This window comes from Bacteroides sp. AM16-13 (assembly GCF_003602705.1).
GTDB classification, from domain to species: Bacteria; Bacteroidota; Bacteroidia; order Bacteroidales; family Bacteroidaceae; genus Bacteroides; species Bacteroides xylanisolvens.
The window spans coordinates 173,015-230,685 of sequence record NZ_QTLK01000006.1 but is presented as its reverse complement, the minus strand read 5'-3'; the positions used below and the strand labels follow the sequence as shown (position 1 = coordinate 230,685).

42 protein-coding genes and 2 pseudogenes (2 of these 44 running past the window's edge) are annotated in these 57,671 nt (G+C 42.7%); 18 read left to right on the top strand and 26 right to left on the bottom strand.

The features are described 5' to 3' along the window. On the top strand, positions 1-277 hold the 3' end of the coding sequence (locus tag DW173_RS06845; RefSeq protein ID WP_120144123.1) for a DUF5039 family protein. The gene continues 431 nt to the left of window position 1, outside the view; 277 of the gene's 708 nt are visible here — the last part of the coding sequence; the start codon falls outside the window, past its left edge; the stop codon is at positions 275-277. A 410-nt stretch (positions 278-687) separates the two neighbouring features. On the opposite strand, the gene DW173_RS06840 is transcribed toward DW173_RS06845, so the two are convergent. After that, positions 688-1,737 carry a L,D-transpeptidase gene (locus DW173_RS06840; protein WP_120067371.1) on the bottom strand — a complete coding sequence of 350 codons (1,050 nt, stop codon included), beginning with the start codon at positions 1,735-1,737 and terminating at the stop codon, positions 688-690. Between the two features lie 244 nt (positions 1,738-1,981). Here DW173_RS06840 and DW173_RS06835 point away from each other — a divergent pair, with 244 nt between their 5' ends. From DW173_RS06835 to DW173_RS06820, 4 genes are all read left to right on the top strand, one after another. Further along, on the top strand, positions 1,982-2,254 hold the full coding sequence (locus tag DW173_RS06835; protein ID WP_004314007.1) for a co-chaperone GroES: 273 nt from the start codon (positions 1,982-1,984) through the stop codon (positions 2,252-2,254). 43 nt (positions 2,255-2,297) lie between these two features. Next, positions 2,298-3,935: a chaperonin GroEL gene (groL, locus tag DW173_RS06830; RefSeq protein WP_120144122.1), complete on the top strand. Its 1,638-nt coding sequence runs from the start codon at positions 2,298-2,300 to the stop codon at positions 3,933-3,935. Positions 3,936-4,096: 161 nt separating this feature from the next. After that, positions 4,097-5,035, top strand: a complete 939-nt coding sequence (locus DW173_RS06825) for a tyrosine-type recombinase/integrase (RefSeq protein WP_120144120.1) — start codon at positions 4,097-4,099, stop codon at positions 5,033-5,035. 375 nt (positions 5,036-5,410) lie between these two features. Then, complete coding sequence (locus DW173_RS06820) at positions 5,411-7,945, top strand: hypothetical protein (RefSeq protein WP_147402050.1); 2,535 nt, start codon at positions 5,411-5,413, stop codon at positions 7,943-7,945. Between the two features lie 279 nt (positions 7,946-8,224). On the opposite strand, the gene DW173_RS06815 is transcribed toward DW173_RS06820, so the two are convergent. The 4 genes from DW173_RS06815 to DW173_RS06800 form a co-directional block, all read right to left on the bottom strand. After that, complete coding sequence (locus DW173_RS06815; RefSeq protein ID WP_120144116.1) at positions 8,225-8,722, bottom strand: GDYXXLXY domain-containing protein; 498 nt, start codon at positions 8,720-8,722, stop codon at positions 8,225-8,227. Beyond that, the gene (locus DW173_RS06810; protein WP_120144114.1) at positions 8,709-9,683 is read right to left on the bottom strand and encodes a DUF4401 domain-containing protein; all 975 of its coding nucleotides are present in this window, start codon (positions 9,681-9,683) and stop codon (positions 8,709-8,711) included. The genes DW173_RS06815 and DW173_RS06810 overlap by 14 nt, the downstream gene beginning before the upstream one ends. Then, entirely contained in the window at positions 9,667-10,584 is a 918-nt protein-coding gene (locus tag DW173_RS06805) for a DUF2157 domain-containing protein (protein ID WP_120144112.1), read from the bottom strand. Before DW173_RS06805 ends, DW173_RS06810 begins: the two co-directional genes overlap by 17 nt. A gap of 155 nt (positions 10,585-10,739) precedes the next feature. After that, positions 10,740-12,479, bottom strand: coding sequence for a thiamine pyrophosphate-dependent enzyme (locus DW173_RS06800; protein WP_032842260.1), 1,740 nt, complete (start codon positions 12,477-12,479; stop codon positions 10,740-10,742). Between the two features lie 236 nt (positions 12,480-12,715). Between DW173_RS06800 and DW173_RS06795 the strand changes: the two genes are divergently transcribed. The 6 genes from DW173_RS06795 to DW173_RS06765 all read left to right on the top strand — a co-directional run bounded on the left by DW173_RS06795 (position 12,716) and on the right by DW173_RS06765 (position 18,574). Next, on the top strand, positions 12,716-12,934 hold the full coding sequence (locus DW173_RS06795; RefSeq protein ID WP_120067363.1) for a winged helix-turn-helix domain-containing protein: 219 nt from the start codon (positions 12,716-12,718) through the stop codon (positions 12,932-12,934). 171 nt (positions 12,935-13,105) lie between these two features. Next, the gene (locus tag DW173_RS06785) at positions 13,106-14,119 is read left to right on the top strand and encodes a threonine aldolase family protein (protein WP_118407329.1); all 1,014 of its coding nucleotides are present in this window, start codon (positions 13,106-13,108) and stop codon (positions 14,117-14,119) included. An 89-nt stretch (positions 14,120-14,208) separates the two neighbouring features. Further along, on the top strand, positions 14,209-15,408 hold the full coding sequence (locus DW173_RS06780) for a BamA/TamA family outer membrane protein (protein ID WP_199722822.1): 1,200 nt from the start codon (positions 14,209-14,211) through the stop codon (positions 15,406-15,408). After that, a complete protein-coding gene (locus DW173_RS06775; RefSeq protein ID WP_120144102.1) occupies positions 15,395-17,098 on the top strand; it encodes a phosphoethanolamine transferase in 1,704 nt (567 codons plus the stop codon). Before DW173_RS06780 ends, DW173_RS06775 begins: the two co-directional genes overlap by 14 nt. 181 nt (positions 17,099-17,279) lie before the next feature. Further along, entirely contained in the window at positions 17,280-18,245 is a 966-nt protein-coding gene (locus DW173_RS06770; protein WP_007748510.1) for a DnaJ C-terminal domain-containing protein, read from the top strand. Positions 18,246-18,259: 14 nt separating this feature from the next. Next, positions 18,260-18,574 (top strand): chaperone modulator CbpM, encoded by a 315-nt coding sequence (locus DW173_RS06765; protein WP_008025905.1) that lies wholly within the window; start codon positions 18,260-18,262, stop codon positions 18,572-18,574. A gap of 112 nt (positions 18,575-18,686) precedes the next feature. Here DW173_RS06765 and DW173_RS06760 read toward each other — a convergent pair whose 3' ends face one another. The 16 genes and pseudogenes from DW173_RS06760 to DW173_RS06685 form a co-directional block, all read right to left on the bottom strand. After that, entirely contained in the window at positions 18,687-19,157 is a 471-nt protein-coding gene (locus tag DW173_RS06760; protein ID WP_009039291.1) for a GAF domain-containing protein, read from the bottom strand. A gap of 7 nt (positions 19,158-19,164) precedes the next feature. Further along, positions 19,165-24,225 (bottom strand): DUF4132 domain-containing protein, encoded by a 5,061-nt coding sequence (locus tag DW173_RS06755; protein ID WP_120144100.1) that lies wholly within the window; start codon positions 24,223-24,225, stop codon positions 19,165-19,167. A 37-nt stretch (positions 24,226-24,262) separates the two neighbouring features. After that, positions 24,263-24,682 carry a hypothetical protein gene (locus DW173_RS06750; RefSeq protein WP_004314240.1) on the bottom strand — a complete coding sequence of 140 codons (420 nt, stop codon included), beginning with the start codon at positions 24,680-24,682 and terminating at the stop codon, positions 24,263-24,265. 7 nt (positions 24,683-24,689) lie between these two features. Next, the gene (locus DW173_RS06745; protein ID WP_120144099.1) at positions 24,690-26,444 is read right to left on the bottom strand and encodes a rhomboid family intramembrane serine protease; all 1,755 of its coding nucleotides are present in this window, start codon (positions 26,442-26,444) and stop codon (positions 24,690-24,692) included. Positions 26,445-26,595: 151 nt separating this feature from the next. Next, entirely contained in the window at positions 26,596-28,302 is a 1,707-nt protein-coding gene (locus tag DW173_RS06740) for an acyl-CoA dehydrogenase family protein (protein ID WP_007748504.1), read from the bottom strand. A gap of 6 nt (positions 28,303-28,308) precedes the next feature. Beyond that, positions 28,309-29,328, bottom strand: a complete 1,020-nt coding sequence (locus tag DW173_RS06735) for an electron transfer flavoprotein subunit alpha/FixB family protein (protein ID WP_055278939.1) — start codon at positions 29,326-29,328, stop codon at positions 28,309-28,311. Between the two features lie 2 nt (positions 29,329-29,330). Further along, positions 29,331-30,203 (bottom strand): electron transfer flavoprotein subunit beta/FixA family protein, encoded by an 873-nt coding sequence (locus DW173_RS06730; RefSeq protein ID WP_004314244.1) that lies wholly within the window; start codon positions 30,201-30,203, stop codon positions 29,331-29,333. Positions 30,204-30,907: 704 nt separating this feature from the next. Further along, a pseudogene (locus DW173_RS06725) lies at positions 30,908-31,320 on the bottom strand (HEPN domain-containing protein). Then, on the bottom strand, positions 31,317-31,631 hold the full coding sequence (locus DW173_RS06720) for a nucleotidyltransferase domain-containing protein (protein WP_118407234.1): 315 nt from the start codon (positions 31,629-31,631) through the stop codon (positions 31,317-31,319). The pseudogene DW173_RS06725 and the gene DW173_RS06720 overlap by 4 nt, the downstream one beginning before the upstream one ends. 103 nt (positions 31,632-31,734) lie before the next feature. Beyond that, a complete protein-coding gene (locus DW173_RS06715) occupies positions 31,735-33,609 on the bottom strand; it encodes an alpha-L-fucosidase (RefSeq protein ID WP_120144097.1) in 1,875 nt (624 codons plus the stop codon). Positions 33,610-33,649: 40 nt separating this feature from the next. Further along, positions 33,650-34,330: a hypothetical protein gene (locus DW173_RS06710; protein ID WP_120144096.1), complete on the bottom strand. Its 681-nt coding sequence runs from the start codon at positions 34,328-34,330 to the stop codon at positions 33,650-33,652. Positions 34,331-34,435: 105 nt separating this feature from the next. Next, entirely contained in the window at positions 34,436-36,484 is a 2,049-nt protein-coding gene (locus DW173_RS06705; protein WP_120144094.1) for a sensor histidine kinase, read from the bottom strand. Further along, positions 36,481-38,571 (bottom strand): sensor histidine kinase, encoded by a 2,091-nt coding sequence (locus tag DW173_RS06700; RefSeq protein WP_233562107.1) that lies wholly within the window; start codon positions 38,569-38,571, stop codon positions 36,481-36,483. The genes DW173_RS06705 and DW173_RS06700 overlap by 4 nt, the downstream gene beginning before the upstream one ends. After that, entirely contained in the window at positions 38,481-40,328 is a 1,848-nt protein-coding gene (locus DW173_RS06695) for a sensor histidine kinase (RefSeq protein ID WP_120144090.1), read from the bottom strand. Before DW173_RS06695 ends, DW173_RS06700 begins: the two co-directional genes overlap by 91 nt. Before the next feature lie 107 nt (positions 40,329-40,435). After that, entirely contained in the window at positions 40,436-43,282 is a 2,847-nt protein-coding gene (locus DW173_RS06690; RefSeq protein WP_120144089.1) for a TonB-dependent receptor, read from the bottom strand. A gap of 31 nt (positions 43,283-43,313) precedes the next feature. Continuing rightward, entirely contained in the window at positions 43,314-44,672 is a 1,359-nt protein-coding gene (locus DW173_RS06685) for a DUF4925 domain-containing protein (protein WP_120144087.1), read from the bottom strand. Positions 44,673-44,911: 239 nt separating this feature from the next. On the opposite strand from DW173_RS06685, the gene DW173_RS06680 reads away from it, so the two are divergent. Further along, positions 44,912-45,763: a helix-turn-helix domain-containing protein gene (locus tag DW173_RS06680; RefSeq protein WP_087323945.1), complete on the top strand. Its 852-nt coding sequence runs from the start codon at positions 44,912-44,914 to the stop codon at positions 45,761-45,763. Positions 45,764-46,470: 707 nt separating this feature from the next. Here DW173_RS06680 and DW173_RS06670 read toward each other — a convergent pair. After that, the gene (locus DW173_RS06670) at positions 46,471-47,655 is read right to left on the bottom strand and encodes an aminopeptidase C (protein WP_004314251.1); all 1,185 of its coding nucleotides are present in this window, start codon (positions 47,653-47,655) and stop codon (positions 46,471-46,473) included. A 133-nt stretch (positions 47,656-47,788) separates the two neighbouring features. On the opposite strand from DW173_RS06670, the pseudogene DW173_RS24090 reads away from it, so the two are divergent. Next, a pseudogene (locus DW173_RS24090) lies at positions 47,789-48,013 on the top strand (hypothetical protein); the annotation flags it as partial. Further along, complete coding sequence (locus DW173_RS06660) at positions 48,000-48,314, top strand: hypothetical protein (protein WP_118195788.1); 315 nt, start codon at positions 48,000-48,002, stop codon at positions 48,312-48,314. The pseudogene DW173_RS24090 and the gene DW173_RS06660, both read left to right, overlap by 14 nt. Here the strand turns inward: DW173_RS06660 and DW173_RS06655 are convergent. Further along, the gene (locus DW173_RS06655; RefSeq protein ID WP_004314253.1) at positions 48,278-48,805 is read right to left on the bottom strand and encodes a hypothetical protein; all 528 of its coding nucleotides are present in this window, start codon (positions 48,803-48,805) and stop codon (positions 48,278-48,280) included. The genes DW173_RS06660 and DW173_RS06655 overlap by 37 nt on opposite strands. A gap of 184 nt (positions 48,806-48,989) precedes the next feature. Here DW173_RS06655 and DW173_RS06650 point away from each other — a divergent pair, with 184 nt between their 5' ends. Together DW173_RS06650 and DW173_RS06645 are read left to right on the top strand one after the other, a co-directional pair. Next, positions 48,990-51,212: a cation:proton antiporter gene (locus DW173_RS06650; protein ID WP_120144086.1), complete on the top strand. Its 2,223-nt coding sequence runs from the start codon at positions 48,990-48,992 to the stop codon at positions 51,210-51,212. After that, positions 51,193-52,038: a patatin family protein gene (locus DW173_RS06645; protein WP_120144084.1), complete on the top strand. Its 846-nt coding sequence runs from the start codon at positions 51,193-51,195 to the stop codon at positions 52,036-52,038. Before DW173_RS06650 ends, DW173_RS06645 begins: the two co-directional genes overlap by 20 nt. A 92-nt stretch (positions 52,039-52,130) precedes the next feature. On the opposite strand, the gene DW173_RS06640 is transcribed toward DW173_RS06645, so the two are convergent. Continuing rightward, complete coding sequence (locus tag DW173_RS06640; RefSeq protein ID WP_120144082.1) at positions 52,131-53,153, bottom strand: helix-turn-helix transcriptional regulator; 1,023 nt, start codon at positions 53,151-53,153, stop codon at positions 52,131-52,133. 222 nt (positions 53,154-53,375) lie between these two features. Between DW173_RS06640 and DW173_RS06635 the strand changes: the two genes are divergently transcribed. Then, entirely contained in the window at positions 53,376-55,256 is a 1,881-nt protein-coding gene (locus tag DW173_RS06635; RefSeq protein ID WP_120144080.1) for a GH32 C-terminal domain-containing protein, read from the top strand. Between the two features lie 170 nt (positions 55,257-55,426). Here the strand turns inward: DW173_RS06635 and DW173_RS06630 are convergent, their stop codons facing one another. Next, entirely contained in the window at positions 55,427-56,299 is an 873-nt protein-coding gene (locus DW173_RS06630; RefSeq protein WP_120144078.1) for an aldose 1-epimerase family protein, read from the bottom strand. A 28-nt stretch (positions 56,300-56,327) separates the two neighbouring features. Then, on the bottom strand, positions 56,328-57,200 hold the full coding sequence (locus tag DW173_RS06625; protein ID WP_120144077.1) for a Bro-N domain-containing protein: 873 nt from the start codon (positions 57,198-57,200) through the stop codon (positions 56,328-56,330). 291 nt (positions 57,201-57,491) lie between these two features. Between DW173_RS06625 and DW173_RS06620 the strand changes: the two genes are divergently transcribed. Continuing rightward, positions 57,492-57,671: the 5' end (the start) of a SusC/RagA family TonB-linked outer membrane protein gene (locus tag DW173_RS06620; RefSeq protein ID WP_008771304.1), read on the top strand. Its footprint extends 2,934 nt past the window's final position; the window shows 180 of its 3,114 coding nt (coding positions 1-180); it begins with the start codon at positions 57,492-57,494; its stop codon lies off the right edge, out of view.

Sequence of the window (57,671 nt, the reverse complement as noted above, 5' to 3'; positions counted from 1 at the left end):
AGAAAATCCTTATAAAGATTTGTATTATGCCGAACGGAAAGCGATCAGCAAATATCGGGCGGAAGCTTTGCGGTATGTGATTGCCCATTATAAAGAAAAGAAGCAGGAGATTCCGACTTCTTATATAAAATATGCTGAACAGTCTTATTTATTGCAGAAAGGTTCTGCTTTGGAGTTGTTGCAGAAAGAAATAAACGCATTGGAAAGTGTGCAGAGAGAACTTGTTCAGAATATAACAAGAGCAAGGTATGGGTTGGGTAAGACTGAAGATAAATAAAAGAGAGTTTCACACATAATTGATTAAGGTAATACGGGATGGAGAAATCCTTTTCTATACTGGGAGGTCTGGACTGAAAAGTTCAGACCTCTTTATCTTTCCCCTCAAGTACGTATAGAAAAGTTCTTTCCCCTCCTATGCAAACTTCTTTTGCATAGGGAGAAAACTAGTTTAGGGCATAAGGTAAACTATAACCGAAGGTTCTGATTATATAACTGGAAGTTTTGATTACATAACTGAAGCTTTCAGTTTTATAACCGGAACTTGCGGTTATAGTTTGAGGTAAGGGGAAAGTAACTTTTCCCCAAGAGAAAAGCAAGTTCTCACCTTATAGAAAAGAACTTTTCTAGTTATACTTTGGACGATAGGTAGTAGCGATTCGGGAATAGTGGTGTATGTTTGTTCAACGTTTATTCCAATACAAAAATAATAGTTTCATTTACAGGCGCCCAATCATAAATGAATTTGGCATGGGAAGTTGCATTTCGTACGCACATGTGCGAACGCGGTGTCGTTCCTAACGACGGACTATATTCTATCTGTGTCTTGCGGGGAGCATTGACCGGTACTCCGTGAATATAGGCTCCATCCGTGAAACGACTCGCATAAGGAGCATAACCTCCTGTCTCTTTCGAACCGTCTTTTAGAAATACCATCTTCGCTTTCTTTTCCTGTAATACAAACATTCCTAAAGGAGTTTCCTGTGCATACGGCGGCAGGTGGCGTCCCGTAGTGGAAGGATTCATGCTGCGAACCATCCATTGCCCTTCTCCGCTACGTTCGAGAGCAGCGATATTCTGATTGTGGCGGTCTACGAAAACAGCTTTGTTAAAAACAATCGTATCTCCGATTACTTTGACATACTTTTTAGGAATCATCCATTCATCTCCGGTAAACATTGGTTCTGCTTTTATGAATTTTTCCCCATCTTCGATAAAACGGGTTAGTTCTCCATCCTGGCCGTAGCGTTCGGGCACTAATGTGTCGGTCAACAAATAAAGCGGAACGGATTGGTAACGTTCTATGCCGAGAGTATCCGCCACCCGTCCGTAAGCGTTTCTTTTGAAATTCTTCACAAGCGGTGCTTCTCCATTCCTATTTTTGTAATTTTGGAGAATTGCCCAAGTGGAAGGCTGCAATTGTATATTTTCAAGCAAAGCCAGCCGTTCTTTGATTTTGTCCCATTGAAACTGCCGGGTAGTGTCTTTATAAGGATAGGTGTCCTCCAATGTATATTGGTCATACAATAAATCTTTGGTGATTTGTATTTGCTCTGCTGTGAGTTTCTTTTCAACAGGTTTAACCTCGGGTTGAGTTATTGTATCTTGCGACAGCGAATCTGTCTGTTGTTGTTCATGTACAGGAGAAATCTCCCCTGTACGCGAAGTGCAGGAGTAGAAGACGCAAGAGGCAATGATGAGGCCGGATGCTATTCTATTCATATTATTTATACAGTGCATTTGATGGTTCGTTTACGAATATACATCATTATAAGGAATAATCCTTTTGTTTTGTTTAAAAAGTAGGTGACAAATATACTTTTTTGCCATACAGTGCAAGTTGTCAGTCATTTTGTCAGTCTATTTCTGACAAAGAATCATTTATTTACTTTGGCACGCTTTTCGCAATGACTTTAGCGTTCCGCCTGAAAGACGGTGGATAACATCTACAATTAAATGTATAACTAAAATATAACAAGTAACTATGAACATTAAACCATTAGCAGACAGAGTGCTTATCCTCCCTGCACCTGCAGAAGAAAAAACAATTGGTGGTATCATTATTCCTGATACAGCAAAAGAAAAACCTTTGAAGGGTGAAGTTGTGGCAGTAGGTCACGGTACGAAAGATGAAGAGATGGTATTGAAAGTAGGCGATACAGTTCTTTATGGTAAATATGCCGGAACAGAACTTGACGTTGAAGGTACTAAATATCTTATCATGCGTCAGAGCGATGTTCTCGCTGTTTTGGGTTAATTAATAATAGTAAATAGTAAATCTTTAAATAGTAAATAAAGAGATGGCAAAAGAAATATTATTCAATATCGATGCCCGTGACCAATTGAAAAAAGGTGTCGATGCTTTGGCAAATGCAGTAAAAGTAACTCTGGGCCCGAAAGGACGTAACGTTATCATTGAGAAGAAATTCGGTGCTCCGCACATCACAAAAGACGGTGTGACAGTAGCAAAAGAAATCGAATTGGCAGATGCTTACCAGAACACTGGTGCACAGTTGGTAAAAGAAGTTGCTTCTAAGACAGGTGACGATGCCGGTGACGGTACAACTACTGCAACCGTTCTTGCACAAGCTATCGTAGCTGAAGGTTTGAAGAACGTAACTGCCGGTGCTAGCCCGATGGATATCAAACGTGGTATCGACAAGGCCGTTGCCAAAGTGGTAGAATCAATCAAGGATCAGGCTGAAACTGTAGGTGACAACTATGACAAGATTGAACAGGTTGCCACTGTATCTGCAAACAATGATCCGGTAATCGGTAAATTGATTGCTGACGCTATGCGTAAAGTTTCTAAAGACGGTGTGATTACTATCGAAGAAGCAAAAGGAACAGACACTACTATCGGTGTAGTAGAAGGTATGCAGTTCGACCGTGGTTATTTGTCTGCTTACTTCGTGACAAATACGGAAAAGATGGAATGTGAGATGGAGAAACCTTACATCCTGATCTATGACAAGAAGATTTCTAACCTGAAAGATTTCTTGCCTATCCTCGAACCTGCTGTACAGACTGGTCGTCCTCTGTTGGTAATTGCAGAAGATGTAGATAGCGAAGCGTTGACTACATTGGTAGTAAACCGTCTGCGTTCTCAATTGAAGATCTGTGCTGTGAAGGCTCCGGGCTTCGGCGATCGTCGTAAAGAAATGTTGGAAGATATCGCTATCCTGACAGGTGGTGTTGTTATCAGCGAAGAAAAAGGTTTGAAACTGGAACAGGCTACCATCGAAATGTTGGGTACTGCTGACAAAGTTACAGTTACTAAAGACTATACAACTGTTGTAAACGGTGCAGGTAACAAAGACAGCATCAAGGAACGTTGCGAACAGATCAAAGCACAAATCGTGGCAACTAAGTCTGACTATGACCGCGAGAAATTGCAGGAACGTCTGGCTAAATTGTCAGGTGGTGTAGCTGTTCTCTATGTAGGTGCTGCTTCAGAAGTGGAAATGAAAGAAAAGAAAGACCGTGTGGACGATGCTTTGCGTGCAACTCGTGCTGCAATCGAAGAAGGTATCATCCCGGGTGGTGGCGTAGCTTACATCCGTGCAATCGACGTTATCGAAGATATGAAGGGTGACAATGCTGACGAAACAACCGGTGTTGAAATCATCAAACGTGCCATCGAAGAGCCACTTCGTCAGATCGTTGCTAACGCTGGTAAAGAAGGTGCGGTAGTTGTTCAGAAAGTACGTGAAGGCAAGGCTGACTTTGGTTACAACGCTCGTCTGGACATTTACGAAAACTTGCATGCTGCCGGTGTAGTAGACCCTGCTAAGGTTGCTCGTGTAGCTTTGGAAAATGCAGCTTCTATCGCTGGTATGTTCCTGACTACTGAATGTGTAATTGTAGAAAAGAAGGAAGATAAACCTGAAATGCCGATGGGCGCTCCCGGAATGGGAGGCATGGGCGGAATGATGTAATTCCAGCTTTCGCTTAAGAATATATAAAGAAGATAAGAACCACTTTCCCTGATAAGGGGAGGTGGTTCTTTTTTTGCATTCCTGCAACATCTCTGCCTTCAATTTGTTCGATTGTTGGAATACCCTTATATTTATTGTCTAATTTATTAATAAATCGAGAGATGTTGAAAGTAGTAACATTTATGAAGCAAGTAGCCCGTGGGCTACAGATGGAGGGAAACTTTGGTACTGCCCATGTATACCGTAGCAGTCTCAATGCCATCATTGCTTATTGTGGGAAAGAGGATTTCACCTTCCATGAGGTGAGTCCGGAGTGGTTAAAAGGGTTCGAAGTGCATCTTCGTAGTCGTGGTTGTAGCTGGAATACTGTCTCCACTTATTTGCGCACTTTTCGTGCAGTTTATAACCGTGCCGTCGATCTTCGTAAGGCACCTTATGTGCCTCACTTGTTTCGTTCTGTTTATACAGGTACTCGTGCCGATCATAAACGTGCGTTAGGTGAGGAGGATATAAAGAAAGTATTTGCCAGGTTATCACAGGCTTTTGTCGGTTCTCCGTCATTACGCAAGGCACAGGAATTATTTATCCTTATGTTTTTATTGCGCGGTTTACCTTTTGTCGATCTCGCCTATTTGCGTAAAAGTGATTTACGTGACAATGTGATTACATATCGCAGACGTAAGACAGGCCGCACCTTGTCGGTGACTCTAACTGCAGAAGCGATGATTCTGGTAAAGAGATATATGAACCGTGACAGTTCTTCTCCTTATCTGTTTTCTTTGTTAAAGAGTCGTGAAGGGACTCCGGAGGCTTATCGTGAATATCAGTTGGCATTGCGCACATTCAATCGTCAATTGATGTTGCTGGGCGAATTATTGGGATTGGGTGATAGATTGAGCTCTTATACCGCCCGCCATACCTGGGCTACGACAGCTTATTATTGTGAGATTCATCCGGGTATTATTTCCGAAGCAATGGGACATTCTTCCATCACTGTAACCGAAACGTATCTGAAGCCTTTCAGGAATAAGAAAATAGATGAAGCTAATAGACAGGTCGTTGATTTTGTGAAGCGTACTATTAGTGGATTAATCGCTTGATAAATAGCCTGTTACTTTGTAGGTAACGGGAATAAATACCGGTGCAAATATGAGCATATTTCTTAAAACAACCAAACGAAATCACACATTTTTTCTAATAAACCGTTCAAAATAGGAATAGGATAGATAAAACACGCGGATTCTTTGTATTAGGGCTTTGTTAACGTCTAAATTTTGCACAAGATTTCCCCTCCCCGCTACTTGTTTCCAAAAGCAGGGGTAAAAATGTTTCGTAGTATATCGTATCATTTTTCAGTATTGACTACTCCCGAAGAGCAGGCACAAAGGTTCTTCCGTTACCTACAAAGTAACGGGCATGCTATTATTGAAACTTAGTGTTTAATAATATATTATTAATGTAATTTTTAAGTAGTTATGAAAAGAAAATTTGTAAAAGTGATGTTCTTCGGGGCGTTGGCACTTTCTACTGTCACCTATGTAGGCTGTAAAGACTATGATGATGACATCGACAATCTGCAAACACAGATTGACGCAAACAAAGCCAGCATTGCCGATCTGCAGAAGTTTGTGAATGAAGGCAAATGGGTTAAATCCGTTGAAGATGTTGCTGGAGGTTTCAAGATCACATTTGATGATGGAAAATCTTATTCTATCGTTAACGGTACCAATGGAACTAATGGAAAAGATGGCGTTGATGGAACTAATGGAACTGATGGAAAGAACGGTACTAAAGTTACTATTGGTGCTAATAACAATTGGTTCTTTGATGGAATAGATTCTGGTCAATCTGCTGTTGGTCCTAAAGGTGATAAGGGAGACGATGGCAAAGACGGAGAAAATGGTAAGGATGGAGTAAACGGGAAATCTCCTCGTATCAGTGCTACCACCGGATGCTGGGAAGTTTATAACACAGAGACTGGAGCATGGGAATCTACAGATATAGTAGCTAATGCAACAATCTATATTACTGAAGTTGCTGGCAATCCATTGATTTGGGAACTTCATGTACGTGAATTGAAGTCTGACGGTACTTATGCTGAATCTTCTGTAACACTTCCTAAAGCAGGTTCTATTGTTAGCATGGATGCTGTTAGTGTAGATGCTAATGCAAAACTGACACTTGGAAGTACGATTACATTATTCTGCGGAAAAACAACTGCTAAGGTTGATTTTAACGGTCATAAGTATGCAGAGAATGAAGTTCTTGTCGCTTCTGGCTCATCTAAAATACAGGCTTTGATTAATCCGGCAGATGTAAATGTGCAACTTTATAATATAGGTTTGACAGACTCTAAAGATAATCAGTTCTTCCAAATTCTAAAAGGAAGTATTCAGGAAAATATGACTGAAAAACCTTTATCTCGTGCTGCTGGTGATAAAACAGCTAATAAAGGTGTTTATGATATGAATGTCACTTTCAATAAGGATGCTGATAACTTTGATTTGGCAAATATTCCTGCAAAAGGTTCTTATGCTCTTACTACCCGTGATCCTTTTGGAAATGAAATTATTTCTAAATATGATGTGACAATTAATGTGGATCAGTCAGCTCCAACTTTGAGTAATGCTACTGCAGAAGCAATTATCAATACAGCTTGTGACTTGAACGCATTGATGCCGGGTACTGATAAAGTTGTTGATTGCAAATATTCTTTAGCCTTGACTAGTGATCCAGGCGAATTGAAAGCTGAAAACATTACTTTGTCAGGATCAACCATTACTGCTAAGAGTGCAGGAACAGCTACTATTAAAGTAGAATATCTGAAAACAAATGGTGAAGTGGTTAAAGAAGCAGCTGCTCCTACATTGAAGATCACATTTAAGTATTATGCTGATCCTGTAGTTTTAGGTACAATGAAATGGACTGTAAATGCTGCTCCTAGTAATACTGCTGACATTGCTCTTACTGACGAAGTGAAAGCACTTTTCAATCAGACAGGATATTCATTGGACGCAAATCCGACTATCGGCTTTAAGAACGATGTTGTGAAGGTGAATGGAGCTGATGTGACCTATGATTCACAGAGTATTACACTTGCTTTGGTTGATAAAAATGCTGGTGTATCAGGAGCTACAACTAAAGATTGGGTGATTCGTGCAACCTTTAAACCTGAATCGGTTTGTGCTACTACACATACTGTTTCTGTCAATGTAAACAATGCCAATGGTTCTTCTGCACTGGGCAACGAAGTTGCAAAAGTTCTTAACTTTGAGATTGTAGTTAATCCGTTCGAAGGATTTAAATGGGACGGAAGACGTCTGGCTGGCTACTTTGACGGTAATAAGGGAACTGCAACCGGTGTTATAAGCGGAACTGGTGTAAATCAGAAAGTTACTTATAACTTATATGGTTTGTATTCTGCTGAAACTAAGAGTGATGCAGCATCTTATATCAAGTTTGATGAAGAGACGCCTCTTCCAGAAGGCTTTACTAGCTGGTTTGCAAATGGTGGAAGTAAAACTACTGGTGATATCGTAGTTGCAAAAGCTCCTGCCAAAGGTGGTGTAGGCGTTGCTCGTACTATCAAAGCTATTTATAGTCCGTTTAATAATAGTAGATTGGAAAATATTACAGATGAAATCAGTCTGACTGTTGTTTCTGGATTAGGAACTTTGAAATATAGTGGTGCAAGCAAGGAAATCAAGAATGAAAGTGGAACTACTATTGAAGCCAAAGAATTTAAGATCGCAGACGTAGCTAATGGTAGGGATCTTGCATTGAAAGATGCTAAAGTAACTTTAGTTTGGACTGGTGACAAGAATGCTCAAGACTATTTGGATATGTCAACATTGGCAAGTTGGGATGGTCAGAGCACACTGACTGTGAAGAAGAAAACTTCTGCACAGATTGTAACAGCTCAAACTTGCAAACTGACCTTGACTGCAACTGATGAATGGGGTGTAACTCATGCAGCAACTGTAACAGTTGTAGTCAATAAGTTTGAGTAATAAAAATCAAACCCTTCTTCACCTTGTGTGAAGAATACGCCGAGAAGAAACAGAGTGAAGGATTTGGCTTGTGAAAGTCAATCCTTCCAATTCTGTTCTTCTTATAGAAAGGGATACCTCCCTTATTTCCCACAGGTATCCCTTTTCTTTATTTCATAACGTCTCCTTATTTGCACTAGAAACCAATTTGCTAGTCCCTTATTTCCCTATAGATTAAGGAGACGTTTTGAGAATATAGAAAACCCGGGCTTGCGAAAGTCCGGGTTTTCTTATTAGTCTTTATTTATCGGATTGAATAAGATGAAAGTCCTCATCATACAATCCCACGAGTAAACTTTGTCCTTTATCATCTACTTTCAGTCCGCCATATACAGCTTTTTGATAAAGAGTATCCTGTCCTTCTTCAAAGAAGAAAGATTCGGCGCCGAGGAAGAGGCGTCTATTTATTATTTTATATTTGATGACTAGCTCATTGTCGTTTACAGGTTCCAACGTGTTTTGTAATCGTACAATTTCTCCTACCTGATTACTGTCAGTTCGGAGTATGGCATAACCGCGTGTGTCGGTTTGCTTATCTGGCAGATCTGATGAGGCTTCCTTGTAGTTAAGTCTCATATAGTCTCCTTGCATAAGAGAGCGGGGATCGACGGGGGCTAGCTGCAACAAAACCAACTGTCCGTCTTTCAAGGTTTGCTCTTTCTGATAAACCGACCAGTTGAAATACCCCAATAGCAGTATCAGGTTTACGATAATCAATATTCGGCTATACTTTTTCATGTCTTGTTCTTTTTTGAGTGAAGAAATACCAGGCTGTAATACATGCAATTCCGATGAAGAAAAGCGTTATGGATTTGGTAAGCAGGCTCAAATTCAAATCATAATAGTATTTGGAAACAGCATAGATAAAGAGAAGGAGCGAGGCAGCACACTCCGCTTTGTAACCATAATGGAAACATATTAAAATCAGTAACAAGCTACCGGATAAATAAGGAGCAAACACGGTGGGCAGACAGATAACAATACAAAGAATGTAGATACCAACCTGATTCACCGGATGATCTACTTTCATGACCTGCATGATTCGTTGAACCATGATAGGAATTCCGATCCATATACAAACAGACAGTATGCAGGACACAAGCCAACTATTTGTTTCTGATATCATGTAATTGATTGATAATCCTCCCAGTGAGACGATACCGGATACGAATAATCCGAAATGAAATGATTTGTATTTGGAAAGGTAATTCTCTGTTCCTATACACTCAAACAACTTGTTTTCAAAGATGTTGATAAATAGAAACACTCCAAGGATAGGGACTACGGCTATTTGCAAGGGATAAAATGAAGAAAAGACATGGGCAGCTTCTCCGAAGAAAGATATATTAAACAGAATGACTGAAAGAAAGGGGAGAATAAATCCTCTTGATAATAAGAATGTGAGAATACTGATTCCCATAAGTGTAATGAAGAGGAGATTAATGCTGGCATTTATACCGAAGCCAATCAATACACATCCGGCTATGTATAAAGTGATGTTCATTGCATCCAGAAAAGACCGGACTACCATGCGGCTGATTGTTAGCGTAGTGAGAATTAATATACTTCCGGCAATCAGGCAAGAAATATCGGAGCGGAGGATTCTGGCAAATGCCAGAAATCCCAAAAAGAAAATAGCCGTCAGGATTCCTCCGATAATGGATACGACTTGAATAGTGAGGTTATGCTTCTGTGCCATACCATTGCTTTTTTAGATGAAGAATGATGTAAATGAGCAAAGTTGTTCCGGTGATGACAATAACTCCTCCGTAGAAGAATATTTGAACATCCCTAAGATCGCTTTGTGATATGAATGTAGTCAATAGAATCATTAATGCGGCAAACGGAATGATAGCCAGATAGAACAGGCTTTTTACTTTCCATCCATACCAAAGTCCCGCAGAGAATAGAAGGACGGTGCTTATGAGGGGAACAGACAATATAGCGTTCTCTTCGCAGATTGCCATCATTAACAGAAAACTGGTGTGTATAATGGTAGCCAGTGAAAGAAGACTGACAAACCAACGATTGTTTCTGTCTAAATGACCTTTTGTGCTCATCCATTCCGTGATGATCGTTGCCAAGGCGCATATCCAGGTTACTGCATTGGCCAACAAAGTCATTTCCCAAGAGTTGGTATTAGCTATCTGTATATTGTACAACCATATCGTAGTGCAAAGTAATCCGATGAACGTCAGCCATAACGGAGCGAAACGGATAGCAACCGCCCAGAGAATGGTGAAAAGAGTCCACCCCAGGAAAAGATCGTAAGCATCGGCTCCCGTTTGGTAGATTTGTCCGAAGACGGCGAAAAGCGTACCTATCAGGAACGTAGCTCCAGTCAGGAGAATCTGTTTGACGAGCTTATTCCAACGGGTGAATGTAGCGAGCAGGACAGAAGCTATTAATAACACCTCTACTATTCCTAACTTTGCAAATTTAGGTAATTCATCCCAGTTGTAGGCAAAAAAGAAGATAATGCCTGCCACTGTAAAACCAACGCCCACTGCCAATAAAAAAACAGAAAGAAATTGATTCCATTGTTTTTTATCAGCGTACAGTGCTTGTCGGGATAAAGGCGAAGAGTCGGTCTTTTCCATGTGTTTTTACTTTTTGATGATTACAAACATAAGAAAATAAAATGATTATCACCTCAAGATAGACTATAAAAAGGTATGACTTACCTTATTGCAATAGACAATAATAGCAAGTCATACTTTGAGAGAGGTAATGAAAATATTAAAAATAGAATAACTTAAAATACCTCCCGTATATGTTTAAAGTTAGAATTGATCGTATCAATCACTTCTTGTGAACGGCCGTTGATTAACAACTTATACATTGACTGCGCAAAGCCCACCATTTGCCCGAATTCAATTTTAGGAGGCATGGCTAGTGCGTTCGGATCGGTCATGATATTAACAAGTACCGGACCATCCAACTCGAATGCATTCAATAAAGTAGTCAACACTTCTTCCGGATCGCTGACATTAAACCCGGTCATTCCCATTGCTTCGGCCACTTGGGCGAAGTCAGGATTCAACATATTCGTTTGCCAGTCCGGCAATCCGTCTACTTCCATTTCCAACTTCACCATTCCCAATGAACGGTTGTTGAATACGATGATTTTAATCGGCAACTTATATTGTACAACGGTTTCCAAGTCTCCTAAAGTCATCGATAATCCGCCATCTCCGCAAAGCGCAACCACCTGACGATCCGGATAAGCCAACGCGGCACCGATAGCTTGCGGCAACGCATTTGCCATCGAACCATGATTGAAAGAACCCAGCATGTGGCGTTTGCCCGTTGCTTGCAGATAACGTGCTCCCCATACACAAGTCATTCCCGTATCTACCGTAAACACAGCATCGTCCGAACTTAGTTTGTCTATTTCAGACATCACATATTCGGGATGAATCTTATTTACGCCCCCTTTATCTTCTGTGTAAGCGGCCAAGTCCTTCTTTACTCCCTCGTATCTTTTGAGTTGTTTCAGTAAGAAAGAATCATCCGTTTTCGGATTCAGCATACGCAATAAAGACTGGATGCTAAGTTTGACGTCTCCACAAAGTCCGATATCCACCTTTGCGCGACGTCCCAGACGTTCGGGCTTTATGTCAATCTGGGCTATCTTGATATCATCCGGCAGGAAAGCAGAATATGGAAAGTCAGTGCCGAGCATGAGAAGCACTTCAGCTTCGTGCATACTGTAATATCCCGAAGGCATTCCCAACAATCCCGTCATACCCACTTCATACGGATTCTCATATTGCACCTCCATCTTTCCTTTGAAAGTATATACCACCGGAGCATTCAGCTTCTCGGAAAGCGCGATTACTTCCTCGTGAGCTCCCCGGCAACCGATGCCGCAGAAAAGAGTGATACGTGTATGTTTGTTTAGCAAGTCGGCTAATTGAGCCAAATCTTCTTCCGACGGGCAAACTTCCGGTGGGGCAGGATAGTTCCGGACCGACGAGTCGACAGCAACGGCAGAAGCTTTTGCCAAGTCTCCCGGCAGCCCGATGACGGACACCCCTTTACGGGTGACAGCCGTTTGTATGGCCGATTGGAGCATACGTGGAAATTGCTTGGGAGTAGTGGCTACTTCATTATAATAACTGCAATCGTTAAAAAGTTTGATTGTATTCGTCTCCTGAAAATATTCCGTGCCGAATTCTCCGGTAGGAATCGTAGAAGCGATGGCGATTACCGGTGCCCCGGAACGGTGCGCGTCATACAAACCGTTGATAAGATGAACGTGTCCCGGTCCGCTACTTCCCGCGCAGCATCCCGGACGGCCGGTCAGTTGTGCTTCTGCAGCAGCGGCATACGCTCCTGTCTCTTCATGGCGCACATGTATCCATTTTATTTGATCGTTTTTTCTGACTGCTTCGTTTACCTCATTCAGACTGTCGCCTGTTACGGCGTAAATACGTTCAACTCCGGATTTAACCAAAGTATCTATCAGTTGTTCTGCTATTTTTTTTGCCATAGCTGTAATTGGTTTAGGATTGATTTTTATGTAATAACAGATGTCTGCAAGGAAAAGTTCTAATTTAACATATGCTAATAACGCCTTTGTGTCGGGACACATCACCGCTTTTATGTTAAAAATAATTCTGTAACAACTTTTTAGTAAAGACGTATAAACAAATGCAATATCCTTTTGTTATCTTTATAGGCGAAATCTTAACCTAATGTATTAAACCTCTTAATTACTCTAGAAAAATGAATAGAAATGAAATCGGTATAAATGCCGGTAAGGTTTGGCAACTGCTTAGCAATAACGAGAAGTGGAGCTACGGACTTCTGAAGAGAAAATCCGGGTTGAAAGATAAAGAGCTGGGTGCCGCTTTAGGGTGGTTGTCAAGAGAGAACAAGATTGAGTTCGATCAGTGTGATGAAGAACTCTATGTATATCTCTGTGTGAATGTTTATATTGGCTAAAAGAATTTGGCACTTTAACGAAAACAGCAGAATCTCCGGAGGGATGACAGCCCGGTCAGCCCTTCGGAGATTCTCGTTTTTTATCCTTTTTCCTTTTAATGTATCTTCCTTTCAATTGATTTCCGGAAATAATTCTGTTACTTTGCATCACGAATTAAAATGCAAGAAACAATGAGAAGTTTTGCCTCTGACAATAATTCCGGTGTGCATCCGTTGGTAATGGAAGCCTTGAACCGGGCCAATATAGACCATTCTTTAGGATATGGCGATGACAAATGGACGGAAGAAGCCGTAGCGAAGATTAAAGAAACCTTCACCCCGAACTGTGTCCCTTTGTTTGTATTCAACGGAACAGGCAGCAATGTGGTAGCATTGCAACTGATGACCCGCCCGTATCATTCTATCTTTTGTGCGGAAACTGCTCATATCTATGTCGATGAGTGTGGCTCTCCTGTGAAAATGACAGGTTGTCAGATTCGCCCGATTGCTACTCCTGACGGTAAACTTACCCCGGAATTGATGCAACCTTACCTGCACGGTTTCGGCGACCAACACCATTCGCAACCTAGAGCTCTCTACATCTCCCAATGTACGGAACTTGGCACCATCTACACTCCCGAAGAGTTGAAACGCCTGACTGACTTTGCCCATCTGAATGGTATGTATGTACACATGGACGGAGCCAGAATAGCCAATGCCTGTGCCGCCCTGAATCTTTCCCTTAAAGAACTGACGGTGGATTGTGGAGTCGATATTCTTAGTTTCGGCGGAACGAAGAACGGACTGATGATGGGAGAGTGCGTGATTGTATTTAATAAAGACCTGCAACCGGAAGCCCGTTTCATCCGTAAGCAATCCGCCCAGCTCGCTTCGAAGATGCGTTACCTCTCTTGCCAGTTTACGGCATACCTCACTGACGACCTTTGGCTGAAGAATGCCAGCCACGCCAATGCGATGGCTGCCAAACTTCGTGCGGAATTAGAGAAACTGCCCGAAGTCACTTTTACTCAAAAAGCCGAGAGCAACCAACTATTCCTCATCCTGCCCCGCCCGGTTATCGACCGGATGCTGGAGTCTTATTTCTTTTATTTCTGGAACGAAGAGAAGGATGAAATCCGTTTGGTAACTTCTTTTGATACGACAGAAGAAGATGTTGACGAGTTTATAGGACTTTTGAAACGTTAAAAAGGAAATTCAGGACAACAAAAGCCTCTGAAACTCTGTTGTAATAAGAAGTTTGAAACTAACTTTGTCCGCAAAGTTTTCTACTTCTTATGATTATGAATACTAGACAGAACAGGCTAATCATATTCGCGCTTTTGTTGTTGACACAAACCCCGTTGGGCGCACAGCTGCATTCTACTAAAATTGAACTGCCGGAGGATTCTATATCTGCAACCATGGAAGATTCCATTCCGGCAAAGCGCAGCTTCTTTAAAAAGTTTCTTGATTACTTCAATGACGCCAATAAGGAAAAAAAGAATAAAAAGTTTGATTTCAGTGTGATAGGTGGTCCTCACTACTCCAGTGACACCAAGTTCGGACTCGGACTGGTGGCAGCCGGACTATATCGCACCGATCGGAACGATTCGCTTCTTCCTCCCTCCAATGTCTCTCTTTACGGAGATGTGTCGACGGTCGGCTTCTACCTGTTGGGAGTCCGTGGGAACCATCTGTTTCCGCAAGACAAATACCGCTTGAATTACAATCTCTATTTCTATTCTTTCCCCAGCCTGTATTGGGGACGGGGATATGACAATGGAGCCAACTCTGATAATAAAAGCGACTATAAACGTTTTCAAGCACAGGTGAAAGTTGATTTTATGTTCCGGCTGGCAAAGAACTTCTACATCGGCCCGATGGCTATATTCGATTATATCGACGGACGGAACTTTGATAAACCGGAACTATGGGAAGGAATGGCGGCCCGGACCACCAATACCAGCTTGGGGCTTTCCCTCCTTTACGATTCACGTGATTTCCTGACAAATGCATTTCACGGCTACTACTTGCGGATAGACCTGCGATTCAGCCCGGCTTTTCTCGGCAATAAATATGCGTTTAGCAGCACAGAACTGACTACCAGCTATTATCAGCCCGTATGGAAAGGCGGAGTGCTGGCAGGACAATTCCACACATTGCTCACCTATGGCGATACCCCGTGGGGATTGATGGCAACGCTGGGAAGCTCTTACTCCATGCGCGGATATTACGAAGGACGCTATCGGGACAAAGGAGCAATGGATGCGCAAATAGAACTCCGGCAACACGTCTGGAAACGGAATGGAATAGCAGTATGGGCAGGAGCGGGAACGATTTTTCCACGACTCTCCGAGTTTACTCCGAAGCATATTCTGCCTAATTATGGTTTCGGTTATCGTTGGGAGTTTAAGAAGAGAGTAAATGTACGTTTGGATTTAGGGTTTGGCAAACACCAGACCGGATTTATTTTTAATATCAATGAAGCTTTTTAAGAATATAAAGAATTGGTTGGAGAATCAGGAACATCTGTTTTATCTGTTCCTCTTCATCTTGATAGTACCCAACCTTGTGCTCTGTTTGACAGAGCCTTTATCGTTGATGGCAAAGGTGTGTAATGTGCTTTTGCCTTTCGGCTGCTATTATCTGTTGATGACTTTGTCGAGAAACTGTGGCAAGATGCTTTGGATTTTATTCCTGTTCCTGTTTTTCGGAGCCTTTCAGATTGTATTGCTTTATTTGTTCGGCCAGTCCATTATCGCTGTCGATATGTTTCTGAACTTGGTGACTACCAATTCGAGTGAAGCCCTCGAATTGCTTGATAATCTCACACCTGCCATTATTGCTGTCATCATACTCTACGTACCTGCCCTGATATTAGGGACCATTTCAATTGTACGCAAGCGGAAACTCACGGCAGAATTTATCCGCAGAGAACGGAAGAGAGCCTCCATAGTCTTTGGAATCTCCCTCCTTAGCCTTGTCGGAGCATATCTGCAGGACCCGGGATATGAGTTGAAGTCCGATTTATATCCGCTGAACGTATGCTATAACGTAGGTCTAGCCTTCCAACGAACCGCCTTGACGCAGAATTATCACCATACTTCGAAGGACTTTACTTTCCATGCCCTGCCTACGCATCCGAAAGAGAAACGGGAAGTATATGTAATGGTCGTAGGAGAAACCTCCCGTGCCCTGAACTGGCAACTGTATGGTTACGAACGTGAAACAAACCCGCTCTTATCCCGGCAACCGGGTCTGATTGCTTTCCCGAAAGTACTGACAGAGTCGAATACGACACATAAAAGTGTCCCCATGTTGATGTCGGACGCTACCGCCTGCAACTACGACTCTATCTATCATCAGAAAGGAATCATCACTGCCTTTAAAGAGGCAGGTTTCCGGACAGCCTTTTTCTCCAACCAACGTTACAACCATTCGTTTATCGACTTCTTCGGAATGGAAGCCGATACGTACGATTTTATAAAAGAAGATTCTGTCAGTTCCTCCTATAATCCTTCTGACGACGAACTTCTGAAATTGGTGGAGCAGGAACTGGCTAAAGGTGCGACGAAACAATTTATCGTGCTCCACACCTACGGTTCTCACTTTAATTACCGCGAACGTTACCCGTCGGAAAGTGCTTTCTTTACGCCCGATTATCCGATGGAAGCAGAAAGAAAATACCGGGATAACCTGGTCAATGCCTATGACAACTCCATCCGTTACACGGACGGTTTCTTGTCACGCCTTATCCACATGCTGGAAAAACAGCAGATAGATGCCGCCATGCTCTACACTTCCGATCATGGTGAGGATATTTTCGACGATTCCCGCCATCTGTTCCTCCACGCTTCTCCCGTACCTTCTTATTATCAACTTCACGTGCCGTTCCTCATCTGGATGTCCGACAACTACCGTGAAACCTATCCCGAACATTGGAAAAATGCTGTGGATAATAAGGATAAGAATATTTCTTCCAGCAGCTCTTTCTTCCCGACCATGTTGTCTTTGGCCGGAATAGAAACTCCTTACCGGGATGATTCGCAATCTGTAACGGTTTCGCACTACGTCCTAAAACCGAGAGTTTATCTGAACGATCACAACGAACCCCGTCCGCTGGATGATTTGGGTATGAAGAAGCAAGACTTCCAGATGCTGGAAAAGAGGAATATCAAGTATTAAGTGTCACGTATTAGGTATTTAGTATCCAATATTAGCCATGCGGCTCAATTTCTAAGCAGCTTCGGTTAATACTTGATACTTAATACCTAATACTTAATTAATCCTTGTTAATTTTTGCATCCAAAAGCGGGATTGGCGTGTTATTTGCCGTATGATGTATGAACGATTAAATTCATAAAACATGGCCTATATAGATTATTACAAGATTCTTGGAGTAGACAAAAGTGCTTCGCAGAATGATATCAAAAAGGCTTTTCGTAAGTTGGCCCGAAAGTATCATCCTGACTTGAATCCTAATGACCCGAGTGCAAAGGATAAGTTTCAGGAAATCAATGAAGCCAATGAAGTACTAAGTGACCCAGAGAAACGTAAAAAGTATGACGAGTACGGAGAACATTGGAAACATGCCGATGAATTCGAAGCGCAGAAACGTGCACAGCAACAAGCCGGAGGCTATGGCGGTGCGGGAGGTTTCGGCGGATTCGGTGGTGCAGGTCAAGGTTTCTCCGACGGTAACGGAAGTTATTGGTATAGTTCCGATGGAGAGGGATTTTCCGGTGGCAATGCCAGTGGATTTTCAGATTTCTTCGAATCCATGTTCGGACATCGGGGAGGAAGAGGACAAGGCTCTGCGGGATTCCGCGGACAGGACTTTAATGCCGAACTTCATCTTTCCCTTCGTGATGCTGCTCAAACGCATAAGCAGATATTGACCGTCAATGGTAAACAAGTGCGTATCACCATCCCTGCCGGTGTAGCCGACGGACAGGTAATCAAACTGAAGGGCTACGGAGCCGAAGGTGTCAACGGAGGACCTGCGGGCGACTTGTACATTACGTTCGTGATAGCCGAAGACCCGGTGTTCAAACGCCTGGGCGACGACCTGTACGTAGATGTGGAAGTAGACCTTTACTCTGCTGTATTGGGAGGTGAGAAAGTAATCGACACGCTGGACGGTAAAGTGAAACTGAAGATAAAACCGGAAACGCAGAACGGTACGAAAGTCCGACTGAAAGGTAAAGGATTCCCGGTTTATAAGAAGGAAGGACAATTCGGTGACTTGATTGTGACCTATTCCGTCAAGATTCCTACAAACTTGACCGACAAACAGAAAGAGTTGTTCCGTCAATTACAGAGTATGAACTAAAATGAATGAGCACTATGCAGACCGAATTAATTATTGTCAGTGAATACTGTCACAAATGTCATATTGAGCCTTCATTCATCGACTTGTTGGAAGAGGGCGGTTTGATTAACGTACATACCGAAGGCGGCGAACATTATCTGCTTTTGTCGGAACTCCCGAACGTGGAGCGTTACAGCAGAATGTACTACGACTTATCCATCAATATGGAAGGGATCGATGCCATTCATCATTTACTGGAAAAGATGGAAGATATGAGACGCGAAATGAGTTCGCTTCGCAAACAACTTCTGCTGTACCGGGAACGGGAAATAGAAGATATGGACTGGTAAAAAAATAGAGCCTCTGTTTGATCCGAACAGAGGCTCTATTTATAGTAAACAGAGGCTCTGATTCACTCAATCAGAGCCTCTGTTTTTTCAGGACGTTTGCATGGTTGTCAACTTATCCAATATACGTACAAATCTCTTCCAGATAGCGTGCGTCGATGGTGTCGAAACTATCTAGTTCATCACTGTCAATATCCAGCACTCCAATGACTTCACTCTGTTGGAGGATCGGTACTACTATTTCCGATTTCGAGTCCGAACTACAAGCAATGTGTCCGGGAAACTGTTCTACGTCAGGAACAATCAGTGTCCGGGCCTCTTTCCAAGCTGTGCCGCAAACTCCTTTGCCGAGGCGGATGCGGGTGCAGGCAATGGGACCCTGAAACGGACCCAGTACGAGTTCATCCTCTTTCACAAGGTAAAAGCCTACCCAAAAGAAACCGAAAGTCTGTTTGAGCGCTGCTGCAACGTTGGCAAGGTTAGCTATGAGATCCGTTTCCGTACTTACCAGAGCGTGTAGTTGCGGAAGTAACTCCCGGTATTTATCTTCCTTATTTCCTGTGCCGATGATTAAATTCTCTGCCATCTCTTTTCTATTTGATTTGGTTCAGGATGCTCGGGTCTTTTATCTTATCGTCTTCTGCAAAGAAGATAATCTTAGTCAAGATCTCGGCTGTCTTCGGATCTTCATCTACAAAAGGCAGGAACAGGCGTCCGCGATTTTGCGAATGTACCGGAAGAACGGCAATTTGCGCGCCGCCTTCCTGATGGATCACGCCGCTGCCCAGATGGATATTGTACTTACCCAGTTTGCCTTCGATGTGAGCGAAACTTCCTTTTATCGTCACGTTCTTGAAATGGAACAACGGCATTGTCAGTTCCACCAGCACGCTGCGCATCTCGATGGTAGAGTGGCTGGTTTCCGGATCGACGCTTCCGGCATGGGCTACACTTACTGCCAAGTCTACGTCTCTCATCACTTCCGAGAAGATGACAGGAGGAATCTCCGAGATTTTCATCAGCTTGTAGTCCTTGCGGTTGTGGAAGCAGACATATTCTAACGTCGGAGCTTCGATGTCGGCAGGAGAGAACCAGTCTGCCATCGCATAGATGGTGGCGATGATGTTCTCTTTGTAATAGATCTTTTGCAAACCGTCTTCGTAGTCGGCTACCCAGCGACGGCCTTTCAGTACGGCAACCGTTTTCTGCGGTTGAATCTGATTGCCGGCATAACGGCGGGATTGAGTGGCTTCCACTTCTTCCGGAGTCGGAACGTAGAGTTCACGGAACACCTGTTTGAAAGGTTGGCGGATTGCTTTGTCGAACAGGAATTTCTGATAAGCGTGCCAGTCACCGCTTGCGTACAAGTCTGTGGGATGGGCGATGCGTAACTCGTCTTTCGGTTTTAACGGTAGGCAAACGGCATTCACAGTCACCAGCAATCCGTCGGTGTAGAAGCCCGTCTGTCCGTTACAGATAAAGACAAGATGTCTCAACAATGGCCAGATGACAGGGTTCTGCATCAACTTGCGCAATTCGCTTTCTTCAAAACGAGTACAGTCTTCCATCGCCTGTTCCAGCATCACGCGGGAGCGGGTATACTGGTCTTTCAGCTTTTTGTGTACCGCTTTCAGTTCTTCTATATACGGATGCTTTTTCAGTTTGGCAGGCATACTGTTGAGCTCTTTGCCGTCTTTGATTTGTTTAATCTCCGATTTGCCTTCCTCGTTGATTTGCACGTACACTTCTACGCCGTCTATCTCTTTGGGAGACAGGTAGGGGAGAAGTTCTTTGATTAGTTCCGTTTCCATGCTCCAGGTCAGACGGGTAACGTCTCCGTAGCCGGAGTTACGCGCCAGATTTTGCAGGGCGATGTTTACCGCTTTCTTTTCGCTTTCCTGCCTTTGAGCACCGAACTCCTTACTCTCTTTTAGGAACTTTTGCAGGTATTGATAACGATCCAGCAGTTCTTTGTCCGGTTTCCGTCCCAATGGGATGAGGCCGTAGCTCATCAATAAGTCTTTGTTGCGTTTGGCAACTATTTCTTTCTTTACATCTGCCGCCTTCACTGCGCCGTTGGTGGCATCGGCAAACTTGCGGGCACGGGTATGGCTATTGCTGCATGAGATATATTTGGCGGCATTGTAGACCACTTCGAAGCGTCGTTTGCCAATTGTCTTAAATGCATCCCTGAACCAGTCGATATCAAAAGCACCTTCCCGCAAGTCTTCCACGTCGATAGGAGTGTAACGGGCGATGATTGCTTTTTTCTTGTCGTCACATGTTTCATTGGTATGGGCGTGGAAATAATAGGCGGCACTTGTCAGTCCTTTCCAGCCTATTGCCTTTTCGGTCAGTTCAATCCATTGCGGAGCGAACATGGCGGCTTCTACCAGTCGTTCGTCACTGATTTCGGCTTGCTTCGCCAGTTTCTTCAGATTTTCGCTGGTATCTGTCGGCAGGGGATGGCAAGCATGGAGCAAGCTGCTCAATACACCTCGTTTGGTGCTGCCCCAGTTGTAGCTGTCGCGTATGAACGTATCTTTGCCGAACGCTTGCAGAATGTGGATAAATGTGTCCGCTCCATAAATATAACTTAGTTCTTCCGCAAGGCTGGTAACTTGTGTCTCGGAGTCTCCCCGTTTCAGTTCGATTTCAAGAATCCGGTCTACTATCTTCTGTGCAAGAGAACGGAAGAGAGAGAAATCGACGTTTTTGATGTCGGCGTATCTTTCTTTTTCCTTATTGAAACGAACGTTGTCGTTCAATACCGTGGTGATTGCCTTGATCTGGGCGGGCGAACTGATGCGTCCCATCATTTCGCGGTATACTTCTTCTGTCGGGATGATTCCGAGCATCCATGCACGGGCGAAGTCCGTGGCATGAAGGTAAGAGTCTGTTTCTTCCAGTTCGGGGGTGTGCTCCATGTAGTTGGTGAGCTTGTAAAGTTGATAGCGCACCGTGAAGTAGCGGATAAACAGATCATCACTCATGGGCTTTTGAGGCATTTCAAGCCAGAAATTCACGAACTTGTTGTTGTGTATCGGATAAACGATCTCTTTTTCTCCATATTCCAGTTTGTCCCGAAGCCATGCATGCTTGTTGGTGTACTGGCGGAAAATGTTTTTAGTATTCAGCAAAGGCAACAGTTGGAGCAGCATATTGACAGCCAATCGTTGGTAGACTGCTTCGTCTTTATACTCGTATGACAATGCTTCGATAATATCACTCATCTGTTCGTAGTACGGCATCTTGCGGAGTTCCTTCTGCAATCCGCGGTAAGTGATGCCGGCATACATCCGGTTGACAAGTGGCTCGAAAGTGTTGCTTGATTTCTGGTCTGCCTTGATGTCTTCTTCATCCTCTTCATCGTAGTCGTCATCGTCTTTAGGTGCGCCTGTCGATGCAAGCATGAAACTCATCATCAGTAATTTGTCATAGCTTCCTATTTCTTCTTCGTAGAAGGCCTTCCACAGCTCCGGGAAACCGAGTCCGCTCAATCCTCCGTAGTTGCTCCAGTTTATCAGGACACTGTTGCCTACCAGGCGTGCTTCTCCGTACCCATTCTTGAACTCTTCATTCTTATAGATTTCGATGTATTTGCTTAGTTTTTTAAATACGAGTTTAGCCCTTCCGAAACAAATGAATTCGAATGCTTTTTTCACGTTGAATCCTTTATCTTGGGTAATCTCCGGCAGATTGACTTCAAGAGCCGGGTCGTACAGACCGAAGCCGTTATCTTTGGTATAGTGCTGTGCGGTGTTCTTTTCCGTTCCGTCTCCAATCAGAGATTCTATTAACACTTTTTCTTTCGCGTTCGGTTTCTGAATTTCTTTGACGGTAGGGATTAGTTCCTGATAGGTATCTTGCAGAAATTCTACGTTGTGAATAGTCTTCATCATATCCAATCCGGCCAGGCGGCGTTCGGCCACCTTGTCTGTTAGTAAGCGGCGGATACTGCCGGACAATTGTTCTTTCGGCTGTTTCATCAATAGATTGATGGCGTTGATACGCATCTCACTATATTTGAAGCGCAGCAACTCTTCTACTTTCTGATTCTGTTTGGGCGACAAAGTCATCTCGGACAATACTTTGTAGGCTTCGTCACGAACGTCCTGCGAACGGTCGCCCAGTGATTGCAGCACATATTCTTCCTGTAAATGGCTGGTCGGGGGATTTAATACGACGCCGATATAGCCTGCCCGCATATAGGTATCCAAAGAGGGCAGACAGGTGCAAAGATCGTCTTTCAATGCAGAATCGTTGGTCATCCAGGTGATATACGCCATCTTGAGAATGATTTCCGAACGGGTGAGCTCTGCACTTTCCCATGGGAATACGTATGGAGAATAAATCTCTTTAGCAGAGATGGACTGATAGACGTTCTTCAGATAGTCATAATGGCGGATCGCTTCTTCTTTGCTATCAAAATAATCATGGAGCGACGGGGCGTCCTTATGTCCTCCGTACCGGCTAAGATAGAGTCCGGACAGATACAGTGGCAGGATAGCCGCCACTACCGACGGTTCGTTATACCATTTTTCAAAAGCATCTTTACTGATACGGTGGTTCATGCCGGAGTATTGCGTACAGCGTAAAAAGTAAAGTAAGGTCTGCACCTGATATTTGGCACCGTCTTTAATTATTCCCGGAACAAGTGCCTGGATTTCTTCCGTATTATAGAATCCGATACTCCATAGAGCCAGATAAAGTTCGACCGTATCTTTGCTTTGAAGGGCTTTGCGTGCTTGTTCCCGGTCGTTCAGAAAACGGCGGATCAGTTCCACATATTTGTTGGTGATACGCTCGCTGCTGTCTTGTTCTCCGATACCCGTACAGACTGCAATGCCGCGTTTCACGGAGGCAAATCGTTGTAGGCCGTTGTTGCAGATCACCGAGAACAGATGGAGATAACTTTCGGGGCATCCTTCGTCCATCGTTTCCACGATAGCCTGACGGAGACCTTCCTGCAGTTTGGCTGCCAGCAGTAACTTCCCTTCCAGTTCCAGCAACGGGCGGTAACCGCTCACGGCGATAGCCTGGAGATGTCCCTGGTTGAGGCGGTTGGCATTATTCTCGCTGGTCAATACGTTGTTGAGGTATTCAATGACAGTTTGGTTGCCTTCTGCTATTTGGGCGGCCATCCAGTTTTGACAGTTCATCGCATCCTTGTATGTTTCTATTTCTTCCGGAGTGTTTCCTCCGTTCAGTATGGCTTGTTCGCTGAATCCGGTGGCACGTAGTTTTAGAAATTCCGTCAGCGCATCTATGATGTGACTGAAATGCAGAAGGGGATTCGCCGACCGCTGTGACCGGCGCGAATATCCATGAGTGTACGGACACCGTGCTTTGAGCTTCAGATAGGTGTGGAACAGGTTGGCATATTCGTCTCCCAATAGATAACGGAGCACTTTGTTCAACTTTCCGTCGAAAAGATTGGCAACACTTTTTATCTTCTCTTCCTGAATAATATGTATGATGCAAGGCTCTAGTTTATCGCTGTATGTGCCATACCGGGTATCCATGTTGAAGTATTGCATAAATACATCCAACAGTGTCATTGTCTCTTTGTCTAAACTGGTTCTCTTTTTCGTTAACCTTTCCAGGTACGGAGCAATCCGTTTGTTTAATGCGTCATTATAAATGAGTCTCATGATTATTTTCGTTTTAAGTGTGTTTATAAGAAAATGATTACCAAAGTCTTCCCGACAGCATAGCCAATCGGATGAAGGTGATGGTAGATTCTTCTTTGAGTCCGGTGGGAGAGGATAAGTCTTCAGTTTCCGTATCGTCAATGAAGATACGGAAAATTCCGTCCTCGTAAGATTGCAGGGCATTGGTGATTGCTTCTACTTCTGCGGCAGGTTTGCCGTTATAGTTTACTGCAAAACCAACCTTGCCGGAAGTTGCTTTATTTTCCACTTCTTCCTGTGTGAGGTATTTCAGTACTTCGCTTTGTTGCAAGCGTTCATTATATTCACAGACTTGCCAACTGACGATGGCTTCAATCAACCCCTGTACATCGACAGGCGGAACAGGAAAATCGACAGGAATCTTTTCGATATTGCACTTTCGCTTTCCTAACTGTTTGACTTGGACATATACTCTCATATTCTCTTTATTGGGTGATCTGAATACTTGATGTAATAGCATTTAGATCGGTTTCGGCTTCTTCATCATAGACAAGCATAACAATGGTAAAAGTTCGCTTCTTGCTTTCTTGGAAATAGTGTAATACAATTTGTTGTATGTCTTCTCCCGGTTCATCAGGAGCTCCGATGTGCAGAGGGTTTGTAGTTCTTGTCATGGATAGCCCGTTGATGTTGACATTGCTCTGTTTATAGTCTTCCGCTGGTTCTCCTTGTGCATTTCGCGGGAGAGTGAGCGATAGCTTCTTTATATGTTCAAACTCTTTTTGTGTATCGTAGGTCAGAGCGGTAACCGTCAGTTGGTTGGCGCCGTTGACGAGCCTAAGCAACGGAGGTTCTGCGCTGGGAGTCAATCCTTTCGCTCCTGTTATTTTCCTCCAGTTGGTAGGATACTGGCAACTGAAATTTGTTTCTGCATCGTAATAAGAAAGCCATGTATCGTTATTGCCTACCGGAACGTATGGTGGATATTGACTGGTAGAAGAACTGTTGGCAGTTTCCCTGCCTGATTGGTTACCGTTTTCGTTTTCTTCTTCCAGTTCACCATTCAGATAGGCTTCTACAATACCGCTTTCCCATTCGCCGCGTATGTCCTGATAAAGAGGGGGAACGTTCTTGCAAAGCATCAAGAAGCTGAACAGGAAAATACAAAAGATACCAAGCTCCCCAAGGATTGAAACGGTGCGTTGTGCATCGGCTTTTTCAAATTTATAGCTGCATACATAGATGATTCCCAGTAGGAAACCGCTTAATAATCCGCCAATATGTGCGGCGTTATCAATCCCGGCTTTCATGCCATAAACCAGATTGTAACCGACAAAAATAAGGATACTGGTCAATAACGTTTTCCGTTGTTCCTTTGCGATGCGATGGAAGAACAGGAAGGCGAGGAATATACCGTAGAGTCCGAAGATGGCTCCGGAGGCTCCGGCACTGATTGTCTCTCCGTGCATATAAAGACTGAATACCGCCGAGCATAATCCGGTCAGTAAATAAGACATGAACATCCGACGGCTTCCTATCAGTCCTTCCAGTAGAAGTCCTACGTACATGAAAGCGTACATATTCATTAGTAGATGAAAAGCACCGATGTGTATGAAGTTGCAGGTCACTGCACGCCACCAGTCGCCTGTAAGGGTCAGCGGTCCGAAGTCGGCTCCCCATTTCAGCAGTGATAAGGTGGAAGGAGACATGATTCCCACTCCGGATGCAATCATCACAATAAATACAAGGATGTTGAGGTCTATCAGGATAGGCGTTGCTATAAAACCTTTGCGGGGAATAAAGAACGACCAGAAAGAGTTCCTCTTCTTTTCTTCCTCCAGATAGGCTTTCTCTTCTTCTGTGAGCGGACGGTTACACTCTTCCTCGAAATCTTTTGCCTTTTGGGTTAGCTCTTCCGGGGTAAGGGATGTTTTTATTTCTTCCATCGTCTCGCGTAGCTTTTGTATATTTTTTCTGTTCTTTCCATAGTCTACAAATTGTACGGAAGAGGATTGGCTGCGCACAGCTACTTCTCCGTCGCTTCCCGGTTCTATGGTGAAGGTTATTTCCTCTCCATGAGAATACATATTGAACGGGACTTCGAATCGTGCTCCTTCCGGAGTCACTTCCTCGATATTCCACTCCAGCTTTTGCGAAGCTTCGAGAGCCAGTATGAGGATTTCTGTTTTTGATAAACCCGGTAAATGCAGTTTGTCGTTATATGAAGGTTTGAGTGCCATATTTCTATTCTTATATAGAGTCGTCGATTAAAAATTACTTATCTCACTGACAAATGTATAGAATAATAATGAAAAATAATAGAATGTGACAAATAAAAAAGCATCCACTTCCTAAGAAGGGATGCTTTTATGAGATTTGATAGAGTATTTATTACTTTTTGTAGAATGCCAAGTCTTCTTTATCGAAGTTTTCGATGAAGTTTGAGTGCTTTTCTACTTCCGCTTCTGCATAGTTCAAATATACATGTGCAGATTTGGAGAACAGTTCGGAAGCCTTGCTGGCATCTTGAATCAACAGGTGACACATGATAATGTCAGCAGCCATTTCCACCAGTTTGCGAGCGGTGAAGTCAAGCAATTCCTGATCTTGTACTTCTTTCACTGCATTGGTGCTTGCTTCGAATTTGTCAGCCATCTTTTTCAGACGAGACATCAGCGGTTCCATTTCCGGTGAGCAAGGAATGGTTTCGAACTCGCGGATGGTAGCGATGTACGAACCATTGGTTACGTAACGGATAGCGGCTACTGTCTGCAACTGGGTAGTTCCTTCGTAGATGCTGGTGATACGTGCGTCGCGATAGATGCGTTGGCAAGCATATTCCATCATGAAACCTGAACCGCCGTGAATCTGAATACAGTCGTAAGCGTTTTGGTTCGCATATTCAGAGTTCATACCTTTAGCCAGCGGAGTAAAGCTGTCTGCTAATTTAGCATATTTCTTCTGTTCCTGGCGTTCTTCCGGAGTCAGTTTACGTTCGCGGGCGATGTCGTCCAATGCTTTGTAGATGTCTACGTAGCGAGATGTTTGATACAGTAAAGCACGTCCGGCATCCAGTTTGCCTTTCATGATAGCCAGCATGTCATACACAGCCGGGAATTCGATAATTGCTTTTCCGAACTGCTTACGGTCTTTGGCGTATGCCAAACCTTCATTGTAAGCTGCCTGGCTCAATCCTACAGATTGTGCGGCAATACCCAGACGGGCACCGTTCATCAGAGCCATTACGTATTTAATCAAACCGAGTTTGCGGTCACCGCAAAGTTCAGCTTTTGCATTCTTATATACCAATTCGCAGGTAGGAGAACCGTGGATACCGAGTTTGTTTTCGATACGACGTACGTTCACGCCACCCTGACGCTTGTCATAGATGAACATAGACAAACCACGGCCGTCTCTCGTTCCTTCTTCCGAACGTGCCAGTACGAGGTGAATATCCGCGTCACCATTTGTGATGAAACGTTTCACACCGTTCAGTAACCAGCATCCGTCTTTTTCGCTGTAAGTAGCTTTCAGCATAACAGATTGAAGGTCGGAACCAGCATCCGGTTCTGTCAAGTCCATTGACATCGTTTCACCTTGGCAGATGCGTGGGATAAAGCGGCTGTGTTGGTCGGGATTGCCAAACTCATAAAGAGTTTCGATACAGTCCTGCAATGACCAGATGTTTCCGAAACCTGCATCGGCAGCAGCCACGATTTCTGCACACATGGTGTACGGGGTGATCGGGAAGTTCAGACCGCCGAACTTACGTGGCATGGTCATACCGTTCAAGCCGGCTTTTACCATTGCGTCCAGGTTCTGTTTGGTTCCTGATGCATATTCAACGCGACCATTGGCACAGTGAGGACCTTCTTCGTCTACACCTTCTGCGTTAGGGGCAATGATTTCTCCTGTGATTTCTCCGGTAATCTCCAACACTTTGTCATAAGAGTCTACAGCATCTTCGAAGTCCAGCGGAGCATAATCGAATTCATCTTTATCTCTGTAATTGCGTTCTTTGAGTTCGCAAATACGTTTCATCATCGGATTGTTCAAGTGAAACTTGAGTTCCGGTATGTCTGTATAATAATTAGCCATCTTTCCTTACTTGCTATTTTGTTTATAATACTTAATCATCTTCGGCACAACTTCTTCGATAGTTCCGTTGATTACGTAATCGGCAATCGTGTTGATCGGAGCATCCGGGTCGTTGTTGATGGAGATGATGATACCACTTTCCTGCATACCGGCGATATGCTGAATCTGTCCGGAGATACCGCAAGCGATGTAGAGTTTCGGACGAACCGTAACACCTGTCTGACCGATCTGGCGGTCGTGATCTGCGAAACCTGCGTCAACAGCAGCACGGCTGGCACCTACTTCTGCGTGAAGTTCTTTGGCGAGGTCGAACAACAGGTCGAAGTTCTCTTTCGAGCCTACACCGTATCCGCCGGCTACGATAATCGGAGAACCTTTCAGGTTGTTCTTTGCCTTTTCTACGTGGCGTTCGATTACCTTCACTACATAGTCCGTATCAGCTACGTACTTTTTCACATCGTGACGGATCACTTCTCCCTGATAAGTCGGAGAGAGGATTTCTTTCTTCATCACGCCTTCGCGAACGGTTGCCATCTGCGGGCGGTGTTCCGGGTTCACAATCGTAGCAACGATGTTACCGCCGAAAGCCGGACGGATCTGATACAACAGGTTCTTGTAAGTCTTGCCTTCTTTCTTGTCTTCGTGGTCACCGATTTCAAGTGAAGTACAGTCGGCAGTCAATCCGCTGGTCAAAGCAGAAGAAACGCGCGGACCGAGGTCACGACCGATTACAGTAGCACCCATCAGACAGATTTGTGGCTGCTCTTCTTTGAAAAGGTTCACCAGGATAGCTGTGTGAGGAAGTGAAGTATAAGGGTAAAGTCCTTCGCCGTCGAAAACGTGAAGTTTGTCTACTCCGTAAGGAAGGATTTGTTTTTCAATATCTTTGAGGCCGGTTCCGGCAACCACTGCTTCGAGTTGACAGTTCAACTGGTTGGCTAACGAACGACCTTTGGTCAGAAGTTCGAGGCTGACGTCTAAAACGTTACCTTCTTCTATTTCGCAATATACAAATAAGTTATTCATGATTATCCGATGGTGTGGTTAGCTAATAGTTCAACAATCAGGTCTTCCACGTCACGGTCGCTGCCGCTGATGGTTTTGCTCTCTTTAGCCTGGAACACGATGTTCTGGATGGCTTTCACTTTTGTCGGCGAACCGGACAGACCGCATTGTGCGAGGTCACCGTTTACGTCGGCTACGCTCCATTCTGCCAGATTCAGATAATCGCGCTTGTCATACAGGTCGGTATAATCAAGATTGCCTTGCTGTTTTTCAGTCACAGTCTTGGCATGTTTGTATTTCTGAACCAATTTTGCGTTACGCGGACGGCAAGGAGCTGCAGAACCGTTGACAGTAATCACGATAGGCAGCGGGCCTTCTACAGTTTCAACACCACCGTCGATGTGACGTTTCACCTTAATCTTACCATCGCCTACTTCCAGAATTTCTTCTGCGTATGTGATTTGCGTCAATCCCAGCTTTTCTGCTACCTGCGGACCTACCTGTGCCGTGTCACCGTCGATTGCCTGACGGCCACCGATAATAATGTCATACTCACCGATTTTGCGGATGGCAGTGGCAAGTGCGTAAGACGTAGCCAGTGTGTCTGCACCAGCGAAAGCACGGTCAGTTAATAAGTAACCGTTATCTGCACCACGGAAAAGTCCTTCACGAATAATGTCGGCTGCCCGTCCCGGTCCCATTGTCAAAACGGTTACGGTAGAGCCTGGATGAGCATCTTTCAATCGGAGAGCTTGCTCGAGAGCATTCAGGTCTTCGGGGTTGAAGATGGCGGGGAGTGCCGCACGGTTAATCGTTCCGTCGGCTTTCATGGCATCTTTCCCAACGTTACGTGTGTCGGGAACTTGTTTTGCCAATACAACAATTTTCAAACTCATGCTATAAATTTTAGTATTAGTATTTCTACAAGTTAGCAGCCAGTAGTCAAGTAGTAATCTCTTGCTATCCAAACTATCCGGTTAACTATCAGCGTGCAAATTTACTCAAACGCTTGGTTCTGACAAGAAATCCGAGTAAAAAATGCACAGGTTTAAGAATTTTGAGCAAAATAGGAGGGTTTTTATAGATTTAATTCAAGGTTCCTCTTTAATAACTTATAATTAATGTGCATTCATAAACCTTTCATTCTTCCTCCTATTAAGCTGGTGATACTTTTACCCTCACACCCTCACCCTCTGGCTCAATCCATTTATTCATCGGGGTTGTAGGTGTGAGGGTAAAGGTGAGGGTAGGTGAGGGTAACTTTTTACCCTCACCCAAAATAATATTGGCATCACTTTATGTTGGTTTTAAAGTAACTATTCTTGTTATGTATTCTCTTAGGTATTTATGCGTTAATGCTTAGTAGTTCTTTTGTTAAGCTCTAATGCTTTGCAAGGGCTCACCCATGTGAACAAAGCTGTTTACGTATGTGGATATATTTGTTTACAACTGATAGCCTGTTTGTTCACACAGGTGAGCCCTTGATAACTATTAAGCAAAGACACATAAACAATAAGGGAAATGCATATGAAATGCGGGTATTTGTCAGATGAGATGCTTGCTTCCTGGAAGATGAGCGTAAGAGTGATGATAACATGACTCAAGCGTTTGACTCCTTCAGCAGAACTTCGATGGCTCCAATAAAGTCAGTTGCTTTAGGCATCAATTCGTCTATTTCTTCCTCGCTTGAATAGGCAAAATCATCATAATCACTACTATGCCGACGTTCGAAAAGTAGGGAAAAACAACGTCCCAATTCACGTGACATACGACCGGTAGCGACGAAATGCAATCCTATCATCTGTTTGACACCTGCATGGGTACCAGGATTTATCTCGTGTTTAATAAGCAGAGCGACTGCTGCATAATAACAGGCATAATAAAGACGGTTTACAGCTGTATTATAATAGCCTTGTTGTTTAGATAGGGTATTTCTTTCAGCGTTTCTTTAGCACGTAGAAAACGGTAAGCTGACAGTGCCTCAATATTTTCCCTGTTTAATTGTTCTTTCATAGTATGATCCCCTCTTTCATTACATTCATACCAAAAGGTGTCTGAAAAGGACGGTTTTCCCAAATCTTTTTCAGCAAGACGCGTGCATTAATTTGCACTCCCGTTTCTATTTCTATATCGTAGAGCGGAGTGATGATACGATCTTCTTCTTTGATGGTCAATTTATTACCGTCAACCAATATCAATAAATCAATATCGCTATCAGGACGGGCATCCCCACGTGCCTCACTACCATATAAAATGGCTTGAGCTTCCGGTGCCACCTGTGTTAAAGCCTTCCGTATTCGTTCTACAATTTGTGGACGTTTCATATTTATTGCTTTTTATTTACGAACAAAGTTATATAAATTATTCGAGAAGTCAAGAGATACAGCTATTTATTCTCTTTAAGTGTTAAAATGGCAGTTACTTATTTTATTGTATACCGATTTCGGCCAATCCTATTGGCTCCCCGTCATGTATCATCCGTGTTGCTTTCAGTTGGACATAGCGGGCGTTGACCGGAGTAAAGTAAACCGATTGCAGAATCGGATTATTCTTTATATTGGAAAATTCATCTTTGGCTACTACCTGATTGACAGCATTACTATCCGTGCCGACAGAGATTTCATAAGAGCTGATTATTCCTTTATTATATTCACTCTGGTCGGGGAGATAATGGAAGGAGGTGATTGTGCGTTCCTCTCCCAAATCAATCAATAATGTATTTCCGTTGATGAAGCAGGTGGTCTGATTGTTTTTATCCATACATTTCTGTGCTTCCTCCGCATCTACTCCGGTGAGCGTGAACGGATAACTCTTCAACTCTTCTGCTTTTGCAGTATATGTATCGGAAGTCTCTCCTGCATAATAGGCTTCTATGTTATTGATACAGAGGCAAGCTCGCGAATCTGTAAAACGGACACGAATCTTATCTGTGGTGACTGTTTCGAAACGAAGAAGGCGTTTATATCCGATAGTGGTCGTCTCTTCATTCAATTTTACCGGAAGCCATTCGCCTTCCTGGTTGTATTCTACAACGAATGATTTGACACGTTGCCCCAGAGGTATATATTCCTGTAACATCATGCGGTTAATCTTTTCCGTTTGAGGCAGGTCAAATTCGATTGTGGCAGAGTTGACACCGTCATTGGTAGCCCAATAAGTATCATACTCACCATCGGTCACCGCTTTTGCAGAGAATGTTTTTTCCCGTTCGTCCGATGCTTTGGGAGAAAGTCCGGCCAATAGGTTGTGTGCCAGTTGCTTTTGTACGTTCTGGTGGAAGTTTACGGCGTTGGCAGAGTCTGTCGGATGAATCAGTCCGTCACGATCGACCGGAAAGTTGAGTAACAATGTTGCGTTATGACCTACGCTACGGTAATACAGATCGGTCAATGCATCTGCTGTTTTCACACGGTCGTCTTCTTCCGGATGATAGAACCATCCCGGACGGATGGATACATCACATTCTGCGGCTACCCATTGGTTGCCGTCGGCATGGCCATATTGCAATTCACGATATTTGGGGTAACCTGGATAAACTTCTCCGGCACGGAGAAAAGACCAGTTGGTAGCTCCTGCAAATCCGTTTTCGTTACCTACCCAACGGCAGCCCGGACCTCCATCCGAGAAGATAACAGCTTGTGGTTGCAACTCGTCGATCAATTTATAGGCTCGCGGATAATCGTAATAAGTTTTGCGGTCGATAGTACGGCTGTCTTTTGCTCCGCCATACCAGCCGTCTCCGCCATTGGCACCGTCAAACCAGATTTCAAAAACATCACCATAGTTGGTTAATAACTCGTTGAGTTGTTTATAGAAGTAGTCTACGTATTCGGGAGAACCATAATTGGCTTGATGCCTGTCCCAGGGAGACAGATAAACTGCGAATTTAATGCCGTACTTCTTGCAGGCATCCGATAGTTCGCGAACGATGTCGCCTTTTCCGTCCTTATACGGGGTGTTGCGGATACAATATTCTGTTAGTTGAGTAGGCCACAGGCAGAACCCGTCGTGATGTTTGGCTGTCAGGATCACTCCTTTCATGCCGGATTTCACAAAGGTTTGTACCCATTGCTCGCAATCCAGGCGGGTAGGATTGAATGTTTTAGGATCGGAATCACCGTATCCCCATTCGCGGTCGTTGAATGTGTTAAGTCCGAAGTGTACGAAAGCGTATGTTTCCATTTTTTGCCATTCTACCTGTTTGGCTTCGGGAATGGGCAGGATAGCTTCCGGTGCTTTGACCGAATTACAGGCACTTAATAGAAGGAGGCCTGCTCCGAAAATAAGAAAGTGTTTTTTCATGGGGGTAATTTATTTGTTAATAATTGAGTGTAAGAATCATCTACAACGTAATTCCGAATACAAAATAAAGTTGCTCTTCATAGGGGTTGGCTATTAGCTTTCCGAATATGGGCAGAGAGAAGTTGGACGTTATTTTGATTTCTTTCGTTGCGGATAATCCGATATTGACTACATTGAATTTGTCGGAGTACATACTTTCCCAAGGGGTAAAACCTGCTTCGACGCTCATGTTTACATCTTTCACGCTGAACGGATAACTCAATTCGCAATAGCTGGACCAGGCACGTTTTCCGTTTTCACGGTAGTCGTTTCCGGCAAAGGTGGTGTACCAGCTGACTGATAATGGAAATTTCTCGCTAAGCATATATCCGGCTCCTACTTCAAAAGTATGTCCCGTGGAATGTGAACTGTAATTGAAGTATTTGAAAGGTTCTTCTTCTGTTTGGGTAAAATAGTTGTTGGCGTAGAGAGTCAGGTTTTTGTATTCGTACTCCAGTGACAAGTCTATCTCATTATTCTTTTCGCGAAATTCGGTAGAACCCCATGCATAGACGGTCAGGCCTTTCCAGTTGAGGCCGAGTGAGGGTTGCACACTTGCGTTGCCGCTGTCTATACCACGCCAGATGTAGCTACTTACAAAATCTGCGGTTACAAAAACTTCTTGTGCCTGTGCAAAGGCTGCGTAACATAAAATAGCAATAAGTACGATTTGTTTTTTCATTATTATTGGTTGTTTTTTTCATTTACAGATGCCAAAGATACAAAAAATGTATGAATCGTAACTGACTAATTATATTCTGTTAAAATGGCAGAAATGAAAAGATTGCTATTTTATCGGCATACATACCAATACTTTACAGCCTTTGGTGTAACAGGTGTCAATACTTATATTACCGCCGAGCCGTTGGATAATGATACGGCAAATGTAAAGTCCAAGTCCTGTACCAGGTTTGAAATCATCTACTTTGGTAAATCGCTCGAATACCCACTCTTGTTTGTCGGTCGGTATGCCTATTCCCGTGTCGGTTACGGAAATAACCACTACTTCTTGATCTTCGTCAATCTGACAGGTTAATGTGATTGTTCCCTTTTCTGTGAATTTTGCTGCATTACTCAATAAGTTACCGATCACTCGTGAGAGGTAAAAAGCGTTAGTCGGTATGATTATTTCTTTCTTATCAGCTTCGGTAATGCATAATATGTCAGAATTTAAGATTTTTTCTTTTAGTATTTCCATTTCTTCTACACAAAGTCCGTATATGTCGGTAGGTTCAACCGGTAGTGGTTCATAGGAACTGACAAGTTCGGATAGTTCCAGTATATTGTTTACTATAGAAAGCAATGTCGTGGAATTGTTTAGTATTAAGTCTTTGAATTCTTCACGAGTCACAGCATCTAGGGATTCATCTGTGATTAGTTCGGAGAATCCGGCTATAGAATTCAATGGAGTCCGTATCTCATGGCAGATAGAATTAAGAAAAGCGGTTTTCATTTTTTCGCTTTCGGTGGCTTTTTCACTTTGTTTTTTGACCTCTTCATTGGCAATCATCAATTTCCTATGCATCTTTTTCAGTCGTTTCACCATATAGCGTTGGTAGATACTCCACGCAATTAGTCCTAGTAATAAAATACAGGAAGCGATGAGCGCTATTTGTTTGTTTTTATAGGCAAGGCTCATTTTATCCAGTTCCAGTTTACTGACATCAAAGCGTGTCTGCATTTCCGCCATTTGTTGTTCTCTCTTTGTTATTTTGTTCTTTGTTTGTAGTTTATTGCCCTCTTTTAAGGCCAGATATGCGTTTTTATAATCTTTTATTTTGTAGTAAAGTCCTGCTTTTACTGCGTAGAGCGGGATAAGGACTTCCGGTTCATAATGTTCCGTAAGGATAGTAGAGTCGATGTAGGTGATGGAGGCTTGGTAGTCTCCAATCGTTTTATAGTATCTTGCTCTGGTTTCGTATGTACTTTTCATCTTGTTTTTCTTTCGGGCTATTCCCATGTATTTTTCATAATACTTTTGGGCTTCCTTTCTGTCAATAAGGTCTCCGAGAAAAATGATTAATGAATATTGCTTCATATAATAGTCTGATTCATCAAGAAACTTTCGCTCGAAAGAGGTATTTTGGCTGTTCCACTTTTTATGAAGTTCAATCATTTTGTTGATTTCATCCGCTGCCTTTTTGTCGTTCACTGCCGTGTATAAGTCCGATAATTCATAACGACATAATATTTCAAAATGGATTCTGTCTTTCATAGGAAATTCTGAGACTTTGTCCAGTGCTCTTTCTATATAAGGTATGGCTTTGCCTATTTCGCTGTATGCATGAGTCAGCAGAGAAAAATAATCCAATGATACTCCTGTGAGGTATTCCCATCTAATTTGTTCTTCGAGTGTCATATCTTGCAAGTTCTCATTTTTCAGTTCATTTAGTTCTTGTTCAATAAGCTCCAATGAATTGTTTTTTCTCATTTCCATCCAGATATTGTAACAATACAGATAGTCGATGAATAGCGCGTTGTGGCTTTCCGGAAGCACCTGTTGGGCGATATTTATATATTTTTTTACTATCTTTTCGTCCTTCGAAGCATATCTTTGGACGAGTGCGTCCAAAGCAAGTTTCGTAATATATTCGTCTTCAGCCTTGACTGCTTCGGTGAGTGCTTCATTCCAATACGTAGTGGCGATATTTATGCTGTCGACATAAATATCAGCCAGATGTACGTATATGATAGCCTTTTTCCCGGCATCCGGGCAATCTTTTAATAAGTTTTGTAAACTATCTACTGGGGTAGATATGGCCGTAGCAAACAGAATGCATGGAATCATAAGTAAAATTCCGGAGATGAGGCTGATTTGTGCTTTTAGGTTGTTCATAAGCGTATCTGTCTATGAAAATTATCTCGTACGGCATCTTCTGCCGCTGATTTAGAGTAAGGATATGTGATAATAATAGTCGGTTCTTCTTTCAGATTGGAAATAACCGTGTATGTCCCTCCGAAATATTCGATTGTCAGACGATTAATCCGATGGCGGACATCCGTTTTTCGGATCTGAAACTCCGCATCTGCAAGTGGAGTATTGATGATACGGAATACAAGTAACTTTTCCTGTTCATTACAATATAAGGAGAACGTGACGTGTCTTTGCAAGTCACAGGGAACCGGATAAATGAGCGTGCTTACAATGACCTGTGTGAAGCGGGTGATATCCAGTTGGGAAGCCTGCTCTTTGATGGTGGTTTTGAAGTCAATTTGTATCTTTCCCTTATTTCTCATTTGTGCTATGCTGACAATATCCGAACATAGAGGAATAATATCATACTCCTGTACTTGCCATTTTGTTTTTCCGGCTTCCAGTCTCGATAAGTCAAGTATGTCATTCACCAGTTGTATCAATTCGGTCGAATTGGTTTGGACAATTTCAGAGTACTCTTTCCATTGAGCGGTTTCTATGCTGTTAGGATCCTGGGTCATCAATTGTGAGAAGCCCAGCACGTTATTAAGTGTACTGCGGATGTCATAACTCATATTGGAAAGAAAATGGCTTTTCACTTCATTTGCTTCTTCTGCTATTTGAGTCATTTTTTTGATTTCTTCCTCCTCTTTTTTTAGTCTTTTTTTTACGTAAAAGATGCGGATAGTGGCAGGTATTAGAATGATTAATGCAATAGTGATTAATGCCAGTTCGATTGTTTGAATGATTGACCGATGCTTTTCCTTTTCCAGGAGTAATTCATCTATTTTTTTCATTTCGTAGATCTCTTCCATTTGGCTCGTGGATAAGTGCTGGTAGAAGGTGTCTTTCTTTGCCAACAGATTACGCAATAAGGGAATAGCCTCATCTGTCCGTCCTGCGTCAGCAAGTATCCCTGCCCGTTTTATCCGGTAGTCGAGACCGTTGTTGTCCGATACTCCTGAAAGCAGATTGATGGCGGAGTCTGCATAAATCAGTGCTTTGTCATACATTTGCGTAATCCGGTAATATTGGGCATATACATCGTAATAGAGTCCCCGGCAGGGGATATAGTCCGTTGGAGAGAAATATTCGTTCATCTTCTTGAGGTGAATACGGGCTTCGTCTATATGACCATTTTGCAGATAATAGTTGGCGTATAATGTTTCCAATAAGAGATAACTGGTGTGATGAATCCTTAATTTGAATTTTGCTTCTTGGCGGGACATTTTGTCCAGTACGATTTCAAATTCTTTTAGATATTTCAGCGATTCTTCGCTCTCTATAGATGCACATGCTAGGGATATCTCCTGTAAGATATCCTTTCTTTCTTCTAGGGAAGCGGTGGCAGGTAGCAGGCGGTAGGCTTCGAATCCTGCGTTTTCTCCTTCTTTGTATCGAGCGGACATCAGATAAGCGTTCATCAGACATAATTTTGCATAGCGCATACCTTGTGTATTGTTTGTTTGGGAGGCGAGACGATACATTTCTTCGGCCTGTGTGATGCTGTATTCTATTTTGTGCTCTATGATATGCATCAAAATTTCCGCCCGTTTGGCTGAAAAATAAGTATTATAGTATTTATGCTTCAGGGATATTTCTGTCAGTTTGTCCATCCACAATTTTGTATTTTTCCCGTCTTGGTGGTTGAAATAATAGACAACATACGCATACATGGCAAGACACTGGTACTCTATGTCCTCTTGTACGGCTGCTTCTTTTAGCAGTCGGTCCAGGTAATTGAGGCAGGACGGTGACATAGGGTCTTGGTAAGCTAATAAATACAGGACGTTTAGTCTTGTTTTGTTGGCAGGTATAGTATCCAGTACCTGCACCAGGCTGTCTTTGACAGTCATTGCTTGGGCGGTCTGGATTGTTATTAGTCCTAATAATATGATGCAGAATATGCCGATTCGTTTCATGCTTGTTCCTCCTTTCTTTCTTCCATTGGTCGGACGGGGTGTGTGAAACAGAATCTGCATCCGTCGGTGTATGCCGGATCTATCCATATCTTTCCACCGATGCGTTCAATAATCAGTTGGCAGATAGACAACCCGAGCCCCGATCCCTGCGCTGTTTCGTTTAGTTTTTCGAAGCGGCTGAAGATGTTCGCCTGTTTTTCCGGGGGAATCCCGCAGCCCGTATCTGTTACGGAGAAAAGTGCATATTCATCTGATTGTAATTCTACTTCAAGGGTAATGCTTCCTTCGGCAGTGAATTTAGTGGCGTTGATGAGTAGGTTGATGAGCAATTGTTGTAAACGTGAATCATCTGTATACAGTTGCAATGAGGTGAGTGGTGTTTTAAAACGGAGTGCTGCCCGGGTTTGTTTTACTTTGTTAACAGTATCGATTACATTGTTACAGATGGCAATAGCATCGTGGGAGCCGAAACTGAATTTCATTTTGCCTACTTCAAGATTGCTCAGGTCGATTATGTCATTAATCAGTTTGAGTAACAAGTCTGAATTTTGCTGTATGACATCGCTGCATTGCCGGCGAGTTTCCGCATCCAGTCCCTGGTCAGTCAGTAGATTGGAGAAACCGGAAAGGGCACTGAGCGGAGTGCGGATTTCATGACTCATGTTGGAGAGAAAAAGGCTTTTGGCATGCATGGCACTTTCCGCATTTAGTCGTGACTGTTCAAGACATTTCTTTGATTCGGCAATCTTTTTGTTTTGTTTTAATATATGTAGCGCCAGGTAAATAATGACAACCAGAATGATGGTGCCGATAAGGATACCGCTCATGAAAATGCGGTTATGTTCGACCTTGTTCTCCACTTTCATCCGGTTTTCCTGATAAGAAGCGCGTAGGTTGTTGATGCGGTGGGTATAACTGGGAGAAGCAATAGAATCTGTGATGCGACTGATCTTTTCGTATAGTCGGGCGGCTTCTTGAGGATCCCCCTTTTTTATCAGCAAGTTTGCTTTTAAGTGAGATACTTGTAAGTAGGTTATCGATTGCATTTTTTGTTTGATACTTTGCAGTACGTTATCATAACATAATAAGGCGAGTTCGTTTTTTCCGATTGTTTCGTTATATAATCCTTGTGAGCAGAGAAAAGGGGAGTAGTAATACGGCTCTTTGCAGGAGTGGTAGATTTTTTCTACTTCGAGGAAACTATCCTGCGCTTTCTGCGACTCTCCTGTCATTATATAATATGCCACATCGGAACAATAATGGAAGAACAAAATGGTTTGGTTGGTATGCATGGCGTCTGATTTCAGCAGCATTTCCCTGTATGATTCCGCTTCTTCCGAGTTGTGTTCTCTGATGAAAATCTCTTTCAGATGTAACATTGCCATTTCTTTGTAATAGTTGCCTTCCGAAGAAGATACAGGATGAAGGATTGCTTCTTTGTAAGCGTTGGCTGCCTCTTCAGTCATATTTGAGCAATAATAGGCATCTCCGATAGCTGTATTGGAGAGTGCTATTCCTAAATCATATTTCAGAGTTTCGGCTTTTTCATACATAAGCCGTGCTTCGTCGATAGCTTGCCCGATGTTGCCGGATAAAGAGTGTGCATGTACTAATAGTTGTTTGATTCGGAAGAAAAGTTCTATTTGGTTCTCTTGTTCAAGTATCGGGCTTAGTTGCTGTTCCCATATTATGATACTGTCTATAGAGGCTATCGAATCATAAGCAAGGTTGGCATTGATAAGATGCTGTAAGGCGTACAAATGTTTGGAAGTCCTGTCCTTTGAATGTAATGAAATGCATACAAACAGGTTGATGATAAATGATATGTAAACAGCCTTTTTCATTTTGGGGATGTTTTGTTGCGTGAGTGTTTATTATTTCTCCCCAAAAATAAACAAAAAAAGTAATAATTGTCATAATTAGTAGGGCAATTATTACTTTTTCTTTTTATTTAGAAAGTGACGTCCATTTTCAGTACGAAAGTACGTGGGGCGGCAACTGCCATCGGGCGGTAGCTGTATTCTTTGTTAAACAGGTTATTTACCATGAATTGGAAAGCTACTTCTTTCGTTACTTTTACTCCGAAGCGCAAATCAACGGTAGCATAGGGCGTGTTATGTTTGTTCCAGTAAGTAGCAAGTGTTTCTCCTTTAGAATAACCGAAAGCGATGCCGCGAACGTAATCCATCAAGTCGAGTTGTGCTTTCGGCCGTTCATCCATCATCAGGTAATCCACTGCGAGGATTTTACTCTTCCAGGCAACGTTCGCACCCAGATTGATACGTTTCCACTGGAAATCTACCGTCGCTTTAAAACTGTGTTTCGGACGATACTTCAGGTACTTTCCGGTGTTAGATTTTTCTTTCATTTGAAGAGGATCAGTATAAAGATCCTCCGCATCATTGCGTTCCTTATAATCCGCATCACGGGGTTCGGTGTATACATACCCTAAGTTATAGAACAACTTTGTGTTCTTGTTGAAGTTATAAACGCCGTTTGTTGATATTTCCACTCCGTAGATTTGTGCTTTCGATACGTTATGAAACTGTGCTCCGATTCCGAAACCTTGACCACCGGTTATCATCCGGATGGCATCACTGATGCTGTTAATCATCGTATAGTCCGCATTATTGAATAGTCCGAACTGGAATTCGACCATATCCTTATATTGTGTATAGAATCCTGCAACATCTACAAATCCCTGGAAATTGCCAATCTTATATCCTTGCTTGAATCCCAATTCCGCATTAAACCCTTTTTCCGGTTTGATATCCAGATTCGGGTAAACGCCGACTCCTCCGATATCCTTGCGCAGGTATTTCTCATTGATGGACGGGTTACGGTAGCCTTGTCCGAAGCTGGCACGGATAAAACTGTAATCTGCCAACTGATAGTTCAGTCCGGCACGGAACACGGGGCGGAATGGAACTTTAGTTCCGAATATCTTTGTTTCTGCTTCACGATGGTGATTGTTTACACGATAGTATTCGGCACGCACACCGGCAGATACGCTTAGACGGTCCCAGAAACGTTGGTCGTACTGGAAGAAAGCAGCTATGTTATCGCTTTTGTAGACCTCGTCCATGATGGCCGAATTATACCGTACATGCTCATAAGTGGCTCCGGTAGTGATTTGTGCGCCACTGTCCCATTTCTTGTTGAACTGATAATCGAGATAATAGTTAGTGCTTTTATCAGTCTGCGTCTTAGGAGTGTTTCGTGAAGGATTGAGTACGTCGGACACCCAGGGAATCAGGTCACCAGGCAATTGTCCGTTTGTCAGTCCTCCCAAATCACTGGGTAGCCCGTTGTCCATCACCCAGGAAATCAGATCACAATAATCGGCAGTTGTCGCGTTAGGGAAGATATTGCCTAATGAAGTGAATACTCCATTCATGGCGTCTTCCAGATTACCATTGATTAGTCCTGAACCGATTCCCACCAATGCCGGATAGAGCGAGCTGTAATCACCGCCTGCAATATTCTGTATCGTTTGGGCATCTGTCCCCATATTGCCCAGAATATCCATGATGGATGCTCCCTGGGTAGGACGTACGATATTGTCGGCACTATAATAGAAACGTCCCTTGATCTTATGTGATGTACCGTTTTCCGGATTCACGTAGTTGACAAACGGGTCGATATGGAAATTATTATCTTCCCTGCCCATGTTGGTGAAAGGAGAGGGCTTGTACACCTCTGTCGGTGAACGCCAGATAAAAAAGTCACCATATTGATTAGACAGGAAATCGATATTAAAACCATAGTTCAACAGTTTCATTCCCATGTCCGGTTGGTGATAGGTTAGGTTACCTCCCATGCGGAAACGTTTGTTATATCCTTGCTGGCGGTATCCTTCATCGGTGAAAAGATTGAGGCTGCCACTGACGTCGAAATTACCGATACGACGGGCGTGGGAGAGATCGAATCCTTCGTAAATCGGATTACGCACACCACTAAGAAGATTTCCGCGCAGAATCGGTTTGACCGAATATTTATCTTCTTTCCAGAAACTCTTGTCACTCCATTGGTATTCGTCATTCTCCGCGTCGCCATAGATACCGAGATATGCGCTGAAACGTGTTTTCGGAGCTAACCCCGGACGTGCGGTGCGGATATTGATGATACCATTCAAAGCCGATGAACCATATAAAACGGAAGAGGCTCCTTTGATTACTTCAATCTGCTCGATATTCTCCAAAGGTACGGTGTTCCAGTTGATTTCGCCTGTCTTGGGATTCAGGGTACTCATACCATCCACCAGAATCTGACTGCGTGCACCTACTCCGTATGTCCATCCGCTACCACCACGTATGGAAGGTTGTTTGTCTACAATATCCACTCCCGGAAGAGTGCGGAGGGTGGACGATATATCCGTTGGTGCCTGACGGGCAATGTCACCCGCTTTCACTACATCCATGGAAACAGTGACATTACTCAATTTCTGTTCAAAGCGTCCGGCGCTGACCACGACTTCCTCCAACAGTTTGGTGCTTTCTTTCATGTAGACGTTTTTGGTGATTACCTCACGTCTGTCGATTACGATCGGCATCAGTACATCTTCGTAGCCCACATAACTGAATACGAGATCGACACCCCCTTCGGGCAGTTTGATTTCATAAGCCCCATGAATGTCGGACACTACTCCCTGATTACCCTGTAACTTATACGCAACAGCTGCTCCCACCAATGGCTCATTGGTATTTGCATCATATATATGTCCTTTCAGCGTTTGGGCAAAACTACTCCCAAGGCTGGTGAAGCATAGTAGCAAAGTTAGAATATATATTTTCTTCATTGTTTTCTTTTTTGATATTCATAGTTGATGTTTATTCTTGTGGCAGAAGATCCAATCCTAGGTCAATAGTATTGGCTGCATTCCATAAAACCGGCAGACCGTTTTCGTCATTTCCCATGAGAAGTCCGAGCAGGTTTTTAAATACAGTATTGTTAGCCATGCTTTCCGGCAACATTCCTTCCACTATCGGTTGCAGTCCGGGCAATAACTGAATGAAAGCAGTTGTCGACTCTTTGGTTAAGTAAAGATGGGTATGTCCGTCTTCCTCTTCAATATGAAAGATAATTCCTTCAGTCAGTAAGTAGAATACCTGCTGGAAGTTCGCCGTATCCATGCTGGTTATGATACCGAGTAGTGGATTGTCGATCATGGAGTTTACGATTCCGAGCAACAGTTTCAGTTGCACAGGATTGGATTGGGCAAGAGCTTCCATAATTCCGGAAACCAGTCCTGAATCGATAGGAGTTTCACCGTCCTTGGTTGCCAGACTGATAATTGCCGGTAAGTTCAGGTTTATTTTAAGTCTACCGCTCTCCTCTGTCCAGGTGATTAGATTAATTGGTGAAGCGGTCCACGTACGGTCTGTCAATGCATTATTGATATCTTTTTCCGTCAGTAAACCAATCATAAACTTGGTGACAAATGTTGCGATGGTACCAACATCTTTATCCGGATCTATGTTATTGATCGGTACGCTGCCGATGTAGACCGGACTCGTCGTATAATTGGCTACAAGGTTACCGTCGGGCTGTAGGGTGATTGTCTGAAGAAGTTGCGGTATGAAATAGCAAAGTGCATTTTGAATCAGTTTCATCCTTAAAAACAGTGTACTGCCCGCTTTGGTAAGTTCTACATCATCCAGATGGACATAGAATCCTCCGGTTAAGATTTCATTCGTTTCTTTCCATATATACTGTCCTCCACTGTAGGTGACAGTCATTTTCTTTCCTTTAGTGAAATTGGATATGCTATAACTTTTCTCCCATTTACTTTGCGGCATTACTACATCCAAATCTAGTTTCATTGTTTTCGGAGTGATGGCACCGCTATATGTCACGGTTGCTCCTCCCATCGTGATGTTCTTGCCGCTAAATGTATAAGAGTCTTCCTGTTCACACAGACTGATTGGAAGAGGAGTTTGTTTTTCTCCCGGGATAATGTCATTCAGTGTCAAGGTTCCTTTTTCACTGTCTTCTGTTTTAAAGTCGACAGTTTTTCCAACGAGTTTCTCCCCGCTGTAGGTCAGGTTTAAGGTAGCCGGTTTGATGTATGAGCCATACTCCTGGCAGAGTTCACCCGGCCAGAATAGCTTGTCATTATAGGTTTCCTCGCAAGATGTAAGGAGGAAAGCCGTACAAGCTACATAAAAAAGTCTTTTTAAAGTTCTCATTCTCTTCTAGGTTTTATTTCAACATATTTATTAAAACGATGCAAAGTACGGCTAATAGGTGACTGCTGTCAAGCTCCATTCTTGGGATTCAATATTCTATATTTGCTATTTTCTTAAATACAATCCTAATAAAGAAGAAAATAATGTTCTATTTGTAGGATATAATATACTATTTTTGAACTTGTTGCCCGGAATCCGGATGAAATGGATATTTTTGGTAAATTAAAAAAGAACTGACGATGACAACGAACGAATCCTTTCCTAAATTTGACCTTCCGGTTGATTTTATAGCAGATGACAGTATCACCGGAGATATCTTAAACTACTATGGTAATTTCCCCTGCAAAATAAAAGCCGGTGTCTTTGTGCTTTGTACGGAAGGGATGGTCAGAGCTACCATTAATTTGTTGGAGATTGTCATTCGTAAGAATGATTTCATCGTTGTTCTTCCTAATTCATTCATTCAGATACACGAAGTTTCGTCTGATACCCGTATTTCTTTTGCCGGTTTCTCGTCCGATTTTATGCTTTCGGGCAATTATGTGGAAATCCTGCTGGACTTTATGCCTATGATATTGAACAGTCCGGTCATTTCTCTGCAAGAGGATGTTGCCGGCTTATACCGGAATGTATATCTTTTACTGATTCGTGCTTATACACTCCCACATTCATTAGAAAATAAAGAGATCATACGTTCCGTACTGGCTATTTTTTTGCAGGGAACGAAAGAATTGTATAAACGCTATGGCAAGAAGCTCGATGAACCTTTGAGAAGAGAACAGGAGTTGTACAGGCAGTTTATACAGTTGTTGATGGTTCATTATACCAAAGAGCATGAAGTGGCGTTTTATGCGGAGAAGTGTGGGGTTACTGCGGCACATTTCTCAAGTGCCATCCGTCGGGCAAGCGGATACAGTCCGTTGGCAATCATTACAGAAATTATTATTATGAATGCGAAGGCCCAATTGAAAACCACCCGGTTGCCGGTGAAAGAAATAGCTTTCTCGTTAGGCTTTAACAATCATTCTTTTTTCAATAAATACTTTCGTAAAAAGGTGAAGATGACTCCGCTGGAATATCGCGAGAAATAAATCTGCGTCTGCTTAAAATTGGACTATACATAAAAATGGGATGTTTTATACATTCTCCCTGCTGTCAATCAGAGCCGGTATGCAAGAGGTTGATAAAAAATCGCTTAAATATGTATCAGGGAAATGCGAAAAGACAGCGCTTTGCTGATGGAAGATCCTTTTGGTACTTATTTGCTTTCAGAGTCGGAGTAAATGAATGATTCTTTTCCTATTATATAGCTATTTGCTATATAAAGAATCAATGGATTCTGAAGTGAATTAACTTAGAAATGGCTCTTCTTTCAGCCCAAAAATCCTTTCTCACCGATGAACGCTGGCTTGGTCGGTGAGCAAGGATGCGTTTCTCACCGACCAAGCCTGCGTTTCATTAAAAGCAAGGGTGCATTTATACCATAAAGACCGTCTGTTTTTCCTTGTATTTATGCATAATAAGGGGCTGTATGTGTATAATCTTGCATTAATTTATGCATTTTATTCTCTGCTTGATTTGATTCATAGCCACTGTCAAACGGTAGAATCTTAAAAATAGAACAAAACTGTTTACCGTTGAAATCCGTTCTTTGGTCGATTCTATTTGGAGGAAGAAAACAGCAGTCTTACTTTTGTTTCGATAACATGGAGTAATCCCGGAAAATAACTGCTTAAAAAAGCCTCAGAAGCTATTTGTAGCTAATGAGGCTTTTTATTTATAAAGGATGGGTACTCGTTTATTTGATTCCCAGTTTTTTAGCAATCTCTTTAGGCAGTGCGTCTTTGTGTACAAGAATATTCATAGTCTTGTAAGCAACGAATGCTTTGGAAGCATACCAGATACCATTGTATTTGCCTGATTTACCCCAAGAATTCTTCACCATGAAGTATTCTTTTCCGTTTTGGTCTTTAGCGATACCGTAGATTACCATTCCGTGGTCGTCCGTAGTTTCCCAATTGTCAAAAGCAACTTGGCGCATTTCTTGAGTGACGTCGATTTCCGGGTATGGTTTGGTTGTCATCATTTGACGTTTGTTAGCAGCAGTCAGGCCGGTCCAGCGAGCCATATCCGAACCGGAAAGTTCAGATTCTTTGTTTACATCCGGCATAACGGCGATACCGTCACGTGTGAATCCCTGTTCGCTAACGTCACTACCCCATGCAAAGGTATAACCTTTCTTTACAGCATTGTCCATTACAGCCATCAGCTCTTCGATAGGCAGGTTGTAGGATAAACCATTGCGCCAATTATCCTGAATCTCGATTGCGAATTGAGAATAGAATGGATGATGTGTATAAGAAGTCAGTGATACATAGTCGTCACAGTTCAATCCCAGTGATTCAGAAAAAGTCTTCGGAGTATATTCTTTGCCTTTGTATGTGAATTTCTCCGGACATGCTCCCAGATAAGTATCATAAATAGCGCTTAGTCCGTTTTTCCATACCGGAGTCAGTTTGCTCAACTTACCTTTCGCAATAGCATTGATGTAACCGGAAGCAACAGCATCCAGCTCGTTATGTACCGGCAACGTGTCACCGTACATGATACCCGGCATCACTTCTTGAGGAACAATACCATAATTCTTGATGCAGTACATTACATCATAAAAACTTCCGCCCGGGGAGAAAGAACTGTCACCATGATAGCGTACATAGTTTACTCCGCGATCCTGCATCGTTTTGTGTACGACAAACATTTCAGACAGGTCATACTCGCCTTTACCTAAGCGAAGCAATTCTGATTCAATGAATCCGAGAGTTGAGAAACTCCAGCAAGTGCTCGAACGATTTTGATTCTTGATAGAAGTAATCGGGTTTTCTTTCACTGTCGTGAAAACAAAACCTTCTTCAGGTTTTGCATCTTGTGCCATGATGTTTAGGCTGAACAAGCCTAAAGCAGCAATAAGGATTGTCTTTTTCATTCCTATGAAATTAATATTAAATTGTTTTGGCTACAAATATAGGAAAGTTTCACCACAGATTACACAGATTTACACAGATTATTTCACCACAGAGGACGCAGAGGACACAGAGGAAGATAAAGGAAAATTGAGATCAGGACAGACTGCAGGAAGCAGTTACCGCTCTAACTACTGGATTTACGACCCTTTGACAGACCTGTGGGATGGGGAGGATTTGACCGATTTCGAAGGAAGCACACGCTCGAAAGCTGTATGTTTTTCTACCGGAAAACGGGGAATTATAGCTACAGGAGGATCTTCCACTTATTATTACGATGATACCTGGGAGTTGAAACCATACGAATATGAAGAGAAATAAAAAAGTAATAGGTGTTAGTTGCTTTGTCTTACTGCTTTTAGTGGGAATCATGTATGTGTATGTGCATCCGGTAAATAGATACCGTTTGGAAGTGAGCCGGGTTGGAGGTAGTGGGTACGGCTATAAAATTTATGAGAGAGAGCGTTTGATAATTGTTCAACCTTTTTTATTGGCACAATCATGCCACCTTACTGGCACGACTGTGTCAATATGGTGGCACTGGAGTGCCAATACGATGGCACAAGGTAAAGCATTAAGTACAGATTATTTGTTCTCTTCTTCTTTGGGTGCTACTACATAATCTTCTTTGATAAACTCATCATACACACGCTTGGGATGATCGAATGGAGCGGTTCCATTCTTCTGTTCATTGAAGTTTTCCCTGCGGAATTGTTTCAGTTTCAGGTTATCTTCTGCATACTCTCTCAATTTCTTATGCTCATTTCCGTAGAGCGAACTTTCAGTCACGTCAGAATTGAGCAGGTTTTCTTTAGGAGTAATAGTAGGTAGGAGCACTTGTTCCAACAGACCACGATAGGCACCGTTATATTCGCACCATACAATATCGTTGGTTACAAATATACGATAGGAGTACTTTGACCATGCGGTTTTGATTTCAATAGATGTAGCATAAATTTCAATGGTAGCTTCTGAACCATACGCTTGGTCACGGATCACAACGGTCGTCCGACCGCTCAGTTCTTCCTTCACGGAAGTTTGCCACTTATCAGAGTGTAAGATTTCTTCGATAATTTCCGGCAAATTTTCTTTAATCTCAAACTGTATTCTCATGGTGCTTGCCTGCGGGCAGGACTTTTTTGATTTTTTCCTCCTTAAACAATTAAGCTAGCCTAAAGTTACATAGATTGAAGCAAAAAAACAAGATTTTGTTTGAGAATTTGTTATTTTCGCCAAACTATCTGCCTTTTTCGTTTGTTTTTACCATAAATATGCACAAATCGTAAAAATAAAGTTTATGCGGAACAGGGCCCGGAAGAATTATGTCATTTATGTACTGATGTTACTCCTGTTTGGAGGGTTGATTTATGTTGCTATTGAAGAGGGTGACCGGTTTTCGCACTATGCGGTAAATGCGCAGAACATAGTACAGGGGAATCCATTCACTATGTTTCTCCAGTTTATACAGGATAATCTTCATCATCCGCTCACTACCTTGTTGATTCAGATTATAGCCGTACTGCTGATGGTGCGTCTTTTTGGCTATTTGTTCAGTCTGATCGGGCAACCGGGAGTGATTGGAGAGATTGTTGCCGGTATTGTATTAGGACCTTCCGTACTCGGCTTTTTCTTTCCGGATGCTTTTCATTTCCTTTTTCCGGCACACTCGCTTACCAATCTTGAACTGTTGAGTCAGGTGGGACTGATCCTTTTTATGTTTGTCATCGGTATGGAGCTGGATTTCAGTGTACTGAAAAATAAAATCAATGAAACGCTGGTGATTAGCCATGCCGGAATCCTAGTACCCTTCTTCCTGGGCATCTTGTCTTCTTACTGGGTGTACGAAGAATATGCAGCTGCCCAAACTCCGTTTCTTCCATTTGCTTTGTTTATAGGTATTTCTATGAGTATCACCGCTTTTCCGGTATTGGCGCGCATCATTCAGGAGCGGAATATGACGAAGACTCCTTTAGGGACGCTGACCATTGCTTCCGCTGCCAATGATGATGTGACAGCCTGGTGTCTGTTGGCAGTGGTGATTGCTATCTCCAAAGCAGGAAGTTTTGCCAGTGCACTTTATTCAGTGGGGCTGGCAGTTGTCTATATTGCGGTCATGTTTTTGGTTGTTCGACCGTTTCTGAAGAAAGTGGGAGAAGTATATGCCAACCAGGAAGCAATCAATAAAACATTCGTGGCATTTATTCTGCTCATTCTTATTATTTCTTCTTGTCTGACCGAGATTATTGGTATTCATGCACTGTTCGGAGCCTTTATGGCAGGGGTAGTGATGCCGTCCAATCTGGGTTTCCGGAAGGTGATGATGGAAAAGGTGGAGGATATTTCATTAGTATTCTTTTTACCTCTGTTCTTTGCCTTCACCGGATTGCGCACGGAAATCGGTTTGATAAACAGTCCGGAGTTGTGGATGGTATGTTTACTGTTGGTGACGGTTGCTGTTGTCGGCAAACTGGGTGGATGTGCCATTGCCGCCCGTTTGGTGGGTGAGTCGTGGAAGGATAGTCTGACGATAGGGACATTGATGAATACACGGGGATTAATGGAGCTTGTCGCTTTGAATATCGGTTATGAAATGGGAGTTCTTCCTCCTTCTATATTTGTAATTTTAGTCATTATGGCGCTAGTTACGACCTTTATGACTACTCCTTTGCTTCATTTGGTGGAACATATTTTCGTACGTCGGGAAGAAAAATTATCTTTGAAGCACAAATTGATATTTTGTTTCGGGCGTCCGGAATCCGGGCGTGTGTTGCTGTCCATTTATGATTTGTTATTTGGGAAGCAGTTGAAGAAAAATCATTTGATTGCAGCACACTATACGGTGGGCACGGATCTGAATCCGTTGAATGCCGAACATTATGCCAGCGAGAGTTTTGCTTTGCTCAATCAACAGGCAGCGAAATTGAATATCCAGGTAGATAACCATTATCGGGTGACAGACAAACTTGTACAGGAAATCATCCATTTTGTCCGTAACGAACATCCTGATATGCTACTTTTGGGAGCCGGGAGTCATTATCGTTCGGATATGCCGGGAACTCCGGGAGCAATTTTATGGTTAACGCTCTTCCGGGATAAGATTGATGAGATTATGGAGCAGGTGAAGTGTCCGGTGGCCGTATTTGTCAATCGTCAGTATCGGGAAGGCGCGACAGTCAGTTTCGTGCTTGGCGGAATGATTGATCTGTTTCTTTTTTCCTATTTGGATAAGATGTTGCAGAACGGACATTCGGTGCGTCTTTTTCTTTTTGATACGGACGATGAAGAGTTCCGTGGACGCATTGACGATTTGCAGGTGCGTTATCCGGAACAAACGATGATAGTGTGGTTTGCGGGAGTAGAAGATTTAGTGACTGAAGAGAAAGACGGATTATTGATAATGAGCCATCTTTCTTATACGAAATTATCCGAGGATGAGGCTGTGATGCGTGAATTGTCATCTTTGCTGGTAATCCGCCGGAATAAGAATACGGGAGATAAAAATGAAGGATTTGAAAATTGATGAATCTACGGGATTAGTGTTGGAAGGCGGGGGAATGCGCGGAGTATTCACCTGCGGTGTGCTTGATTATTTTATGGATCACAATATCCGGTTTCCCTATGCGATAGGAGTGTCTGCCGGTGCGTGCAACGGGTTGTCGTATGCATCACGGCAACGGGGACGTGCCAAGTACAGCAACATTGACTTGTTGGAGAAGTATAATTATATCGGTCTGAAACATTTGTTCAAAAAGCGTAATATATTGGACTTTGATCTATTATTCAATGAGTTCCCCGAACATATTCTTCCTTACGATTATGAAACATACTTTGCTTCACCGGAACGTTTTGTGATGGTGACTACGAATTGCATCACGGGAGAAGCCAACTATTTCGAAGAGAAAAAAGACAGTCGCAGGGTGATTGATATTGTCCGCGCATCCAGCAGTCTCCCTTTTGTATGTCCTATTACTTATGTTGACGGGGTTCCCATGCTCGACGGAGGAATTGTAGATTCCATTCCTTTGCAAAGAGCCATTACGGATGGCTGCACGAGAAATGTTGTGGTACTCACCCGTAACCGGGGGTATCGGAAAGATTCGAAAGACATTCGTATCCCTTCGTTTGTATATCGGAAATATCCGAAGTTGCGCGAAGCGTTAAGTCGGCGGTGTGCTGTTTATAATGAGCAGTTGGAAATGGTAGAGCGCATGGAGGATGAAGGACAGATTATCGTTATTCGCCCGTTAAAACCTGTAGCCGTAGACCGCATCGAGAAAGATGTGCAAAAGTTGACAGAGTTTTATCAGGAAGGGTACGAATGTGCGAGAGCCTTACTTGAAGAATAAACAAGTTCTCCATAGTTGAACAATAGACAGGATCTCACATGCTTTTTTGTTTTTCTTGAATGTCAGATAGGATAATTGGACGTGTTCCCTTTTCATTTTGAATGGGTATATTGTTCAGCAGCCTTTTTTAGTTTCCTACCCATCAATTCTACCAGAGTCTTCGGATAAAGAACTTGTATTCCCTCGGCATATCCGAAGAATACTCGTTCTAACTCATGGTTGATGACGACTTCAATTTCCAGTATGACACTTCCGTCAGCCAATCTTTCCACCACTTGCTGGCTGCGGTGTATAGGCTTGGTTATGATGTAAGGTGCTTCGGCAGCGGCTACCTTGAAACCTACTTTCTCCGCTACGCTTCCGGAATTTTTAGTGACTCCTACCAGATCATTGAAGAACGTGTTCGGATCGAAGAACGTATTTTTTATGTAATGTTCTTGTGGCAGAACTTCCAATGATTGTATTCTGTCCAAAGCTAAATTTTGCAAGATCCGTCCGTTTCCTCTGACACCATAAACGAACCATCGGTTACGATACTCTTTTAATAGATAAGGATAAAAAATAAAGCTGTTGGCCGAACGTGCCTTGAATGAACGATATTTGAGCTGTATCGGATGCTCGTTTACAATCGCGTGATAGATCGTATCCAGATAATCCAGTCCTTTCAACGATTCATTCTTTTCAAAGTCAATGACAGGAGTGGTTTTCATCCGGGCAGAAGCAACGTGATCTTCCAAGCGGTTGATAATATCGCTCATTTCCGTAAAATAGGAGAAACCTTTAAACTGCCTCAACACTTCCACGGCTTCCGACATCGTTTTCAGGTCTTGTTCGTTCAGCGGAGTTTGTGTAATGCTGTATTCCGGATCTTCGTATTTATAGTATTTATTTTCGTACACCACAATCGGAGCGTTATAACCCAGCTTCTCGCTGCGCATCATCTGTATATCCATCTGTACCGTACGTTTGCTTATGCCTTTATCGATGCCTTCGTATTCATAAAGAGCATCCGAGCAAGCATCTACCAAATCTTCCAACGTCCAGCGTCGATAAGGATTACGCAGACAGTTATCAATTGTTTTATAACGGATTAAGGCATTTCTATTTGCTGGCATAAGTAGAAGAATAAAGATTGGCTTCAAAAGTAGAAAAATAAATTCAGGAAAACAAAGAGGTTACAGGTCTTTATTCTTGGATGATAAAAGAAAATTCTTAGGATTTGTATCAAATTTGATACCCTTTGAAACAAAGTTTATAGACGAAGGCGAAGATACCCCCTATCTTTGCCTTCGTCTTTTAGATTAAAAGCTTGTATAAACTAGGAATACTTTGTTGCCATGAAAACAAACCCTTGGATGAAACTATGTAAAGGTGCAATACTTGCGTTAGCAGTCTCTTACGGACTGACTTATTGCCACACGACTAAAAGCAAGTTGACCTTGGAGCAGAAAAGCGATAGCCTGACTGTCATCCACATCACCAATCCGACTAATTATATATTGCTTCCTATAGAAGAGGGAGCAGCGGAAAGTCAGGTTCTCCTCAATACAGGAGAAGCTGCCGATACCGATATGGATATTCGTCTGGCACAGACTCAAGTGGACTATTTCGTTCCATTTGCCTTGCCTACCGGAGCGAAGACTGCCACGGTCCGTGTTCGTAATAAATCAAAGGATGCACTTTGCTGGAAGGAAATCAAGTTATCTGATACATTTGATACTACCAATACAGAAAAGTTCCGTCCTGTTTATCATCATACTCCTCTCTATGGCTGGATGAATGATGCCAACGGATTGGTGTATAAAGATGGAGAATATCATTTGTATTTTCAATATAATCCTTACGGCTCTAAATGGGGAAATATGCATTGGGGACATTCTGTCAGCAAAGACCTGATGCATTGGGAACATTTGGCCCCAGCTATTGCCCGTGATACATTGGGACATATCTTTTCTGGCAGCTCTATTGTCGATCAGGAAAATGTAGCGGGTTACGGAGCAGGGAGTATCCTGGCTTTTTATACTTCTGCCAGTGACAAAAACGGGCAGATCCAATGTCTTGCTTTTAGCAAGGATAATGGACGGACATTTACTAAATACGAGAAGAACCCCATCTTGTGCCCTGCGGATGGTTTGAGAGATTTCCGTGACCCGAAAGTTTTCCGGTATGAATCGGAAGATAAATGGGTAATGATTGTCTCCGCCGATAAAGAAATGCGTTTCTATGACTCTAAGAATCTGAAGGACTGGAACTATATGAGTAGCTTCGGAGAAGGATACGGGGTACAGCCTTGTCAATTTGAATGTCCGGATATGGTGGAACTTCCAGTGGATGGAGATCTGAACCGTAAGAAATGGGCATTGATAGTGAATGTCAATCCAGGATGTTATTTCGGAGGAAGTGCTACTCAATACTTTACAGGAGACTTTGATGGAATGAAATTCAGTTGTGACAGTCAGCCGAATGTCACGAAATGGTTGGATTGGGGCAAAGATCACTATGCTACCGTTTGTTTCTCAAACACTGGAGAACGGACGATTGCTGTTCCTTGGATGAGTAACTGGCAATATTGTAATATTGTTCCGACAAAGCAATTCCGTAGTGCTAACGCTTTGCCACGTGAGTTAAGTCTTTATACACAAGACGGTGAAATTTATCTTTCAGCAGCTCCGGTACCGGAGATAAAAACTCTGCGAAAAGAAAAGAAAGAGATTCCGGCATTTACGGTTGACAATGATTATCATATTGATTCTTTATTGGCTGATAATGATGGTGCTTATGAACTGGCATTGGAGATTACCGCCGGAGAAGCGGAGATTATGGGATTCAGTCTCTTTAATGATAAAGGGGAAAAGGTGGATATCTACTTCAATCTTCCGGAAAAGAGATTGGTTATGGACCGGACGAAAAGTGGTATCGTGGATTTCGGAAAGAAGAGTGTACCTCATGAAATAGAGGTTCACGACCGCAGAAAGACGACTTCCATCAATTATATAGATGATTTCGCATTAGCTACCTGGGCACCGATAAAGAAAGAGAATAAATATACGTTGGATGTCTTTGTTGATAAATGTTCTGTAGAAATATTCCTGAATGGAGGAAAGGTAGCAATGACTAATCTTATCTTTCCATCGGAACCATACAACCGTATGTGTTTTTATAGCAAAGGAGGTTCATTTCAAGTAGATTCATTCAATGTGTATCGGTTGGGTTTATAATAGAAATAGAAGTTACACAATAGATGTTTGCATAGATTCAGTGAAAGCAACAAGTATTGATTGCTTTTTAAAGATTCATAGGTTAGATTTATAAGTTAGGTTTTGTAGATTAGAATTAGGTGTTTGGTAGCTGTCAGATGTGAAATCCGGCAGCTACTTTTATTCATCAATTATTCATCAATTTCAATTGTATATCCTCCTTGGAATATCTCTTCCGGTTGTAAGTGCTGCATCCAGTCCTTATCTTTATATTCACCAGTATAATGTGCGCGGTCGCAACGTCCGTACCAAGGTTCGATGCAGACGAAAGGAGCATTCTTTGCAGGTGGAGACCAAAGACCGACTACCGGAGCGTTAAAATGTAAACTAAGATAAGCCTGTTTCTCTTTATTATATAAGGTAACTTTACGGACCTGTTCATTCTCCAGTATCAAAGCATCTTTATCAAAAGTATGCGTGTCCAGTGGTAATAATCCGTCCGTCAACTCTAAAGAATATTCAGTAGAAGGATCAGCGCATCCTTTTTCTGAAATGAGAATATATTTCAAACCGTTTTCCTTGTCAAATCCGAAGAACCCTCTTTCAGAATTGCTTGCATCGAACTCCGGCCAATAGAAAGCTGGATGTGCCCCAATCTGAAAATACATATCCTTTTTACCGCTATTCTTTACTTCCCACATAACTTCAATTTGCTTCCCTTGAATGCGATAGCCTATTTCCAGACAGAATGGAAACGGATATTTCTTTAAAGTCTCTTCATTATTAACAAGACAGTAACGCACTTCATCCTCTTTTTCAGAAATAAGAGTAAATTCCATGTCACGGGCAAAACCATGTTGAGTAAGCGTATAAGGAATCCCTTCATTCCGATACTCATTTTCCCATACGCTCCCTACAATCGGGAATAGGACAGGAGAGTGGCGTTTCCAAAAAGCAGGATCGGCTTGCCACAGATATTCTTTTCCATTGGCGACGATACTGCAGAGTTCAGCTCCGTGAGGAGATACTTGAATCGTGAGTTGTTTGTTGGAGATTGTTTTCATGTCGTTTATTTATTGGATTATTTTAGAGTTAATCTTTAAGTTCATCTTCCGATCCTTCTTTCGAGATGTCTTCAGGTTTGCCTTTCAGTAGGATACCACTTTTGGCATTAAGAGGAGAGATTACTCTTTTGCCTGTTTTTGCCTCCAGCTCCAGTCGGGCATTGCGGGCTACTTCTCCTCCTTGTTGAGCAATATCTATGTGGTCATTGAATGTTTCGGGATCGCTGGTTTCAGATATTTCTTTAGTAGAAAGTTCGGCAAGCATATTTAATACCAATTCTTTATTGGTCATATTATCCCGTAGGTTTTCTTTTTTCAATCCTTTAAATTGTTTGTACTCTTTAGATGTCATATCCGACCAAGTCTGATAAATAATATCTGTGAGTGTAGCGAATTGAACGCCTTCTTGCAATCCATGTTTCTTCCACTCATCAGTCAAGTCTTTACGGATTTCTATTGATTTCAGACGTTGGTTAATCCAGCTATCAGAGTATCCCATACGTTTATAATCCATTAAGGCCTGATCAATTGATAATTCGGGGTCTTGTATTTGGTTGAGCCGTTCGCTGGCTACCTTAGCCATCCATAGTTTGAAAGGCTCCGCCTTAGGAGAAGGAATAGATTGGATAAGGCGGAGAAGCTGTTCGGTATCGGCAACATCGGTAAGGCGCATTTTACCATCCGCTGCCTGCATTTTCAAACCGTTACAATTTGTAACGGTTTCGTTTCCTTCCGCTAGTAGTCTCTTTTTTAACACACGCCAATAAGTTTGAGGGTTACTGCTGTCTGTCAAGACAGCCACCACATCTACTATCGAAAAATACCACTTCTCTTGTTCATCATCCCATACCGTACGTACTCTTCTTTCTTCAAAGAGTTTTAAAGCTTGTTGCTTAGTCATGAATCTTATTTTTAGAGTTTATTATTTAATGAAGAGTCGTTCTTTCTTTGGGCTCATATCACTATACAAAGGTAGCGTTTTCTGCGATTATAAAAGAATATGAATCCAAGAATTCCCATAATGAAAGAAAACATGTATAAAACCCTATAAAATAGCGTTCTATGCAACAAATGTTATAGCCTTTGAAACATTTTTTTCAGTCGTTTGATATAAATCAACCGTAATTTGCATTATCGATATAGATAAAATTCGTACTTTTAATTTAATAACATCAAACTAATGCATCGTATTATGAAGAACAAAAAACTTCTTTGCAGCGTTTGTTTCCTGTTTACTTTCATGTCAGTCCTTTGGGGGCAAAGCATTACGGTGAAAGGAAACGTTACTTCTAAAACGGACGGACAGCCGGTCATCGGCGCCTCTGTTGTTGAAGCTACAGCTACTGCTAATGGAACAATTACTGATTTAGAT

What these genes read in the sequence shown, in the direction of transcription:
- DW173_RS06760 (WP_009039291.1), bottom strand. Translation starts at nt 19,157, where the DNA reads ATGGCAGAGAATTTAATCATCGGCACAGGAAATAAGGAAGATAAATAC.
- DW173_RS06740 (WP_007748504.1), bottom strand. Translation starts at nt 28,302, where the DNA reads ATGGCTAATTATTATACAGACATACCGGAACTCAAGTTTCACTTGAAC.
- DW173_RS06785 (WP_118407329.1), top strand. Translation starts at nt 13,106, where the DNA reads ATGAGAAGTTTTGCCTCTGACAATAATTCCGGTGTGCATCCGTTGGTA.
- DW173_RS06660 (WP_118195788.1), top strand. Translation starts at nt 48,000, where the DNA reads ATGAAGAGAAATAAAAAAGTAATAGGTGTTAGTTGCTTTGTCTTACTG.
- DW173_RS06750 (WP_004314240.1), bottom strand. Translation starts at nt 24,682, where the DNA reads ATGAGAGTATATGTCCAAGTCAAACAGTTAGGAAAGCGAAAGTGCAAT.
- groL (WP_120144122.1), top strand. Translation starts at nt 2,298, where the DNA reads ATGGCAAAAGAAATATTATTCAATATCGATGCCCGTGACCAATTGAAA.
- DW173_RS06835 (WP_004314007.1), top strand. Translation starts at nt 1,982, where the DNA reads ATGAACATTAAACCATTAGCAGACAGAGTGCTTATCCTCCCTGCACCT.
- DW173_RS06655 (WP_004314253.1), bottom strand. Translation starts at nt 48,805, where the DNA reads ATGAGAATACAGTTTGAGATTAAAGAAAATTTGCCGGAAATTATCGAA.
- DW173_RS06645 (WP_120144084.1), top strand. Translation starts at nt 51,193, where the DNA reads ATGAAGGATTTGAAAATTGATGAATCTACGGGATTAGTGTTGGAAGGC.
- DW173_RS06695 (WP_120144090.1), bottom strand. Translation starts at nt 40,328, where the DNA reads ATGAAAAAGGCTGTTTACATATCATTTATCATCAACCTGTTTGTATGC.
- DW173_RS06775 (WP_120144102.1), top strand. Translation starts at nt 15,395, where the DNA reads ATGAAGCTTTTTAAGAATATAAAGAATTGGTTGGAGAATCAGGAACAT.
- DW173_RS06825 (WP_120144120.1), top strand. Translation starts at nt 4,097, where the DNA reads ATGTTGAAAGTAGTAACATTTATGAAGCAAGTAGCCCGTGGGCTACAG.
- DW173_RS06650 (WP_120144086.1), top strand. Translation starts at nt 48,990, where the DNA reads ATGCGGAACAGGGCCCGGAAGAATTATGTCATTTATGTACTGATGTTA.
- DW173_RS06810 (WP_120144114.1), bottom strand. Translation starts at nt 9,683, where the DNA reads ATGGCACAGAAGCATAACCTCACTATTCAAGTCGTATCCATTATCGGA.
- DW173_RS06805 (WP_120144112.1), bottom strand. Translation starts at nt 10,584, where the DNA reads ATGGAAAAGACCGACTCTTCGCCTTTATCCCGACAAGCACTGTACGCT.
- DW173_RS06800 (WP_032842260.1), bottom strand. Translation starts at nt 12,479, where the DNA reads ATGGCAAAAAAAATAGCAGAACAACTGATAGATACTTTGGTTAAATCC.
- DW173_RS06680 (WP_087323945.1), top strand. Translation starts at nt 44,912, where the DNA reads ATGACAACGAACGAATCCTTTCCTAAATTTGACCTTCCGGTTGATTTT.
- DW173_RS06705 (WP_120144094.1), bottom strand. Translation starts at nt 36,484, where the DNA reads ATGAACAACCTAAAAGCACAAATCAGCCTCATCTCCGGAATTTTACTT.
- DW173_RS06795 (WP_120067363.1), top strand. Translation starts at nt 12,716, where the DNA reads ATGAATAGAAATGAAATCGGTATAAATGCCGGTAAGGTTTGGCAACTG.
- DW173_RS06715 (WP_120144097.1), bottom strand. Translation starts at nt 33,609, where the DNA reads ATGAAAAAACACTTTCTTATTTTCGGAGCAGGCCTCCTTCTATTAAGT.
- DW173_RS06820 (WP_147402050.1), top strand. Translation starts at nt 5,411, where the DNA reads ATGAAAAGAAAATTTGTAAAAGTGATGTTCTTCGGGGCGTTGGCACTT.
- DW173_RS06640 (WP_120144082.1), bottom strand. Translation starts at nt 53,153, where the DNA reads ATGCCAGCAAATAGAAATGCCTTAATCCGTTATAAAACAATTGATAAC.
- DW173_RS06755 (WP_120144100.1), bottom strand. Translation starts at nt 24,225, where the DNA reads ATGAGACTCATTTATAATGACGCATTAAACAAACGGATTGCTCCGTAC.
- DW173_RS06735 (WP_055278939.1), bottom strand. Translation starts at nt 29,328, where the DNA reads ATGAATAACTTATTTGTATATTGCGAAATAGAAGAAGGTAACGTTTTA.
- DW173_RS06780 (WP_199722822.1), top strand. Translation starts at nt 14,209, where the DNA reads ATGATTATGAATACTAGACAGAACAGGCTAATCATATTCGCGCTTTTG.
- DW173_RS06840 (WP_120067371.1), bottom strand. Translation starts at nt 1,737, where the DNA reads ATGCACTGTATAAATAATATGAATAGAATAGCATCCGGCCTCATCATT.
- DW173_RS06815 (WP_120144116.1), bottom strand. Translation starts at nt 8,722, where the DNA reads ATGAAAAAGTATAGCCGAATATTGATTATCGTAAACCTGATACTGCTA.
- DW173_RS06670 (WP_004314251.1), bottom strand. Translation starts at nt 47,655, where the DNA reads ATGAAAAAGACAATCCTTATTGCTGCTTTAGGCTTGTTCAGCCTAAAC.
- DW173_RS06635 (WP_120144080.1), top strand. Translation starts at nt 53,376, where the DNA reads ATGAAAACAAACCCTTGGATGAAACTATGTAAAGGTGCAATACTTGCG.
- DW173_RS06625 (WP_120144077.1), bottom strand. Translation starts at nt 57,200, where the DNA reads ATGACTAAGCAACAAGCTTTAAAACTCTTTGAAGAAAGAAGAGTACGT.
- DW173_RS06690 (WP_120144089.1), bottom strand. Translation starts at nt 43,282, where the DNA reads ATGAAGAAAATATATATTCTAACTTTGCTACTATGCTTCACCAGCCTT.
- DW173_RS06720 (WP_118407234.1), bottom strand. Translation starts at nt 31,631, where the DNA reads ATGAAACGTCCACAAATTGTAGAACGAATACGGAAGGCTTTAACACAG.
- DW173_RS06710 (WP_120144096.1), bottom strand. Translation starts at nt 34,330, where the DNA reads ATGAAAAAACAAATCGTACTTATTGCTATTTTATGTTACGCAGCCTTT.
- DW173_RS06730 (WP_004314244.1), bottom strand. Translation starts at nt 30,203, where the DNA reads ATGAGTTTGAAAATTGTTGTATTGGCAAAACAAGTTCCCGACACACGT.
- DW173_RS06765 (WP_008025905.1), top strand. Translation starts at nt 18,260, where the DNA reads ATGCAGACCGAATTAATTATTGTCAGTGAATACTGTCACAAATGTCAT.
- DW173_RS06700 (WP_233562107.1), bottom strand. Translation starts at nt 38,571, where the DNA reads ATGGATAGATCCGGCATACACCGACGGATGCAGATTCTGTTTCACACA.
- DW173_RS06685 (WP_120144087.1), bottom strand. Translation starts at nt 44,672, where the DNA reads ATGAGAACTTTAAAAAGACTTTTTTATGTAGCTTGTACGGCTTTCCTC.
- DW173_RS06630 (WP_120144078.1), bottom strand. Translation starts at nt 56,299, where the DNA reads ATGAAAACAATCTCCAACAAACAACTCACGATTCAAGTATCTCCTCAC.
- DW173_RS06745 (WP_120144099.1), bottom strand. Translation starts at nt 26,444, where the DNA reads ATGGCACTCAAACCTTCATATAACGACAAACTGCATTTACCGGGTTTA.
- DW173_RS06770 (WP_007748510.1), top strand. Translation starts at nt 17,280, where the DNA reads ATGGCCTATATAGATTATTACAAGATTCTTGGAGTAGACAAAAGTGCT.